The organism is Marivita sp., from assembly GCF_020055635.1.
Lineage (GTDB): Bacteria > Pseudomonadota > Alphaproteobacteria > Rhodobacterales > Rhodobacteraceae > Marivita.
On the sequence record NZ_JAIPUT010000025.1, the window covers coordinates 1 to 56,877 of the forward strand.

At 59.8% G+C, this 56,877-nt stretch carries 55 protein-coding genes and 1 pseudogene (1 of these 56 only partly in view); 25 read left to right on the forward strand and 31 right to left on the reverse strand.

Annotation, left to right across the window (positions count from 1 at the left end):
• Positions 1-246: 246 nt before the first annotated feature.
• A complete protein-coding gene (locus tag LCF60_RS12890) occupies positions 247-753 on the forward strand; it encodes a nuclear transport factor 2 family protein (RefSeq protein WP_292292261.1) in 507 nt (168 codons plus the stop codon).
• 128 nt (positions 754-881) lie between these two features.
• Here LCF60_RS12890 and LCF60_RS12895 read toward each other — a convergent pair whose 3' ends face one another.
• The 12 genes from LCF60_RS12895 to LCF60_RS12950 form a co-directional block, all read right to left on the reverse strand.
• Positions 882-1,874, reverse strand: coding sequence for a TRAP transporter substrate-binding protein (locus tag LCF60_RS12895; RefSeq protein WP_292292263.1), 993 nt, complete (start codon positions 1,872-1,874; stop codon positions 882-884).
• Positions 1,875-1,899: 25 nt separating this feature from the next.
• The gene (locus LCF60_RS12900) at positions 1,900-3,171 is read right to left on the reverse strand and encodes a TRAP transporter large permease (RefSeq protein ID WP_292292265.1); all 1,272 of its coding nucleotides are present in this window, start codon (positions 3,169-3,171) and stop codon (positions 1,900-1,902) included.
• Between the two features lies 1 nt (position 3,172).
• Positions 3,173-3,679 carry a TRAP transporter small permease gene (locus LCF60_RS12905; protein WP_292292340.1) on the reverse strand — a complete coding sequence of 169 codons (507 nt, stop codon included), beginning with the start codon at positions 3,677-3,679 and terminating at the stop codon, positions 3,173-3,175.
• Positions 3,680-3,941: 262 nt separating this feature from the next.
• Positions 3,942-4,931, reverse strand: coding sequence for an oligopeptide/dipeptide ABC transporter ATP-binding protein (locus LCF60_RS12910; RefSeq protein ID WP_292292267.1), 990 nt, complete (start codon positions 4,929-4,931; stop codon positions 3,942-3,944).
• The gene (locus LCF60_RS12915; protein ID WP_292292268.1) at positions 4,931-5,926 is read right to left on the reverse strand and encodes an ABC transporter ATP-binding protein; all 996 of its coding nucleotides are present in this window, start codon (positions 5,924-5,926) and stop codon (positions 4,931-4,933) included. Before LCF60_RS12915 ends, LCF60_RS12910 begins: the two co-directional genes overlap by 1 nt.
• Positions 5,923-6,837, reverse strand: coding sequence for an ABC transporter permease (locus LCF60_RS12920; protein ID WP_292292270.1), 915 nt, complete (start codon positions 6,835-6,837; stop codon positions 5,923-5,925). The genes LCF60_RS12915 and LCF60_RS12920 overlap by 4 nt, the downstream gene beginning before the upstream one ends.
• Before the next feature lie 43 nt (positions 6,838-6,880).
• Entirely contained in the window at positions 6,881-7,861 is a 981-nt protein-coding gene (locus tag LCF60_RS12925; RefSeq protein ID WP_292292271.1) for an ABC transporter permease, read from the reverse strand.
• A gap of 110 nt (positions 7,862-7,971) precedes the next feature.
• A complete protein-coding gene (locus tag LCF60_RS12930) occupies positions 7,972-9,546 on the reverse strand; it encodes an ABC transporter substrate-binding protein (protein WP_292292272.1) in 1,575 nt (524 codons plus the stop codon).
• Between the two features lie 122 nt (positions 9,547-9,668).
• Positions 9,669-10,757, reverse strand: a complete 1,089-nt coding sequence (locus LCF60_RS12935) for a Xaa-Pro peptidase family protein (protein WP_292292274.1) — start codon at positions 10,755-10,757, stop codon at positions 9,669-9,671.
• A 25-nt stretch (positions 10,758-10,782) separates the two neighbouring features.
• Positions 10,783-12,189: a M20 family metallopeptidase gene (locus tag LCF60_RS12940; RefSeq protein WP_292292275.1), complete on the reverse strand. Its 1,407-nt coding sequence runs from the start codon at positions 12,187-12,189 to the stop codon at positions 10,783-10,785.
• A gap of 75 nt (positions 12,190-12,264) precedes the next feature.
• Positions 12,265-12,924: an isochorismatase family cysteine hydrolase gene (locus tag LCF60_RS12945; protein WP_292292276.1), complete on the reverse strand. Its 660-nt coding sequence runs from the start codon at positions 12,922-12,924 to the stop codon at positions 12,265-12,267.
• On the reverse strand, positions 12,921-13,595 hold the full coding sequence (locus LCF60_RS12950) for an N-formylglutamate amidohydrolase (protein WP_292292277.1): 675 nt from the start codon (positions 13,593-13,595) through the stop codon (positions 12,921-12,923). Before LCF60_RS12950 ends, LCF60_RS12945 begins: the two co-directional genes overlap by 4 nt.
• Positions 13,596-13,739: 144 nt before the next feature.
• On the opposite strand from LCF60_RS12950, the gene LCF60_RS12955 reads away from it, so the two are divergent.
• The 7 genes from LCF60_RS12955 to LCF60_RS12985 all read left to right on the forward strand — a co-directional run bounded on the left by LCF60_RS12955 (position 13,740) and on the right by LCF60_RS12985 (position 20,382).
• Positions 13,740-15,041 (forward strand): glutamine synthetase family protein, encoded by a 1,302-nt coding sequence (locus LCF60_RS12955; RefSeq protein WP_292292278.1) that lies wholly within the window; start codon positions 13,740-13,742, stop codon positions 15,039-15,041.
• A 79-nt stretch (positions 15,042-15,120) separates the two neighbouring features.
• Positions 15,121-16,305, forward strand: a complete 1,185-nt coding sequence (locus tag LCF60_RS12960; RefSeq protein ID WP_292292279.1) for a PotD/PotF family extracellular solute-binding protein — start codon at positions 15,121-15,123, stop codon at positions 16,303-16,305.
• Between the two features lie 7 nt (positions 16,306-16,312).
• Positions 16,313-17,356 (forward strand): ABC transporter ATP-binding protein, encoded by a 1,044-nt coding sequence (locus LCF60_RS12965; protein WP_292292280.1) that lies wholly within the window; start codon positions 16,313-16,315, stop codon positions 17,354-17,356.
• Positions 17,353-18,198, forward strand: coding sequence for an ABC transporter permease (locus LCF60_RS12970; RefSeq protein ID WP_292292282.1), 846 nt, complete (start codon positions 17,353-17,355; stop codon positions 18,196-18,198). The genes LCF60_RS12965 and LCF60_RS12970 overlap by 4 nt, the downstream gene beginning before the upstream one ends.
• Complete coding sequence (locus LCF60_RS12975) at positions 18,195-19,004, forward strand: ABC transporter permease (protein WP_292292283.1); 810 nt, start codon at positions 18,195-18,197, stop codon at positions 19,002-19,004. Before LCF60_RS12970 ends, LCF60_RS12975 begins: the two co-directional genes overlap by 4 nt.
• Positions 18,997-19,884 (forward strand): polysaccharide deacetylase, encoded by an 888-nt coding sequence (locus LCF60_RS12980; protein ID WP_292292285.1) that lies wholly within the window; start codon positions 18,997-18,999, stop codon positions 19,882-19,884. The genes LCF60_RS12975 and LCF60_RS12980 overlap by 8 nt, the downstream gene beginning before the upstream one ends.
• 3 nt (positions 19,885-19,887) lie before the next feature.
• A complete protein-coding gene (locus tag LCF60_RS12985) occupies positions 19,888-20,382 on the forward strand; it encodes a GAF domain-containing protein (protein WP_292292287.1) in 495 nt (164 codons plus the stop codon).
• On the opposite strand, the gene LCF60_RS12990 is transcribed toward LCF60_RS12985, so the two are convergent.
• The 5 genes from LCF60_RS12990 to LCF60_RS13010 are packed head-to-tail and all read right to left on the reverse strand — an operon-like array spanning position 20,379 to position 24,455.
• The gene (locus tag LCF60_RS12990; RefSeq protein ID WP_292292288.1) at positions 20,379-20,966 is read right to left on the reverse strand and encodes an XRE family transcriptional regulator; all 588 of its coding nucleotides are present in this window, start codon (positions 20,964-20,966) and stop codon (positions 20,379-20,381) included. The genes LCF60_RS12985 and LCF60_RS12990 overlap by 4 nt on opposite strands.
• Positions 20,963-21,751 carry an ABC transporter ATP-binding protein gene (locus LCF60_RS12995; protein WP_292292289.1) on the reverse strand — a complete coding sequence of 263 codons (789 nt, stop codon included), beginning with the start codon at positions 21,749-21,751 and terminating at the stop codon, positions 20,963-20,965. Before LCF60_RS12995 ends, LCF60_RS12990 begins: the two co-directional genes overlap by 4 nt.
• Entirely contained in the window at positions 21,748-22,584 is an 837-nt protein-coding gene (locus tag LCF60_RS13000) for an ABC transporter ATP-binding protein (protein ID WP_292292291.1), read from the reverse strand. Before LCF60_RS13000 ends, LCF60_RS12995 begins: the two co-directional genes overlap by 4 nt.
• Complete coding sequence (locus LCF60_RS13005) at positions 22,581-23,486, reverse strand: ABC transporter permease (protein WP_292292292.1); 906 nt, start codon at positions 23,484-23,486, stop codon at positions 22,581-22,583. The genes LCF60_RS13000 and LCF60_RS13005 overlap by 4 nt, the downstream gene beginning before the upstream one ends.
• 3 nt (positions 23,487-23,489) lie before the next feature.
• A complete protein-coding gene (locus LCF60_RS13010) occupies positions 23,490-24,455 on the reverse strand; it encodes an ABC transporter permease (protein ID WP_363318415.1) in 966 nt (321 codons plus the stop codon).
• Positions 24,456-24,726: 271 nt separating this feature from the next.
• On the opposite strand from LCF60_RS13010, the gene LCF60_RS13015 reads away from it, so the two are divergent.
• Positions 24,727-26,316 carry an ABC transporter substrate-binding protein gene (locus tag LCF60_RS13015; RefSeq protein WP_292292295.1) on the forward strand — a complete coding sequence of 530 codons (1,590 nt, stop codon included), beginning with the start codon at positions 24,727-24,729 and terminating at the stop codon, positions 26,314-26,316.
• Between the two features lie 65 nt (positions 26,317-26,381).
• On the opposite strand, the gene LCF60_RS13020 is transcribed toward LCF60_RS13015, so the two are convergent.
• From LCF60_RS13020 to LCF60_RS13065, 10 genes are all read right to left on the reverse strand, one after another.
• A complete protein-coding gene (locus LCF60_RS13020) occupies positions 26,382-27,062 on the reverse strand; it encodes a glutathione S-transferase N-terminal domain-containing protein (RefSeq protein WP_292292296.1) in 681 nt (226 codons plus the stop codon).
• Between the two features lie 18 nt (positions 27,063-27,080).
• Positions 27,081-27,836, reverse strand: a complete 756-nt coding sequence (locus tag LCF60_RS13025) for an SDR family oxidoreductase (RefSeq protein ID WP_292292297.1) — start codon at positions 27,834-27,836, stop codon at positions 27,081-27,083.
• Positions 27,833-28,981 (reverse strand): Xaa-Pro peptidase family protein, encoded by a 1,149-nt coding sequence (locus LCF60_RS13030; protein WP_292292298.1) that lies wholly within the window; start codon positions 28,979-28,981, stop codon positions 27,833-27,835. Before LCF60_RS13030 ends, LCF60_RS13025 begins: the two co-directional genes overlap by 4 nt.
• Positions 28,957-29,976 (reverse strand): oligopeptide/dipeptide ABC transporter ATP-binding protein, encoded by a 1,020-nt coding sequence (locus LCF60_RS13035; protein WP_292292300.1) that lies wholly within the window; start codon positions 29,974-29,976, stop codon positions 28,957-28,959. The genes LCF60_RS13030 and LCF60_RS13035 overlap by 25 nt, the downstream gene beginning before the upstream one ends.
• On the reverse strand, positions 29,973-30,947 hold the full coding sequence (locus tag LCF60_RS13040) for an ABC transporter ATP-binding protein (RefSeq protein WP_292292302.1): 975 nt from the start codon (positions 30,945-30,947) through the stop codon (positions 29,973-29,975). The genes LCF60_RS13035 and LCF60_RS13040 overlap by 4 nt, the downstream gene beginning before the upstream one ends.
• An 11-nt stretch (positions 30,948-30,958) precedes the next feature.
• A complete protein-coding gene (locus LCF60_RS13045; protein WP_292292304.1) occupies positions 30,959-31,852 on the reverse strand; it encodes an ABC transporter permease in 894 nt (297 codons plus the stop codon).
• On the reverse strand, positions 31,849-32,826 hold the full coding sequence (locus tag LCF60_RS13050; RefSeq protein ID WP_292292305.1) for an ABC transporter permease: 978 nt from the start codon (positions 32,824-32,826) through the stop codon (positions 31,849-31,851). Before LCF60_RS13050 ends, LCF60_RS13045 begins: the two co-directional genes overlap by 4 nt.
• Before the next feature lie 30 nt (positions 32,827-32,856).
• Complete coding sequence (locus LCF60_RS13055) at positions 32,857-34,464, reverse strand: ABC transporter substrate-binding protein (protein ID WP_292292306.1); 1,608 nt, start codon at positions 34,462-34,464, stop codon at positions 32,857-32,859.
• Between the two features lie 155 nt (positions 34,465-34,619).
• The gene (locus tag LCF60_RS13060; protein ID WP_292292307.1) at positions 34,620-36,065 is read right to left on the reverse strand and encodes an NAD-dependent succinate-semialdehyde dehydrogenase; all 1,446 of its coding nucleotides are present in this window, start codon (positions 36,063-36,065) and stop codon (positions 34,620-34,622) included.
• A 67-nt stretch (positions 36,066-36,132) separates the two neighbouring features.
• The gene (locus tag LCF60_RS13065; RefSeq protein WP_292292308.1) at positions 36,133-37,254 is read right to left on the reverse strand and encodes an FAD-binding oxidoreductase; all 1,122 of its coding nucleotides are present in this window, start codon (positions 37,252-37,254) and stop codon (positions 36,133-36,135) included.
• Between the two features lie 101 nt (positions 37,255-37,355).
• Between LCF60_RS13065 and LCF60_RS13070 the strand changes: the two genes are divergently transcribed.
• Genes LCF60_RS13070 through LCF60_RS13080 form a run of 3 tightly spaced genes read left to right on the forward strand, consistent with a single transcriptional unit; the run spans position 37,356 to position 40,249 of the window.
• Complete coding sequence (locus LCF60_RS13070; RefSeq protein WP_292292309.1) at positions 37,356-38,189, forward strand: sugar phosphate isomerase/epimerase family protein; 834 nt, start codon at positions 37,356-37,358, stop codon at positions 38,187-38,189.
• A gap of 18 nt (positions 38,190-38,207) precedes the next feature.
• The gene (locus tag LCF60_RS13075) at positions 38,208-39,146 is read left to right on the forward strand and encodes a dihydrodipicolinate synthase family protein (RefSeq protein ID WP_292292310.1); all 939 of its coding nucleotides are present in this window, start codon (positions 38,208-38,210) and stop codon (positions 39,144-39,146) included.
• The gene (locus LCF60_RS13080) at positions 39,143-40,249 is read left to right on the forward strand and encodes an NADH:flavin oxidoreductase/NADH oxidase (protein ID WP_292292311.1); all 1,107 of its coding nucleotides are present in this window, start codon (positions 39,143-39,145) and stop codon (positions 40,247-40,249) included. Before LCF60_RS13075 ends, LCF60_RS13080 begins: the two co-directional genes overlap by 4 nt.
• 12 nt (positions 40,250-40,261) lie before the next feature.
• Here LCF60_RS13080 and LCF60_RS13085 read toward each other — a convergent pair whose 3' ends face one another.
• Positions 40,262-41,023, reverse strand: coding sequence for an SDR family oxidoreductase (locus LCF60_RS13085; protein WP_292292313.1), 762 nt, complete (start codon positions 41,021-41,023; stop codon positions 40,262-40,264).
• 88 nt (positions 41,024-41,111) lie between these two features.
• Here LCF60_RS13085 and LCF60_RS13090 point away from each other — a divergent pair, with 88 nt between their 5' ends.
• The 4 genes and pseudogenes from LCF60_RS13090 (at position 41,112) to LCF60_RS13100 (ending at position 44,831) form a co-directional block, all read left to right on the forward strand.
• On the forward strand, positions 41,112-42,059 hold the full coding sequence (locus LCF60_RS13090) for a 3-hydroxyacyl-CoA dehydrogenase NAD-binding domain-containing protein (RefSeq protein WP_292292315.1): 948 nt from the start codon (positions 41,112-41,114) through the stop codon (positions 42,057-42,059).
• Positions 42,056-42,283 (forward strand): annotated as a pseudogene (locus tag LCF60_RS24630) ((2Fe-2S)-binding protein); the annotation flags it as partial. The gene LCF60_RS13090 and the pseudogene LCF60_RS24630, both read left to right, overlap by 4 nt.
• A 27-nt stretch (positions 42,284-42,310) precedes the next feature.
• Positions 42,311-43,714, forward strand: a complete 1,404-nt coding sequence (locus LCF60_RS13095; protein ID WP_292292317.1) for an FAD-dependent oxidoreductase — start codon at positions 42,311-42,313, stop codon at positions 43,712-43,714.
• Positions 43,707-44,831 carry an FAD-dependent oxidoreductase gene (locus LCF60_RS13100; RefSeq protein WP_292292319.1) on the forward strand — a complete coding sequence of 375 codons (1,125 nt, stop codon included), beginning with the start codon at positions 43,707-43,709 and terminating at the stop codon, positions 44,829-44,831. The genes LCF60_RS13095 and LCF60_RS13100 overlap by 8 nt, the downstream gene beginning before the upstream one ends.
• Here LCF60_RS13100 and LCF60_RS13105 read toward each other — a convergent pair.
• A complete protein-coding gene (locus LCF60_RS13105) occupies positions 44,828-45,682 on the reverse strand; it encodes an IclR family transcriptional regulator C-terminal domain-containing protein (RefSeq protein WP_292292320.1) in 855 nt (284 codons plus the stop codon). The genes LCF60_RS13100 and LCF60_RS13105 overlap by 4 nt on opposite strands.
• Positions 45,683-45,848: 166 nt before the next feature.
• Here LCF60_RS13105 and LCF60_RS13110 point away from each other — a divergent pair, with 166 nt between their 5' ends.
• The 9 genes from LCF60_RS13110 (at position 45,849) to LCF60_RS13150 (ending at position 54,263) form a co-directional block, all read left to right on the forward strand.
• Entirely contained in the window at positions 45,849-47,186 is a 1,338-nt protein-coding gene (locus tag LCF60_RS13110) for an ABC transporter substrate-binding protein (protein ID WP_292292322.1), read from the forward strand.
• Positions 47,187-47,259: 73 nt separating this feature from the next.
• The gene (locus tag LCF60_RS13115; RefSeq protein WP_292292324.1) at positions 47,260-48,159 is read left to right on the forward strand and encodes a sugar ABC transporter permease; all 900 of its coding nucleotides are present in this window, start codon (positions 47,260-47,262) and stop codon (positions 48,157-48,159) included.
• A gap of 1 nt (position 48,160) precedes the next feature.
• The gene (locus LCF60_RS13120) at positions 48,161-48,994 is read left to right on the forward strand and encodes a carbohydrate ABC transporter permease (RefSeq protein WP_292292325.1); all 834 of its coding nucleotides are present in this window, start codon (positions 48,161-48,163) and stop codon (positions 48,992-48,994) included.
• Between the two features lie 6 nt (positions 48,995-49,000).
• The gene (locus LCF60_RS13125; RefSeq protein ID WP_292292326.1) at positions 49,001-50,104 is read left to right on the forward strand and encodes an ABC transporter ATP-binding protein; all 1,104 of its coding nucleotides are present in this window, start codon (positions 49,001-49,003) and stop codon (positions 50,102-50,104) included.
• Positions 50,105-50,117: 13 nt separating this feature from the next.
• Positions 50,118-51,521 carry an aminotransferase gene (locus tag LCF60_RS13130; protein ID WP_292292327.1) on the forward strand — a complete coding sequence of 468 codons (1,404 nt, stop codon included), beginning with the start codon at positions 50,118-50,120 and terminating at the stop codon, positions 51,519-51,521.
• A 43-nt stretch (positions 51,522-51,564) separates the two neighbouring features.
• Entirely contained in the window at positions 51,565-52,449 is an 885-nt protein-coding gene (locus LCF60_RS13135; protein ID WP_292292329.1) for a dihydrodipicolinate synthase family protein, read from the forward strand.
• 36 nt (positions 52,450-52,485) lie between these two features.
• On the forward strand, positions 52,486-53,268 hold the full coding sequence (locus LCF60_RS13140; RefSeq protein WP_292292330.1) for an SDR family oxidoreductase: 783 nt from the start codon (positions 52,486-52,488) through the stop codon (positions 53,266-53,268).
• Positions 53,268-53,969, forward strand: coding sequence for an SDR family NAD(P)-dependent oxidoreductase (locus LCF60_RS13145; protein WP_292292331.1), 702 nt, complete (start codon positions 53,268-53,270; stop codon positions 53,967-53,969). The genes LCF60_RS13140 and LCF60_RS13145 overlap by 1 nt, the downstream gene beginning before the upstream one ends.
• A 45-nt stretch (positions 53,970-54,014) precedes the next feature.
• Positions 54,015-54,263 (forward strand): ParB N-terminal domain-containing protein, encoded by a 249-nt coding sequence (locus LCF60_RS13150; RefSeq protein WP_292292333.1) that lies wholly within the window; start codon positions 54,015-54,017, stop codon positions 54,261-54,263.
• Positions 54,264-54,278: 15 nt separating this feature from the next.
• Here LCF60_RS13150 and gcvPB read toward each other — a convergent pair whose 3' ends face one another.
• Positions 54,279-55,829 (reverse strand): aminomethyl-transferring glycine dehydrogenase subunit GcvPB, encoded by a 1,551-nt coding sequence (gene gcvPB / locus LCF60_RS13155; protein ID WP_292292335.1) that lies wholly within the window; start codon positions 55,827-55,829, stop codon positions 54,279-54,281.
• Positions 55,826-56,877, reverse strand: partial view of an aminomethyl-transferring glycine dehydrogenase subunit GcvPA gene (gcvPA, locus tag LCF60_RS13160; protein WP_292292336.1) — the 3' portion only. Its footprint extends 337 nt past the window's final position; only the last 1,052 of its 1,389 coding nucleotides appear in the window; its start codon lies beyond the right edge, outside the window; its stop codon occupies positions 55,826-55,828. The genes gcvPB and gcvPA overlap by 4 nt, the downstream gene beginning before the upstream one ends.

Sequence of the window (56,877 nt, forward strand, 5' to 3'; positions counted from 1 at the left end):
ATTAAGGCGCGTAATGAAGTTTATGTAATTTAGTTTTGCGATCCGCCGGAAATCCGAGAGTCCGTCTTATGTATTTTGCCCGATTTTGTGTTGGAATAGTCTGCCTCGGTGGCAGTGACCAATGCTCCTGGTAAGATGAATCTGCCCGTAGAGTTAAAAACGGACTGATCCCCGTGGGTCGTCATCACGTCGATCCGTCCGCCGCGATGAGAAGTTTCAGATACCGCTTGCTTGCTGCGGGTGAGCGTGACCCTTATAATCAGCGCCATGGATAATGACGGCACCGAACCAGACCACGCACGAAGCCTTGAGGGGTTGATCGACAAGGCCGACATCTCGGGTGTCATCCACTCCTATTGCTATCATTTCGATCGGGCAGAGGACGACTCCGTATTGGCCCTCTTCACCGACGATGCCGTTGTCGATTACGGACCGGATGTTCCTACGTTGACGGGCCGAGCCGAAATCCATGAAATGGTGTCGCGCGGCTTGGCCGATTTTTTTGCGGCAACCAGTCATCATGTATCCAACATAATGGTTCATTTCGAGGCACCGGATCAGGCGACAAGCATCTGCTATCTATATGCGTGGCACAGGTATCAGGATGGCCGGCCGAATAGCGAATTATGGGGACAGTACCATCACGCGTTCCGTCGCGTCGGTGACGGATGGAAGATTTCCAGTCTCATTCTGCGTGCAGCAGGCTCAGATCTCTTTCACCGGGACAAGATGCACCCTATCGGACGTCGTTAAGGGCAAACGTAAGCCAGGCCTGCGTCACATCGGAAAAACGAAACTTACTAATTTCGCGACCGTGCGCAGGACAATAGAGAAGGGCGGCCGTTCGGGCCGCCCGTCCAGTTCTCGGGTATGGACACCGATTAATTACCGGCAATGAACGCTTCGAACCGGTCCTTGAATTCCGCCGCTTCGGGTTGGTCTGTCAGGATGATGTCCCAGCTTTTCTTGGCCGACTCCATGAACGGGGCAAGATCAGGCTCGAGTATTTCGACCCCGGCTTCCGCAGCGGTCTTCAGACCCTCATCGGCAAGACTGTCATGCGCGTCGATGCCGACTGCTATGGCGTCGGTTGCGGCGGTCTGAATCAACTCCTGGATATCTGCAGGTAGACCGTCCCACCATGTCTTGGACAGCACCATGACGGTGGTCGATTGGTGCGCTTTGGTCATTGTGTAAGTATTGACCGTTTCGTAGAACCCGTCAGCGACGATGGCATCCGGCGAGATCTCGAGAGCATCCACGACATTGTTCTGGATTGCCATGAACAACTCGCCGTAAGACATCGGTGTCGGCTGGGTGCCCATGGCTTTGTAGGCCTCGACGAACCCCGGCGTGGGAAGAACGCGGATCTTCAGACCCTGCATGTCCTCGATGGATTCCACCCGTGCAGGAGCCTTACTGGCTACCGACCTTTCATAGATCGACCCGAAGCCCAGACCGTACATTCCGTACTCGCCCAGGAGATCAAGCATTTCGCGACCCATGTCGCTTTGCAGAACTTCGTAGGCCTGCTGCTTGTCTTCGAAAAGATAAGGCAGGGACAGCACGCGATATGCCGGCACCACGGTTTCAAGTGTGGAACCACCAACAAAGCCGCCGGTGAGAATTCCGGTCCGCATCGACTGGATGGCGCGGGTTTCGTTGCCGGCCTGAGCGCAGCACTGGACCTCAACAGCGATCTGGCCCGCGGAGCGTTCCTCGACAAGCGATTTGAATTCGTTAAGCGTCACTTGGTATGGACTTTGATCGCTCAACACATGGGCCATGGTCATTGTGTAGTCCTGAGCCTGAGCGGCACCGGCCCCCACGAGCATCGCTGCGGCGAGGCCAAACGCGGTATGTCTGATAGTCATGTCAGTAATCTCCCTGTCGTTCTGATTAACGGAGCAAGGCGAGCGAAATGCCCGGGACGTAGGTGATGATCATCAGGTTGCCGAAGAGGACCATCAGGAACACCGCAAGCGGACGCATCAGTTGCTCCATACTGATGCGAGCGATCCCACAAGCGATGAAAAGATTGACTCCGACCGGAGGCGTTACCATGCCGACAGCGAGGTTCACGATCATAATCATTCCGAAATGAATCGGGTCGATCCCATAGCTCACGGCAATGGGAGACAGGATCGGACCGAGAATGACGATAGCAGCGAAGGTTTCCATGAACATCCCCACGACAAGCAGGAACACGTTCACCAGAAGCAGGAAATACAGTGGGTTTTCCGTCACGGTCGTCAACAGCATTCCAAGCTGCTGCGGCGCGCGCAAAAGATGCAGCGCAAAAGCGAACATCGCGGCGAAAGCGACAATGATCATCACCACCGACGAGGTGATGGCCGCACTTGCGAAAATGCGCGGGAGGTCCTTGAGCGATATCTCGCGGTAGACCCCGACGCTCAGGAACAGCGCATAAAAGACCGCCACAACCGCCGCCTCGGTCGCAGTGAAGATACCCCCGAAAATACCACCCAAGATGATGATGGGCATGAAGAGTGACAAGGACGCCTGCCAGAACGCGGCGGACACCTCGCGCAGCCATGGACCTGCTTGAAACGGCTGCCGCTCGCCATAGCCCATGATCCAAGAGACCAGGATGGCCGTTGTCATCAACGAGGTCCCTATCATCAGCCCCGGCAGAAAACCTGCAATGAACAGGTCAGTGATCGAAATCCCCGTGATGACCCCGTAGATTACCATCGCCACGGAAGGTGGGATGATGACACCCAACTCTCCCGACGCGGCCGTCGTCGCGGCACTGAATGGGCGCGGGTATTTCTGCTTTTCCATCTCGGGTATCAGCATCGACCCGATGGCAGCTGCCGTAGCTGCGGATGATCCGGAGATGGTGGCGAACAACATGGAGGTCATCACGACTGCGGCTGCCAATCCGCCGCGAACCCAACTGACCAACGCCTTGGCCAGATTGACAAGCCGCTTGGCGATGCCGCCGTGCTGCATCAGGCGACCCGCCAGTACGTATAGCGGCAAGGCCATGAGCGCAAAGCTGTCCAAGGCTTCGAAGATGACCTGAGGAATGGCAATGAACGGAATATTCTTGTCGATCAGCGTGGGAACAGCGGCCAGACCAAGCGACATGGCGATGGGCACGCTTGCGACAAACAGGACCAGAAGTGAAGCAACAAGAAGGATCACGTCAATCCTCCGGCGCGAAATCCGAGGCAAATCGGATATCGCGGCCTTCGATCAATGTTTCTGCGATCAGCGCCAATGAATTGAGAATCATCAGAACCATGCTGACCGGCATGGCCCAGTAGACCTTGTCTTTCGTGATGCCGAGAACCGGGCTGGTCTCTGATTTGCCGAGTTCAATGAAATCAACACCCGTTAAGAACAAAAGTCCGAAAAATGAGATGCACAGGATCATTACGGCAAAGCGTATCGGCACGCCCGTATGCGCGGGCAATTTGCGGACACCGAATTCAAGCGCGATCATTCGCGCGTGCCGCACACCCACGGCAGCCCCTAGGAATACCATCCAGATCAAGGTGTAGCGCGCCAGCTCCTCGGTCCAGGGTGCGGAAATGTTCACATTCAAGGCTGTAAGGACAAAGCGGACCAACACTTGAATCAAGACGGCCAAGGAAACAATGCAAAGCAATGCGGCGACAAGAGCCGTCACCACTACATTGATCTTGTCCATAATGGTCACGTAAATCCGCACCGGCTCTATCCCAACCGCAAGTTTTTCTGTGTCAGCGGCGAGGCGCCTTCGTGTACATCGACAAGCTTACGCATGTCGAAAATGTTCGCAAGACAAATTTTTGTTCGCTATGCGCACAATGCGAATTTTTTGAATTTCCGGCTCGGCCAAATCCAATTTCGTCAAGAGAATTCTCCGGTATTCCTGCTCAGATCCGCCGTTCAGGCGCCGATGCAGGCCAGTCGTCAGAGGGCGTTGCGCTTCAGTCTGCGACCAGCTTTTCCGCGAAATGACAAGCGGAGCGGGACTCGCCGACGGACCGCAGGACCGGGCGCTCGGACCTGCAGCGGTCTTGCGCGAGCGGGCAACGTGGGTGATAGGCACAGCCCTTGGGAGGGTTGATCGGATCGGGGATCTCACCGGTGGGCGGTTCGGTCTCCCGCCCGAACCCATCCAGCTTTGGTGCAGCTTCCAGAAGCATCTTTGTGTAGGGATGGCGCGGAGTGGTGAAAAGCGCATCCGGTGCCGCCTCTTCGACCAGACGACCAAGGTAAAGCACACCGATCCGATCCGCCATGTGACGCACGACGGTCAGATCGTGGCTGATGAACAGGAACGTCAGTCCAAGGTCTGTCTTGAGGTCGGACATCAGGTTCAGAACCTGCGCCTGAACGCTCACATCAAGGGCCGATGTCGGCTCGTCGCATACGATGAAGCGCGGGTTAGACGACAGGGCGCGTGCAATGCAAAGGCGTTGCCGTTGCCCACCCGAGAATTCGTGCGGATACTTGTCGGCATCTTCTGCGGACAACCCGACCTGTTCCAGCAAGCGTTCTGCAAGACCGGTCGTGTCACCACCCCGGGCGGCCACAGGTTCGGTGATGATGTTTCGCACGCGCCAACGGGGGTTGAGACTTGCATAAGGATCCTGAAACACCATCTGGATTCGCTCACGCGCCGCATCCATGGCCTTGGCGGATGTCTCGCGGGACAGGTCGACGCCCCCGATGGTGACTGACCCGTCGGTTGGGGTCAGCAATCCCACCATCATCTTGCCGATCGTGGATTTGCCCGATCCGCTTTCACCGACCAGTGCATAGGTCTCTTTAGCGGGAATATCGAAAGACACGTCCGACACGGCGGTGAGAATGCTCTTGGGCAAACGCTCCACCACGCGGTTCAGCCACGGTTTGGACACGTCGAACCTGCGCGTAAGATTGCGCACGGACACCATGGCAGGTTTGGTCGACATCAGGCGATATCCTTGGCTGTTTCTGTGGCACCGACCGGAAACCAGCATGCAGCCCGACCCTCGTCTGCTGCCAGTGTCGGGCCAAGGTCGCGACGGCAGGCCGTCTGCGCCCGATTGCAGCGCGGGTGAAAGGCGCATCCTTGGGGCAGCGCCCCTAGACGGGGCATGTTGCCAGGAATTTGACGCAAGCGGGTCTGGCCGAGTGACGCCAACGGGGCCGACCCCATCAGCCCCTCGGTATAGGGATGGCGCGGACGGGTCAGCACCTCGCGCACCGGACCCAGCTCGGCGGTGCGGCCGGCATACATGACGGCAACCTTGTCAGCGGTTTCGGCGATTACGCCCATATCATGGGTGACCAGCATCACCGCAGTGCCGCGGTCCCGGCACAGTCGCCGCAGGAGCGTGATGATCTGGGCTTGCACGCTGACATCAAGGGCGGTTGTCGGTTCGTCCGCAATCACCAGCGATGGCTCGGCACAGAGCGCCAGCGCGATGACAACCCGCTGGCGCATCCCGCCGGAAAACGCGTGCGGGTAACTGTCGATGCGTTCACGCGCACCGGGAATACCTACTTCCTCAAGCGCTTTCACAGCGCGCTCGCGCGCCTCGGATTGCGAGATCGGAAGGTGTTCGCGCATGGTTTCGATTAACTGTTCGCCCACGGTCAACAGCGGATTGAGGCTGGTCAACGGATCCTGAAACACCATGCCGATGCCGGTGCCTCGAATCTTGCGCATGTCTGATGGCGACAGGGTGTCGATGCGTCGCCCGTTCAGATACACCTCACCCGATACGATCTGAGCGGGACGGTCCAGAAGCCCGATCACCGCGTTGCCGGTCATGGATTTGCCCGCACCGGATTCCCCGACAACGCCAAGGATCTCTCCCCGTGCGATGTCAAAGCTGACATTGTCGACAGGGCGCAGAACAGCGTGACGGGTCTGGATCTCGACCACCAAGTTGCGGACGGACAGAACGGGTGTGTCGGTCATTTCAGCCTCGGGTTCAACGCATCACGCAGCCAGTCGCCCAGCAGGTTCACGCTGAGCGCCAACATCAGAAGGGTGACAGCGGGAAAGAACAGGATCCACCACTCCCCGGAGAACAGGAATCCCTGCCCAATGCGGATCAGCGTGCCAAGGCTGGGCTGTGTCGGGGGCGCACCGACGCCCAGAAAGGACAGTGTCGCTTCAGCGATGATGGCCAGTGCAAGCGATATTGTGGCGATTACAAGAACCGGCGACATTACGTTGGGCAGGATATGCCTCAGCATGATCGCACCCTTGCTACGGCCGATCAGGCGCGCGGCCTGCACATATTCCTTGTTCTTCTCGACCAGAGTGGCCCCACGCACGACGCGGGCGAACTGAACCCAGTCCGACAGGCCGATCGCGATGATCAGCACCCAGATTGCCATCTGGTCACGGTATTCCACCGGCGTGATGCCCTTGGCGATGCCAAAGATCAACATGGCGACCAGGATGGCGGGAAAGGTCAGCTGAACATCGGCGGCACGCATGATGATGGTTTCGGTCCAGCCACCAAGGTAGCCCGCCAGCAAGCCCAGAGTGACCCCCAACAGCATGGCGAACAGGACGGCAGCAAAGCCCACGAACAGCGAGATGCGCATGCCGAAAAGGATAGTCGAGAACACATCGCGGCCCTGATCGTCGGTGCCCAGCCAGAACACCTCGCCACTGAACATGTTGGGTTCCATCGGCGGGGTGAACCCGTTCATCAGATTGAGAGAGCCCGGATCGAACGGATCGTACGGCGCCACCAGCGGCGCAAAGACCGCGCCCAGAACCAGTGTCATCAGGACGAGGAAAGACACGATCGCAACCGGAGAGCGGCGGAATTTCCAAGCGAAATCCGACTGCCATGCCGATGTGAACCGTGACATGCGCGCTCGGGTAGCGGCAGGGGGTGGCGTGGTTTCGACCATGCTAGTGTCCCTTCGTGCCATCGACGCGCAGACGCGGGTCAATGGCGAAATAAAGCAGATCGACGATCAGATTGATGCCGACGAACATGACCGAAATCAGCATCAGATAAGCCGCCATTACCGGGATATCGACGAACTGGATCGCGTTGATGAACAAAAGGCCGACACCCGGCCACTGAAACACGGTTTCGGTGATGATCGCAAAAGCGATGATCGAGCCTAGTTGCAGGCCGGTAACAGTGATCACCGGCACCAGCGTATTCTTTAGTGCATGGCGGAAGTTGACCGACTTTTCACGCAATCCCCGCGCCCGGGCAAAGCGGATGTAATCCTGCCGCAGCACCTCGAGCATCTCGGATCGTACCAGACGCATGATCAACGTCATCTGGTATAGCCCCAATGTGATCGAGGGCAGGATAAGCGCCTTGAGCCCGCTTTGCGTCAGAAACCCGGTGGTCCACCACCCAAGGTCCACGGTGTCGCCGCGCCCGAAACTGGGCAGCATGTCCAACTCGACCGAAAACACCCAGATCAGCAGAATGCCGATCAGGAAGGTGGGTAACGAAACACCGACAAGTGAAAGTGTCATGATGACGTTCGACCCAATGCCATTGCGTCGGATCGCGGTGAAAACGCCGAACCCGATACCGAACAGCATCGCAAAGACACCCGACACAAAGGCCAGTTCCAGCGTCGCAGGAAGGCGTTCTGCGATGATCTGCGACACCTCGCGGCCCTGGCGGTAGGACAGACCGAAATTGCCTTGGAAAGCGTTGCCAAGGAACGTCCAGTACTGAACCACAATGGGCTGATCGAGACCCATTTGTTCGCGCAGCCGGTCGACATCTGCTTGCGTGCGTTCCTGTCCCAGCATGTTCTCGACCGGATCGCCGACAAAGCTGAACATCGCGAAGGCCACCAGCCCCACGATCAGCAATACCAGAACGGATTGGAAAACGCGCCTGAGAATGAAGGCAATCATGCGGCTCAGCTTTCAAAGAAGTCGTCAGAGTGCGCAGACAGGTGCCTGTCTGTACTTCGCCCGTCAAGGGGTGGGGGACGGCACGTCACCGTGCCCTCCCCGGGATCGCATCAGTCGACGGTGAAGTACTTCACCTTTACCTGATCGTCGGAATCCATTGCCGCACCGACTTTTCCATCCATCGCCCAGTTCAGAACCTGGTGGTGGATCGGCAGGTAAACCACGTCATCCTTCACGATCTGCCACATCTCCGCGACCATCGCGTCGCGCTTTTCAAGATCGACTTCCTGCGCGATCGCCTGGGTCATCTCGTCGATCTTGGCGTTGGAATAGCGCGTGCCGTTCCAAGTGCCGAAGAGTTCGCCCTTGGTGTGGTACAAGAAGTTAAAGATGTATTCGGAATCGTAGGACGGGATTCCCCAGCCCAGCATGTAGAAATCCGACTCAAGCCCGTTGACCAGCGGGAAATGCTGCGCCTTGGGAAGCGCCTCGAGATTCACCGTGACACCGATCTGCGCCAGCATCCCGACAGTGGCCTGGCAGATCGCCTCATCGTTGATGTAGCGGTCGTTCGGGCAGTTCAGCGTGATTGAGAAGCCGTCACCGTAACCTGCCTCTTCCATCAGCGCCTTGGCTGCGGCGACATCCCATTCCGGGTAGGAATCCAGTTCTTCCGTCCAACCCTGAACGAAGGGCGGGGCAATCATCCCAGCCGGCTGCGACTGGCCACGCATCACGACCTGCTGAATCGCTTCGCGATTGATCGCCATGTTCATCGCCTGCCGAACCTTGACGTCGGTCAGGGGGTTCTTGCCATCGACATTTCCGCCCAGCAGTTCGTCGCTGAGGTTCAGACCGAAAAAGATCACGCGGTTCTGCGGTGCGGTCAGCACCTTCTTCCCGTCAGTGGTCTTGATCCGTTCCAGATCCTGCACCGGCACGTCCTGAATGAAATCCACCTCACCCGAAAGAAGAGCCGCCATGCGGGTTGCCTGGTTCTGAATCGGGGTGAATTTGATATCGGTGAACTCCATCGGGAATTCATCCTTGCCCCAATAGTCCTCGTTGATCGTCATCACCGTCTTGACGTCGTTTTCGCGGCTGACGAGCTTGTAGGGTCCGGTGCCGTTCACGTTTTGCGAGGCAAAGGTTTCCTCGCCACCCTCGACATCTTGGACGTCGACGACATTGTTCACCTCGGCCCAGCCCTTGTCGATGACGAAGATGTTGGGCAGCGTCGCGGGAAGAATAGGGTTCGGACCGTTCGTGATGATGTTCACTTCGTAGTCGTTCACCGCTTCGACGGAGGCGACGGACGAGATGATGCCCTTCATGTCGCTTTCTTCAGAGAGCGCCCGCTCGAAGGAAAATACGACGTCCTCGGCGGTGAAATCCGCACCATCGTGGAATGTCACACCTTCGCGCAGCTTGAAATTCCAGACTTCCGGATTGTCGGGGCTGACCGACCATTCGGTTGCGAGCGCGGCTTGCAGATTACCGTCCGGTGCGCGCAGGATCAGCGGTTCCATCATCTGGTGCATCACCGCGATCGTCACACCTTCGTTCTGGGCATGCGGGTCCAGGGTCAGCGCATCCCCCGCGCGTGCCCATTTCAGCGTTTCGGCGCTGGCCGACGCGCCAAGAACCAGCGACATGGCCGTCGCCATCAACATCGTCTTTTTCATTGCGGAATACTCCCGGTTGGTTTGATTTTTTTGCCTACGGCTGCCGCAGGGTGAACTTTTGTGCGGCTGATAAAACGAAAAGCCGCCAGCCCATGCAAGTGTTACCCGCTTGACACGTGGCGTCAACGCGCGACGTGCAGCGTTCTTTCAAGCGATGACAGGATCTCCGGCCCGTCCCGCCGAAGGATCACGATCTCTTCGAGCCGGATGCCGAACCTGCCCGGAATGTAGATCCCGGGTTCGATCGAAAAGACCATGTTTTCGCGCAACTCCGTCTGGGAGGATGAGGTCAGATAGGGTGGTTCGTGTACCTCGAGACCCAAACCATGCCCGGTGCGATGAACAAAGTAGTCGCCATATCCGGCATCGGTGATCACTTCTCTAGCGGCATCATCGACAACATGTGCTGCCACCCCCGGACGCGCCGCCTCCATTGCCGCCAAAAGCGCGGCTTCGACAATGGCATGTACCTCTTCGTAGCCGTCCGGAGCATGACCGACTGCGGCCATCCTCGTCATGTCGCTCGGGTAGCCACCATATCCCGCGCCGATGTCGAAAACGATGCTGTCGCCTTCCTGGATCACGCGGTCACCGGTGGAATGGTGCGGGAATGCGCCATTGGGACCGCTGGCGCACAGTGCAAAGGCCACATCCGCACCCTGCTCGGCAAAGCTGTCGCGGATGGCAGAGGCCACCTGTTTCTCGGTCAGCCCCGGCTTCAATGCGGCAAACCCCGCTTGCATCGCTTTATCGTTGACCAGCGCAGACGCTTTGAGCGCTTCGTACTCGTCCGCATCCTTGATCATGCGCAATTTGCCAACGAGTTCCGATGCCAAGACGCGCTTTGCATCCGGCAGGACGTTGAGAAGCTCCAGCGAGAAATCGGTCCGCATGGTTTCGTCCAGGCAGATCGTCGTGACATCGCCGAATTTCCTGACAACCGCGGCCAGAACGGCCGACGGCCCATCTTCGTCACGCCAGGTTCGAAGAGGCAAACCGGCATTGGTCCCCGCCTGTTCGGCATTGACGGAGGGCACCACGAAAACGGCCTCTTGCTGACCGATCAGAGCCAAAGTCAGCCGCTCGTCCGGGTGAGGATGCCAATCGAGTGCCCATTGCATATGCGCCGCCGGGCCAAGCGCCACGAGGTCGATGCCCTGCGCAGACATTTCAGAGCGGATCGCGTCAAGTTTCCGGTTCAGTTCTGTCATTCGTCACATCCTTTGTTGCGTAGGCTCAGGGCACGCGCGGTTCGGCATCAGGTCTCAGCGGGCTTTCATAAGGTTCTTTGGCAAGCCGTGCCTTGAAATCCGCCTTGGCCTCGGCAAGGTGGCGGGGATCCGTCAAAAGATCCACAGCCGTCCCGGCGATAGCTTTCGACACCTGCACCATTGCCTTGTGCGCAGCGTCGCTTTTTCCCTGCGCCACAACCTGCCATGTGTGCAAAGGCGTCCCGATGGCCATGGTGCCACCACTTACCTGAGCGAACGGCACGGTCCAGCTGATGTCACCAAGATCCGTGGAGCCCAGCATGGGCACGCCTCGTGTCTCGTAGGGCACGACGAAATCGCAAAGCGGGGCATCTATCCGCTCCAGCCCTGCCGCTTGGTAGGTGGCGTCGATGTCCGCATCAGACAACGTGCCCTGGATTTGACGCGCAAAGGCGCGGTCCTCGTCGGAAAACTGCGCCGAGCCCACGCGCTCGAAGTGCTTTTGCATCAGCTTGTAAAGCGGCGGGTTGTCCAACATCTCAGACATGGCTGAAATGAAGTGCGATCGCATCGTCGTTCCGGACATCAGCGCTGCACCTTCTGCGACCTTTGTCACGCGTTCCAGCACCGACTGCATGTCTTTGCGCTTCAGCGACCGAACGGAATACCGCACAGTTGCGCGTTCCTGCACCACATTGGGCGCCTGGCCACCGGAATCGAGAACGGCATAGTGAATCCGGGCATCCTGCGGAACGTGTTCGCGCAGATAGTTCACGCCGACACTCATCAATTCGACGGCATCGAGTGCGCTGCGGCCCAGATGCGGCGACACGGCGGCATGGGATGTCCGTCCCTGGAAGTGAAAGTCGATCATCGCGACTGCCAGGGTCAGGGGCGGAATGATGCCGTTAAAGCTCATCGGGTGCCAAGACAGCGCGGCATCGACATCGTCGAACACCCCTTCGCGCACCATGAAGGTTTTGGCCGCCCCACCCTCTTCTGCCGGACAACCGTAATACCGCACGGTTCCAGGCAGATTGTTGGCCGCCAGGAAATCCTTGACCGCAGTTGCGGCCATCATTGCGCCCGCCCCCAGAAGGTTGTGCCCGCAGCCATGCCCGCTGCCACCCTCTTCGACCGGATCAAATTCCACAGATCCGGCAATCTGGCTCAGGCCCGGCAAGGCGTCGTACTCACCAAGAATCGCGATCACGGGACCACCCTGACCCGCCTCTCCCATGACTGCTGTGTCTATTCCGGCCAGCCCCGTTTCGACACGGAAGCCCTCGGCTTCCAAGAGCGCGCGATGCGCCTCGGCCGAGCGGTGTTCCTTGTAGAGAAGCTCGGGCGTTTCCCAAACGCTGTCAGCCAATTCGATGAACCGCGTCTTCTTGGTTTCGATCATGTCCCAAAGGGGGTCGTCATTCCGCATGGAAGCCTTCCTAAATCGCCGGCCAGGCGAAAGCAGTTTCACTGAGCGAACAGTTGTTCACAAAACGCACTGTTGTCAACCGATTGCCAGTTCCGCGACCAGCTCTGCTGTGGTGACCTGGCGACAATAGCCACGGATCGCCTGCAACGAGGCCACCTGACGCTCTGGCGTATAGGTGGCACAGGCGTCGGCGACCAATGTCACGAGATACCCCAAGTCACAGGCATCGCGCACCGCGCTTTCGACGCATTGATCGGTCAGGACGCCCGAGATCACAAGCTGGGCAACACCAAGATTGCGCAACACGTAGTCGATATGCGTCGACACGAACACAGATGAGGATGACTTGGGCAGAACGATCTCGTCACCCTGCGGCGCAATGCCGTCGATCAACTTGGCGTCGAACGACCCTTTCGGCACGTTGAAGCCGGTAATCTTGTAATCCAGGCTGCGGTCGCGCCCATCCAGCGTCAGGCTTTCAATGGTCGTATACATCACTTCCATCCCTGCCTGCCGCCCGGCGCGTTGCAAGGCCTGCATGTTGGGCAGAATCTCGCGGTTGAAGCGCGCGATGAAGGGCAGATATGTGTCCCTGCGGTCGTTTTCGCTGGCTTGACGAACCTCGCTCCCCTCGGGATGCAGGCAAAAGTTCTGAACGTCGATGAACAGCAGCGCGGCGCGATCCGGTTGCACGGCGATGTCACGGCTGGTGGTCGACAGAAAGGGCGCAGTCATCGGGTAAACTCCTTCAATGCAGTGGCGAGTGCAGTGCAGATCCGCGCGACGCCAGATGCATCGGCAATCAGGTCATTGCGGATCTCGACCAACGCGTGTGGAACGCCGTTGGCTTCGGCATGAACCGGGATGGTATAATCCGACGCGTCGTCGATATCATAGGGCGTATTCGCGTCGACCGGCCCATCCACAAGTTCGGGCAGGCGCTGCATCAGGTGTCGGAAGAGTGGGTTGTCATCGCGCGCCAGGATCCCTATCTCGACGCGCCGTGGCGCCGCGTCACCCCGACGATGCGGGGTAAAGCTGTGCACACTGACCAGCGCCGACCGCCCCGGAACCATCGCGGCCAGTGTAGCGTGAAACGGTTGGTGGATCTCGTCCCAGCGCGCGGTCACATCCGGATCCGTCAGCCCCGCGTTGCCGGGAACAGTCCGCGTATCCGAGCGGTCCGGCACCAGGTCCGGGGCGTTTCGCGGACGATTGCAATCAATGACCAGCCGAGAGTACCGCTGTGCCACATAGGTCGCCCCGAGCTTTTCTGAAAGCGCCCTGGTCACCTCCAACGCACCGGGATCCCATCCGATATGGTCCAACAGGTCTTCCCGCGCCAATCCAAGATTTCCCAGCTGCCGAGGGATCGTGGTTCCGGCGTGTTCGCAACTCAACAACATGCCTGCACCGTCTGGACCACCTCCACGAAGAATCGGATCCGGGTCGGTTGAGTGCAGAAGCATGATGTCCCTCTCTTGCAATGCGAGAACAGATGTTCACAATCAGGGCAGATCGACAAGACGCCATTTTCATTGGAGAACTCAATGTCCGAACCCCTTGTGATGGCCTGCTTGAGCGATGTTGCAGGACTGGTGCGCGGCAAAGGCTTCGCCTTGGCAGATCTGGACAAACGATGCCGGTCAGGCATCGGCTGGACACCAACCAATGTGCAGATCACCTGCTTTGATGGGATTGCACCGTCACCTTTCGGATCCGAAGGCGACGTGATCCTCTGGCCGGACGCGGACGCCTTGTTCGAAGCCGACATCCCCGGCGCGCCAACATTGCGGATGGTCCTTGGGGATGTGACCGACCGAACTGGCGCTGCTTGGACGTGCTGCCTGCGCTCTCACCTGCGCGCGGCCATCGAGCGCCTGGAAGCGGCAAGCGGGCTCGAAGCGCGGATCGCGTTCGAGCATGAGTTCATGTTGATCGGGCAGGGCGCCGGACCGGCCTTTTCGCTCTCGGGGTTTTACGGCGTCCAGGACTTCTCTCAGGCACTGATCGCCGCCTTGAAAAACGCCGGAATGGAGCCGGATAGTCTCCTGCGGGAATACGGGCCATCGCAGTTCGAAGTCACGCTTGCCCCCAAACCTGCGCTTCGGGCCGCGGATGAGGCCATAGCGCTGCGGGAAATCACCCGGGCCGTCGCAAGTTCCTTTGGATACCGGGCAAGCTTTGCACCAATTCTGGATGCCGACAGCGTGGGCAACGGGGTGCATGTTCACCTGAGCCTTTGGGATCGGCAGGGACAACCCCGAATGTTTGATCCCGACGGTATCGCCGGTTTGTCGCAGGAAGCTGGCGCGGCGGCCGCGGGAATTCTGCGGCACATGCCGGATTTCGCGGCACTGTCCGCACCCTCTGCGGTCAGCTTCATCAGGTTGCAACCGCATCGCTGGAGCGCGGCATTCGCCAATCTGGCGATCCAGGACCGTGAAGCGGGATTGCGGATTTGCCCGGTCAACACAACTGATCCGGACCGCGTGGCACAGCAATATCACTACGAATATCGGGCTGCGGATGCCGCTGCCTCCCCCTGGCTTTTACTCGCAAGCTTGCTCCATGCAGCGGCCTCGGGCGTCGAAGAAAGCCTGACATGTCCAAGCCCAAGTTCCGGCGATCTTTCCCTGCTCTCCGAGGACGAGCTTGCAGCGACAGGAATATCCCCCCTGCCCCGCACCCCCGAAGCCGCGCTGGAGCGCCTCGAGTCGTCCCAGGTGCTGTCAGGCTGGTTTCCCGATGGGTTCATCCAGATCTATATCGACCACAAGCGGCATGAGTTTGCGGCATCGCAGGTTCAGAGCCCGGAAGAAGCGATGCAAAGCTACGCATCGATTTACTGATGCGCGGCGTGTCGGGTGAATCACTTGATCTTGCACGCTCTGCGGTCAATAGTTCGGCATACGAACAAGGAGGACGAAAATGACTGCTTCCAGATTGCTTCACCAGATGGCCGCCTCGAACCCGTTGCGATCCGGCCCCAATCGACGCCATGTGCTGGGCGGGTTGGCCGCCAGCGTTGCCGCTTCTGCCGGCCTTCCGAAAATGGCACGTGCGCAGGACGATGCGCTGGCCTTGCTGACATGGGACGCCTATGCCGACCCGCGCCTGCTCGACATGTGGCGCGAACAGACAGGCACACCAATCCGCTACGAGATCCACATCTCGGACCCGACATCGGTCAATCGTCTGCGCGCGGGCGAAACCAATGTCTGGGATTTCGTCAACCTCAACAATCCCTGGGCGCGGGAAATCCTGTGGCCTGAAAACCTGATCTACGACCTGCCTCGCGACCGGTTCGAGCCGCTCTACGCGCAGATGTTCGAAAAATTCGCGATGCCTTATGACTGGGCGCTTTCGAAGGACGGAAACAACCTGCTGGGTGTGGTTCAGCGGTTTGAAACTTTCGATTTCGTGGTCAATTCCGACGTAATCTCGCCGGAAATGGCCAAGGACGAAGGCTGGGATCTGTTCAACAACCCCGATTTCGCCAACCGTTACGGCATTCTGGCTTATGAGGATTGGAACGTCATGGACATCTGCATGGGCGCAGGTATCCATCCCTTCAAACCCAAGACCGAGGCCGATTTCGCCAAATTCGAGGAAACCGCGCGGCGCTGGATCAACAATGCTCGTCTGATCACTACGGATTTCGTACAGCTCAACCTCGCCATGCTGAACGGCGAGATCGACCTTTATTTCACCGGCGGCACGTACACGGCCTCTTCCGCGCGGGCCGAGGGCGCAACCAACATCTACGCGATCACGCCGAATTCCGGCCCGGCCGACGGCAAGGGCGGGATAAACTGGATCGAGCTCAACTCAGCCGTTGCCAATCCGAACCGCAAGGAAGCCGCCTTCGATTTCCTCGAATGGATAGCCACCCCTGACGCAGCCGAAATCATCGCCCGTGGCAACGGCAATCTTCAGCCGGTCAGCCAGATGGCCCAAGACGAAGTGCTTTCGCGCTTCAGTGCCGACGAATTGGACGCCATCCAGTGGGATGAATTCGACCAACGCATCGCCAACGCAGTCGAGTTTGACATCGTCCCCGACTACGATCGGCTCTACGACATCTACTCGGCTGCCATTCGTGATCGCGGCTGATCCACGGATGACAAGGACCGCCGAACCGGCGCAGAGACAAACCGCGCTCAGCCTGATCGGGCTGAGCCGCCACTTCGGGACGTTCAAGGCTCTGGACTCGATCTCTCTGGAGATCGAGGAAGGAGAGTTCTTCACCATTGTCGGCCCGTCCGGGTCCGGCAAAACCACGATGTTGCGCATCCTCGCCGGCCTGGATCAGCCAACCCAAGGCAGCCTGCTGCTGCGCGGCACCGACATCACCCGCATGCCTGCGAACCAGCGTCCAACAGCGATGGTGTTTCAGTCTCTGGCCCTCTTCGATCATCGCAGCGTCGGCGAAAACGTGGAATTCGCGCTCAAGATGCGCGGGATGCCCAAGCCGGAGCGTCGCGAGCAGGCGTTCGAACTGCTGGATCTCGTCCATCTGGGTCGCGACTATTACAACCGTGCCGTTACGCAATGTTCCGGCGGCGAACGACAGCGGGTCGCGCTGGCCCGGGCGCTGGCCTCGGACCCTGAAATCCTCTTTTTCGACGAACCGCTTTCAGCGCTCGACTATCGCCTGCGCAAGACACTCGAGGTGGAACTGCGCGAATTGCAGCGACGCACCGGTCGGACCTTTGTCTACATCACCCATAGCCTGGAAGAGGCGATGGTCATGTCGGACCGCATCGGCATCATGCGCGAAGGCAAATTGGTGCAGATCGGGACGCCGGCAGAGATCTACGGCCAGCCCAAGGACCGCTTTGTCGCCCGCTTCATGGGCGAGGTGAACATCTTCGAAGTCTCGGACCATCGGCTTGTCGATTTCGAAGCTTCTGTTTCAACCGTGAAAGACGGCTTCCTGATCGTGCGGCCCGAAATGCTGCACCCCGTCGATGCCGAGGATCCGGGACTACATTTCGAAGCCACCATTGCCGAGGTTTTCCGTCTTGGTTCTCGCGTTCAGCTTCACCTGGAGACCGTTGCTGGTCTGCTGGTGTCCGAACAGCCAGCCTCCTGTCAACTCAAGCCGAACGATGCTGTTCGCTTCGGGTTCGACCCCGATCAGACACATAGCGTGCCCGAATGACCCAACAGAAGCTTGGCCTCCTTTTCATGGCTCCGGTTGCCGCCTTTTTGTTGATCGGGTTCGTGTCTCCGATCCTGATTGTCGGCTGGTACAGCCTGATGGAGCCACGCAGTTTCGATCTGAACACGGTATTCACGATTGCCAATTACCGATCCGCCTTTTCCGATGGTTACGGTCCGCCGTTCTTCTGGTCGCTGAGCTTCGCAGCGGTGACAACACTCACCTGCCTTGTTCTGGCTTGGCCGACGGCAAAACTCTTGCACCGGTTTGCCGGGCGTGGAGCGGCTGTCATCACCGCGTTGATCGCGGTTCCGATCTTCATTTCCGAAAGCGTGCGCTTGTTTGGGATGTCGCTCTTTCTCATGCCGGGCGGTGGTATCCTTGCCGGTTCCATGCGCGCGTTGTTCGACCTCTCCATCGGCAGCGTGCTCAACACCAAGCTGGCCGTCTACCTGGGTCTCGTCTACGTGCATTTTCCCTTTGTCCTCTTCCCGGCGCTTCTGGGTGTGGCTCTGATCCCGCAGGACCGGATCGACGCCGCCCGAGATCTGGGTGCGTCCCGCTGGCAGGTGCTGCGAGAGGTGGAACTGCCACTGGCGTTGCCCGGCCTCGTCATCGGCGCGCTCCTCACATTCGTTCTCTGCATCGGGGCTAATGCCGAGGCGGCCATTCTGGGGGGCCAGACCGTTACCGTGCTCACGCGCGCCGTCGAACAACGGTTCTCCTATGCGCAGGATTGGCCCATGGGCGCCGCGCTGACAATGCTGGTGATCGCGATGACGGCGGTGTTCGTGTTCCCGGCCCTGTCGCGGCTCGATCTAAACCGGCTGATCCGCAGATGACCCGAGCATGGAAATATGTCGGAGCGATCTGGCTGGCGCTTGTGGTTGTACTTCTTTACCTGCCGATCCTCTCGGTCGGCCTCGCAAGTTTGGCCAACACCCGATACATGCGCTTTCCGCATCGCAACTGGTCCATCGGCGCTTATACCGACGCGCTCTCGCAGCATGAAACTCTGGTTCTGCACCTGACATCTCTCAAGGTGGCTTTGCTGGTGACCGTGCTTTCCGTCATTCTGGCAACTCTTGGGGCGATGGCCTTTGCCCGCTATGACTGGCGGGGCCGGTCGGCCTTTCAGAAAGTCGTCGTGCTGCCGATTTTTTTTCCGCAGCCGGTCTTGGGCTTAGCGCTCTTGTTGTTTTTCTCGGCACTCGGATTCACACCCACATGGAAGACGGCCGTCTTTGCTCATATGGTCTGGGTTCTTCCCATCGTGACTCTTGTGATTTCGATCCGGCTCTTCGGTTATGATCCGGCCCAAGAGGACGCTGCACGCGATTTGGGAGCGTCGCGCTGGCAGGTGCTGCGCGAAGTCACCCTGCCCTACCTGTCACCAGGCCTGATTTCGGGGGGGCTGTTCGCGTTCCTGTTGTCGTGGTCGAACTTGCCTTTGTCGATCTTTACCACCGGCGCGGACACAACGCTTCCCGAATGGCTGTTCAGCCGCGTCGCCACGAACTATGCGCCTGTCGTTTCCGCCATCGCGGTGATTGCAACGCTAGCGTCGGTGCTGTTGGGATGTGTCGTCATCCTGATCCTGCGCCTGATCGATACCCACGGAATCAAGGGGGACGGGGATCATGGCTGACGTTCCTCCGCAGGATTGGCCAGAAGAGTTCTGGCGCGACAAGGTCAACCGGGTGCGCGCGGGGCGCCGACTTGCCCCGGTTTTTTGGCCCGAAGGCGGAAAAGCCGCGCTCGCGCTGTCATTCGATTGTGACCACGAAACCTTTGAAATGGGTGGCGGTCGCCATGCCGTCGGTCGCTTGGGTTGGGGAGAATTCGGCCGCCGTGTCGGGGTGCCGCGCATCCTCGACACATTGCGCCAGCATGATGCCCAAGCGTCCTTTTTCATTCCTGCCGTTTCTGCCCTGATCGATCCGGACGAACCACGCCGAATTGTGGATGCCGGCCACGAGATCGGTGTACACGGCTGGATTCACGAGGCGAACGCAACCCTGACCAACACGCAGGAGCGCGATCTGCTTCACCGGTCGCGCGACACGCTGGAGAAATTGAGTGGACAACGCCCCGTGGGTCATCGCGCCGCCCATTGGGATCTGAGCGATCACACCATCCCGCTGGTGGCCGAAGCCGGGTTCGACTACGACAGTTCGATGATGGCCGACGACAGTTGTTACGAACTGATCAGCGAGGGCACTCCGACCGGCCTTGTCGAAGTGCCTGTGGACTGGGTCCGCGACGACGCGGTCTATCTCTTGTTTAATCGGGTGCCACCGACCCGCCCTTCCCTGAGCGCCGATGATGTTCTGAAGGTCTTCCTGCGCGAATTCGACGCCGCGTTCGACGAAGGTGGATTGTGCCAACTCGTCATGCATCCTTTCGTGATCGGATATCGTTCGCGCATCTGGATACTTGATGAACTCTTGCGCCATGCGCGTTCCCGTGGCGACGTGTTCATCGGTACCCATGCCGCCGTGGCGGCCCACGCCAAGCTGAATGGATAGGCCATGTCGAACACCGCACTTGCCCGTTTTGATCTTGCTTTGGCTCAGGCCGAGACGCCCGATCATGCCTACAAGGCTCTGAACGATCTGGTCGATGACACCGTCGGCGCAAAGCTGTTCACGATCATGTCCGTCAATATGGACGCCATGCTTGCGCGCCGCGCCTACAGCTCCGATGCCGCGAATTACCCGACCTCGGGCACGAAAGAGATCACGATAAACCGCTGGTTCGATCACGTGCACGGAAAGGGCCAAACCTTTGTTGCCAATACCTTGAACGAAATCGACACTGTGTTTCCCGATGCCGAACTGATCGGACGGCTGGGCTGCGGGTCGGTGATCAACCTACCGGTGACGCAGGACGGGCACCTTGTCGCCACGATGAACATACTGCACGAAGAGCAGTATTATACCGCCGCGCGGGTATCCTATTGCAACGAACATCTTTCAGACCCAGCGCATCGGGCTGTCCAGGCAGCACGACGGCTAGGCAGCTAGGTTGCGGTCCGGTCCTCGAAAAGGTCGATGGTTCCGGTCCAGAGCGCGCGCACGGGTGCTTTAGTCCGATTGGCCCATCCATGGGGGCGGCTCGCATCATAATGCGCGCTGTCACATTCTGCCAAGGTCAGGATTTCGTCTTCCAGCGTAATATCCAACACGCCGGTTAGAACAAAGATCGTTTCTTCGCCGGCATGGGTGACGATGTCGGATTGATACCCCGGCTCGAGCGTCATGATGAAAGACGACAATTCGCTCCCCGGGAAGGTAGCCCCCAGCCGCTCGTACCGCAGTTGCGAAGAGCCGACGACGAATTGAGGCCGGTTTCTGGCCCGACTGACGCAGTCTGTGGGTTGTGGCCTTGTAATCAGGAATTCCATGCCGACACCCAGCGCCTTCGAAATGGCCGCGAGCGTGGTGAGTGTCGGCACCGCCTTGTCGCGTTCTATGAGACTGAGATAGCCAATCGAAATGCCTGCGACCTCGGCCACATCCTGCAAAGTCAGTTCCAGCTTTTGCCGCCGGACACGGATGGTCTTTCCGATCAACAACCCATTCGCTCCGGTGATATCGTCCAAACTCACATGCCCATCCCTCTGGTTGCCTCCTGCAAAGCAGCAAGATCACGATCACCTGCACCAAGGCTGGCATCATATAGCTCCTGCGAATAGGGTTCGGCAAATGTTCCAGTGCGCAAGGCCGAAACCCCGGCCTCTTCGACAAGGCGCCCGTGGCGCAGGACACCCAGTCGGTCACACAGGAAACTGACAACCGGAAGCGAATGTGTGACCAGAACATAGGTCAGATTGCGTTCCTCTCGTATGCGAACCAGAAGGTTCAGGATCTCGGCCTGAACGCTCACATCAAGGGCAGATGTCGGTTCGTCCAGCAAAAGAAGCCTTGGTTCCAGCATCAAGGCCCGCGCAATGGCGACGCGCTGACGCTGACCACCAGAAAGTTGGTGCGGGAACCGGAAGCGGAAGCGCGGGTCAAGGCCCACATCCTGCATCATCTGTACAACGCGTTCGGCTCGATCCCGGATGCCGTGCACCTTGAGCGGCTCCAAGAGGGTGGCGTCCACCGTCCGGCGCGGGTGCAGCGACGCGTAGGGGTCCTGAAAGATCATCTGGCAATGACGCGCAAAGGCAAGGTCGATGCGCCCCTGCCGCGGCATGCCGTCCACCTCGATCTTTCCGCGCCAGTCGCGGACCATGCCGACGACGGACCGCAGGATCGTGGATTTCCCGGATCCGCTTTCCCCGACGAGCGCATAGCTTTCGCCGGGCTTTGCCGAAAAAGACACGTCCTTGACCACGTCGGTGCGCCCATAGCGCACAAAAAGATGGTCGATGCTCAGGGCCGGGGTCATTGGTCGTATTCCATGTCGCGGTCCATCACCGGAAGCACCTTGCGGGTTTCGTCCATCCGGGGCACGGCCGCCAGAAGTCCCTTCGTATAGGGGTGCGTCGCCGCGTGGAGTTGGCCGGCCTCGAGCTCTTCGACGACGCGTCCGCGATGCATGACCAGCACCCGGTCGCAATAGCGGGCCACCAGCTCCAGGTCATGACTGATCAGGATCAGCGCCATCCCATTGCCGACAATCATCGTGTCGATCAGGTCAAGCACCTGTGCCTGCACGCTGACATCCAGCGCCGAGGTCGGCTCGTCCGCGATCAGGACATCGGGCTGCGGAATAAGCATCATCGCGATCATCACCCGCTGACCCATGCCGCCAGACACTTCGTGCGGATAAAGCTTCATCACCCGGTCGGGGTCGTCAATGCGCACCTGATCCAACATGGCGCGTACCCGGGTCTTCACCTCGGTGCGGGGCAGGTTTTCATGCACCCGCAGCGCCTCGGCGATCTGGGTGCCAATGGTCATGACCGGGTTCAGCGAAAACTTGGGATCTTGCATCACCATCGAAATCCGCGCACCACGAATGTTGCGCATCTGCTTCTCGCTAAGCGCGTTCAGGTCGATCCCGTCGAAGATAAGCCTGTCCGTTTCAACCTTCGCAGGATGCTTGAGCAGGCGCAGCAGCGACCGCCCGGTCAGCGACTTGCCAGATCCGCTTTCGCCCACAATCCCCAACCGTTCGCGGCCAAGGTCGAACGACACGCCATGCACCACCTGTACCGGTCCGCGCGGTCCGGGAAAGGTCACGCGCAGGTTGCGCAGCTGCAAAAGAGGCTCAGTCATCGCCCGTCCCTCTGCCGCGGGTCGAGCACGTCGCGCAGCCCGTCCCCCAGAAAGCAGAAGCCCAAACTGACGATGATGATGGCAAAGCCGGGCATCGTGGCGACCCACCACTGATCAAGGATGAACGACCGCCCGCGCGAGATCATCGCGCCCCATTCCGGCAAGGGGGGCTGTGCGCCAAGCCCCAGGAACCCGAGCCCCGCGGCCGTCAGAATGATACCTGCCATGTCGAGCGTGACCCGAATGATGGTCGAGGACATGCAAAGCGGCAGCACATGAACCCCGATCACCCGCAGATGCGACGCGCCCTGCAACTGTACCGCCGCGATGAATTCCGAATTGCGAAATGTCAGCGTTTCCGCCCGCGCGATCCTTGCATAGGCGGGCCAGGCGGTGATGGCGATCGCGATGATGGCGTTTTGCAGGCCTGCGCCCAATGCCGCAACAAAGGCCAGAGCCATGATGAGTTTCGGCAGCGACAGGAAAACATCGGTGATCGCCATCAGGACACGGTCGGTCCAGCCGCCGAAATACCCCGCCACCGCGCCGATGATCAGCCCGATCGGCGCCGAGATCACCGCGACCATGACAACGATCAGCAACGTGATCCGCGCACCGTACAGGATACGGCTCAGAATATCGCGACCCAACTCATCGGTGCCCAGCCAGTGTTCCGCGCTTGGCGGCATCAACCGCATAGACAGGTTTTGTCCGACAGGGGTGTAGGGTGCCAGCACCGGCGCGAAAATTGCCACCACGATCAGCGTCCCAACGATCAACGCGCCAAGCACCGCCAGTGGGTTGCGGGCAAAGCTGCGCCAGATGGCATAGGCTTGTGCCGCTTGCGCTTGCCAGCGCGACGTCGGTGCATCCGCAGTCAGCCACAGTTTCAGCGGGGTCATGGCTCAGCGGCTCCTTGGATCGAGGATGCGATAGAGCACATCCGAGGTGCGGTTGATAACGATGAAGACCGTCCCGATCAGGATGGTCGCCCCCAGCACCGCGTTCATGTCGGCGGTCAGCAGCGCGGTGGTCAGATAATTGCCGATGCCCGGCCACGAGAACACGATCTCGATCATCACCGACCCTTCCAGCAACACGGCATAAGACAGGCCGATCACCGTTACCAGTTGCACTCGGATCGGGTAGAAGGCGTGTTTCCAGATCACCGCCCGTTCGCTCACTCCCTTGACACGTGCGGTCGTCACGAATTCTTGGTCCAACTGGTCCAGCATGAAAGATCGCGTCATCCGCGCGATATAGGCAAGACTGAAGAACCCCAGGATCGAGGACGGCAGGATCAGGTGCGACAGCGCATTTAGAAAGATCTGCATGTCCCCTGCCAACAGTGCGTCAAGCGTCAAAATCCCCGTGACCGTCGGAACAAGACCATCATAGAAGATGTCGAGTCGCCCTGGCCCCGCCACCCAACCGAGGCCTGCATAGAAGACGGCCAACCCGACCAGCCCCATCCAGAACGCGGGAACGGCGTATCCCAAGAGGCCCAGAACGCGGATCAGCTGATCGATCCAGCTTCCTGCCTTGGCGGCGGCAATGACGCCCATCGGCACACCCAGCACGACGCCGATCACTATCCCGAACGTCGCCATCTCGAAAGTCGCAGGGAAGAACCGGACAAGATCTTCGACAACAGGCCGCCCCGTCGATAGCGACATTCCGAAATTGCCGGTCAGCACATCGCGGACATACAGCGCAAATTGTGTAATCAGGGGTTTGTCCAAGCCCATTTGCCGGAAGGTCGCATCATAGACCTCTTGTGATGCCCTGTCGCCGACCACTGCCACAACCGGGTCGATGGGCACGATTCGTCCGATAAAAAACGTGATGGTCAGAAGACCCAGGAAGGTCATCGCCGTGACCAGAACGAACCGTCCGACCGTGCCCAAACCAGAGACAAGGCGTGGGGCACGTTCGGAATCGGGGAAAGGCGACAAAGCTGACACGTTGATCGGCCTCAATATCTGGCGTTTGTACGTATTACGAACAAAAGTTCTTTAAATGTAAAGGCGCCTTTGCTTATACTAAAATTGTTTTACTGCTGGATTTGACGAGTCTGGCAGAAACCCCGGGCCGGAACAACAGAGTCCCGCCGGGCCATCAGGTTCACAGGAGGTTCACCCGATGAACATACTCACCCGATCCATTGCGGCGGCATGCCTTGCCCTGCCGTTTGCAGGGGGCGCAGCTGTCGCTGAGACACCCCCCAACGTCCTGGTCGTGGCACAGAACATCGACGATATCGTCGCCATCGACCCGGCCCAGGCTTATGAATTCACATCCAGCGAGATCGCAACCAACGTCTATGACCGGTTGGTGCAGTATGACGCAGACGATACAACCAAACTGGTGGGCGGGCTGGCCGAAAGCTGGGACATGGACGCCGATGCCAAGACGTTGACCTTCACGCTGCGCGACGGTGTTACCTTCCATTCGGGCAATCCCGTTCGCCCCGAAGATGTGATTTTTTCGTTCAAGCGTGTGATCGAGTTGAACAAGAACCCCGCCTTCATTCTTGCGCAGCTTGGCTGGACCCCCGAAAACTTCGACGACATGGTCACGGGCGACGGCAATACCGTCACGGTAAGATACTCCGGCGATTTTTCTCCGGCTTTCGTGATGAACGTGCTTGCTGCCCGCCCCGCCTCGATCGTGGACCGCGAACTTGTCATGCAGAACGAAGTCGACGGCGATTGGGGCAATGCGTGGCTCAATCAGAACACCGCCGGATCCGGTCCATTCATGCTCGACACATACAGGTCTTCTGAACTGCTGCGCCTGTCCGCAAACAAGGACTACCACAAGGGTGCGCCCAAACTTGACTCCATCATCATCCGTCATGTCGCCGAAGCCGCGACCCAGCAGCTTTTGTTGCAACAGGGCGACGTGGACATCGCGCGCAACATGACACCCGAACAGGTGGCCAGCCTGCCTGAGGACGGATTCAAGATCGGCACCTATCCGCAGGCGACGGTTCATTTCATCTCGTACAACCTCAAGACGCCAGAGTTGAACAATCCGGCCCTGTGGGAAGCGTCGCGGTATCTGATCGACTACGGTGGTCTGACCAGCACCTTGCTGAAAGGTCAGATGGAAAAGCACCAGGCCTTCTGGCCGAAGGGCTTTCCGGGAGCGCTGGAAGACACGCCCTACAGCTACGACCCCGAAAAGGCCAAGCAGATCCTTGCCGATGGCGGTGTAGAGCTTCCGATCACGGTCGAAATGGACGTGTTCAACTTTGCCCCCTTCACCGATGTCGCGCAGTCCATTCAGGCGAGCTTTGCCGAAGCGGGGATCAACTTTGAGCTCCAGCCCGGCACCACGGCGGGCATCATCACCAAGTACCGCGCCCGCGAGCACGAGGCGATCATGTTGTACTGGGGTCCGGACTTCAACGATCCGCACTCCAACGCCAAAGCGTTCGCCTACAACGCCGACAACTCGGACGAGGCCTATATCTCGACCACCACATGGCGCAACGCGTGGGCCGTGCCGGAAGAGATGAACAAGGCGACAATGGCCGCACTGACCGAAGCCGATCCGGAAAAGCGCAACGAGATGTATCTGGAGCTGCAACGCGAGGTACAAAAGACCGCACCGTTCTTCATCATGTTCCAGGGTACGCTTCAGGTCGGCATGGCGGACAATGTCGAAAATTACGTCCACGGCGCAAGTTCGGACCTGGTTTTTTACCGTCTGGTCGAAAAAAGCTAAGCTTTTGAAACAACAAGAAAGGCCGCACAACTGGGCGGCCTTTGCCGTTTGATCTGATGGCTGTGCTACCGCTCGTCTGCAAAGATCTGCGGGTACATGTGCCGGATCGCAGCGTCGTCCATTTCCGTCTTGAACGGATGCTGTGACGGAAGCGCCAACCCCCGCTTGGCGGCGGGACGGTCGTTCAACTCGGCCATCAGGCGCGAGATATTGGTGAAACCGGCCATCGTTTCATCGTCCAGCATGAACGGAATACGCGGCGCCCAGCCCCAGATCGCCATGTCGAGGATGGTGTAGGCATCGCCCAGCATGTAGCGGCCTTTACCCAACTGGTCGTCGATGATCTTCCAATGGCGATGCGCCTCAAAGCGGTATCGCTTGATGGCGTAGGGGTCTTTGGCGAGGGCGAAATGCTGAAAATGCACCGCCTGCCCGGAATAGGGGCCGACACCCGAGGCGATGAAGAAGAGCCAGGACAAGAGCGCGCCGCGTTGATCGGGGCCGGGCATGAACTGGCCCGTCTTTTCGGCAAGGTAGAGCAAGATCGCATTGCTGTCGAAAAGCGCCACGTCACCGTCGAGGATCGCGGGAACCTTGGCGTTGGGATTGATGGCAAGGAATGCGGGCGTGTGCTGTTGGCCCAATTTGGTATCGACAGGAACGGCGCGGTAATCGAGCCCGCTTTCCTCCAGAAACAGCGCCACTTTCATCGGGTTCGGCGCAGCGTTGAAATAGAAGTCGATCATCAGTTGTCCTTTCGGGGATCAGGGCAATCCGGCCTCGACCGGCAGGCAGACGCCCGTGATTCCGGAAGCAAGGTCGGAGGCAAGAAAACAGGCAGCGCGGGCGACATCCCTTTCCGTGGCGATGCGACCAAGCGCCGTTTCGGCATTTAAGGCGGCAATGGCAACATGTACGGGAGTCCCTCCCGCCTGCCCGCGGGCCTCAATCCGACCGAATAAGGCGTCGGTCAGGATTGGGCCGGGAGCAAGTGCGTTCACCCGCGTTCCATCGCGCCCCATGTCCAAAGCCGCCGCGCGCATCAGGCCAAGAACGGCGTGTTTGGTGCTGGTATAAAGCGCCTGATCGGGATGCGCGCGGTAGCCGTTGATCGACGCCATCAACACGGCAGCGCCAAAGGGCGACTTCGCCAGTTTCGGTGCTGCGGCTTTCAGGCTGAGTGCAACGCCGCGCACGTTCAGCGCAAAGGCGCGGTCCCATTCGTCAAGGTCGAGCGAAGCAATCCGCCGCCAAGGGGGTACCAGCCCGGCATTGGCAATCAGGATGTCGAGACCGGGTAAATCAGCGACGTACGCGGTCAGCGTTGCTTCGGCTTCCGCCGCCGTCAGATCGAGTGCAAGGTGCTGCCAGTTGCCCGGCAGCGCCCCTGCTTCAAGACTGTCTGCAAGATCGACGATCGCCACGGACGCCCCTGCCCCGGCCAACATATCGGCAATCGCGCGGCCCAGACCACGCGCGCCACCGGTGACAAGGGCGGTGCGTCCGGTCAGGTCGATCATTCGATCACGATCAGGTCTTGGAAACCCGAGGTCAGTGCCTCGGCGCCACCCGGACGCGCGACGACACAATCCTCGACGCGGGCAGAGAAATCCATGTCGCGGAAGATCGACGGCTCGATGGTAAAGACCATGCCTTCCTGCACCTCGGTCGTGTCGCCCTTGGTCAGGAACGGCGGTTCGTGTACGTCCCAGCCAATGGCGTGACCCAGGCGGTGACGGAAATCCTTGCCGTAACCCGCATTCTCGATCACGTCGCGTGCGGCTTTGTCGACCTGCTCGCACGTCACTTCACCCGCTTTTAGCGCGGCGATCCCGGCGGCCTGGCTTTCCATGACCAGCTTGTGCACCAGACGCTGTTCCTCGGTCGGCGCGCCAAAGGCGATGGTACGTCCAAAGTCATAGCACATGCCATCAAGCACCGCGCCGAAATCGAAATTCACCGACACCGGCTTGTCGAGCTTGCGCGGCCAGGTGCCCAGCTTGTCGCCAAAGCGCAGCGCGTGATCGGGGCCGGAGTTGTAAAGCGACGTCGTGAACGACGGGCCAAGTGAGCCGTGGGCGCGCATCTGGTAGTCGATTTCCGAACTGATCTCCAACTCGGTCATGCCCATCTTCAGGTTTTTCACCGTCGCGGCAAAGGCTTTTTCCGTGATCTCGCCCGCGCGGCGCAGCAGGTCAATCTCGTCCTGATCCTTGATCACGCGGATCGGGCGCAGAAGTTTGGTTCCGTTGGCAAAGCGCACGCCCGGCAGCAACGCTTGCAATTCCATCAGCGCCTCGGCCTCGCCATCTTCGGACACGGCAACGGTGGCCCCTTCGCCGACACCCAGATCTTTGAGGATCCCACGGACCATCTCGACCGGATCATCCCAGTCGCCCAGCACCCGCAGATCAACGCCGGTTATCTTGCCCGCGCTGCCAAATTCGGCGGTCATGCGGGGCAAAGTCAGGATCGGTTCGCGGTCGGGCGCGATCCACATGCCTTCCAGCCAGTGACCGGGATGCAGGTTGCGGCCATAATTCGGAATGTCGCGGTGGATGCCGGTCAGGTAATCCAGATCGGTGCCAATGGGAAAGAACACCAGATCGGCTTTGCCGCCGATCATGCCCTGGAATTTCGTCATCCGGTCTTTGTAGCTGGCCACTTTGGCTCTCCTTCTATGGCGGTTGTTTCGATAAGGTGGCAGGCCGCCTGGCGTCCCGGCGCAATATCGCGCAAAACGGGACGTTCGGTGCGGCAGCGCGCTTCGGCCAAGGGGCAGCGCGGGTGGAAATGGCAGCCCTTGGGCGGGTCGATGGGTGACGGAATGTCCCCCTTGATCGGCTCATAAACCGTGCGGCGACGATCAAGGCGCGGCACGCCGTCGATCAATGCACGGGTATAGGGGTGCTGCGGATCGTTGAAGATCTGCTCGGCCGGGCCGCTTTCGACGATGCGGCCCAGATACATGACCAGGATACGGTCCGCGATATGTTCGACCACGCCAAGGTCATGGCTGATGAAGAGATAGGTCAGGCCGAACTCGTCGCGCAAATCCATGAAAAGGTTGATGATCTGTGCCTGGATCGAGACATCCAACGCCGAGACCGCCTCATCGCAGACAAGGATTTCAGGCTTCACCGCCAGCGCTCGCGCGATCCCGATGCGTTGTCTTTGACCACCCGAGAACTGGTGCGAGAACCGGTCGCGATAACTCGCGTCGATGCCGCAGCGATCCATGAGATCGGCGACATAGGCGTTCACCTCGGACGGCGACACGATGCGATGCACGCGCGGCGCTTCTCCGATCAGGTCGGATACCCGCTTGCGCGGGTTGAGGGACGAGAACGGGTCTTGGAAGATCATCTGCATCGGCAGCGGGCCGGTATTCGCATCCGGTGCCCGCCCGTTGATCTGGCCTTCGCTGGGGTCAAGCAAACCGGCAACCATCCGGCCCAAGGTGGACTTACCGCAACCCGACTCGCCCACGACGCCCAGAACCTCGCCCTTGTAGAGATCGAAGCTCACATCCTCGACCGCACGCACGACGGGACGGGGACGGGCCAGACCCAGCCGCGCCAATCCGCGAGCGACAAGATCACCGCGACCGCCGAACTGTTTGCTGACATTTTGGGCGGACAGGATCACGTTATCGGTCATGACGCCTCCCCGGTCAGGGGATGGAAACAGCGCACTGCGCGGGTGTCGCTGATTGGCTCAATGGCAGGCATCGCCTCGCAGGCGGCCGTGGCACGCGGGCAGCGGGGTGCATAGGCACATCCTTTCGGCAGATCGGTCAGCGCGGGCATGCGTCCGGGAATCTGATTGAGCCGTTTTCCCCGCGTGCCCCGTGCAGGCACGGAGTCGATCAGGCCGCGGGTGTAGGGATGGGCCGGGTTGTCGAGCACGTCGTCCACTCCTCCGATCTCCACGATGCGCCCGGCATACATGACCGCCAATCGGTCCGCGATCCCGGCAACGACGGCAAGGTCATGGGTGATCCAGATCAGCGCCGTTCCCCGGTCGCGGCACAGCCGTTGCACAAGCGCAAGGATTTGCCCCTGGATGGTCACGTCCAACGCGGTCGTCGGCTCATCCGCGATGATCAGGTCGGGGCGGTGCAAGAGGGCAATCGCGATTGCAACCCGTTGCCGCATTCCGCCAGAAAGCTGATGCGGGTAGGACCGCAGCCGGTCTTCGGGCGCGGGAATGCCCACTTCGTCCAAGGCGGCGATGGCGCGACTGCGTGCCTTGGTCTTGGTGATGGACTCGTGCGCGGAAAGAGCATCGTACATCTGCGTTTCGATGCGCAGCACCGGGTTGAGCGTCATCATCGGGTCCTGGAAGATCATCGCGATACGGCGCCCGCGCAACTGGCGCATGTCTTCTTCGCCAAGGGTCAGCACGTCCTGGCCGTGCAGCAGAACCTGACCGCCCACCACCTTGCCCGGCGGGCTGATCAAGCGATTGATCGAAAACCCGGTCAGCGATTTGCCCGATCCACTTTCGCCCACAAGGCCCAGGATCTCGCCAGTGTTCACAGTCAGGGACACGCCCTGCAGGGCGGCGATCGTGCCAGAAGGTGAAACAAACGACGTATCCAGGTCGCGCACGTCAAGTACTGCTGTCATGCTCTGCCCCTTCACAGTCGCGGATTGAGAACATCGCGCAGGCGGTCGCCCAACACGTTGGCGCTGATGATGATGGCCAGCAGAACCAGCCCCGGCAGGACGCTGATCCAGTAGCGCCCGGATTGCAGGTAGTCGAACCCGTTCGCGATCAGCAGGCCAAGAGAGGGCCGCGTCGGCGGCAGGCCAAGACCGAGGAAGGACAGCGTTGCCTCCAGCGAAATGGCCATCGCCATCTGCATGGTCGCGACGACCAGCATCGTGGGCAGGCAGTTGGGCAGGATATGACCCAGCAGGATGCGCAGGCCTCCCAGCCGCAGCCCACGCGCCGCATCGACATACTCGCGTGCGCCTTCCACCAAAGCTACACCGCGAACCGTACGGGCGAAGTAGGCCCACTGTACGACAACCAGAGCAAAGATGATCTTGTCGACCCCGCGCCCGAGGATCACCAGAAGGATCAGCGCGACGAGGATGGTTGGGAAGCTGAGTTGCAGATCAACGATCCGCATCAGCAGCGTGTCTACCCAACCGCGCCGGTAAGCGGCGACGAGACCCACCATCGTGCCGAATATCAACGCCAGAAACCCCGACAGCAGACCAACGATCAACGAAATGCGGATGCCGTACAGCATCGCGCTCAGCATGTCGCGGCCCTGCCCGTCCGTGCCGAGCCAATAGGTCATGCCGGTAAAGCTCTGGCTGCCGGGAGGCAGGAGGCTGTCAAGGATGTCGACCTGACGCAAATCATAGGGGTTTTGCGGCGCGATCAGCGGCGCGCCGAAGCCCAGAAGGCAGAAGCCAAGGAAAACCGCCAAAGCGATGACCGCGCTGGGGACGGACATGAACCGCTTGGCGAGATCGCGCGGCGATCCGGCGACGATGGGGACAGAAGATGTCAGGCTCATGTTGGGCTGTCCCCCAGCCGCACGCGCGGGTCGAGGATGGAATAGAGGATGTCGACCAGCAGGTTCAGGATCACGAACATGAAGACGACGAAGATCAGGTATGCCACGATCAGGGGTCGGTCCAGCACGCCAATGGCGTCGATCAGCATCTTGCCGACGCCTGGCCAGCTGAAGATCGACTCGACCACCACGGCAAAGGCGATGACACCGCCAAACTCCATGCCAAGGACGGTGACAATGGGGATGAGGATGTTCTTCATCACATGGGCCGAGAGGATGCGCCGTTCGCGAATGCCGTTTGCGCGGGCAAACTTGATGTAGTCGGCAAAGAGCACTTCGCGCATGCCCGCACGGGTCAGGCGAATGACCATCGCCATCATGATGAGCGACAGCGTGAAGGCAGGCATGGCGAGGTGATGCAGACCGTTCAGCGTCAGAAAGCTGAACTCGGTGCCGAACACCTCGACCGTGTCGCCCCGCCCGATGGAGGGCATCCAGCCAAGCTGGACGGAGAAAACGAGGATCATGATGAGACCGATCCAGAAGACCGGAAGCGAAAAGCCGATCATGGAAAATGCCATGATGCAGCGGCTTGAAAACGCCTCGGGCTTCAACCCTGCCCGCATCCCCAAAGGCAGGCCGATCACCAGCGCCAGAACCAAAGCGGCAAAAGCCAGTTCCAGCGTTGCGGGCAACCGTTCAAAGATCAGCGAGAGGGCGGGGATTCCGTGAGTGAATGAGTTGCCCAGATCGCCTTGGAGCAGGTTTCCCAGAAACACGAGGTACTGTTCCCAGACAGGTCGGTCGAGGCCAAGATCGGCGATGATCTTGGTCAGGCAGGCTTGATCGCATTCGGACGAGGCGAAGATGTAGACCGGGTTGCCGATCACATTGACGCCGAAGAACACCAGCACGGTCATCACAAGCAGCACAAGCAGCGCCTGCAAGACACGTTTGATGATGAATTCAGCCATCGGTTCTTCGCCTCGTCCGCTGTTCTACGCTTAGTCGACCCGCGACACTTCGGTCGCGAGCGTGCGCTCGTTTGTGCGCGGCTGGTGTTCAAGACCGGCTTTCATCGCCCAGTTGTTCACCTGGAAGTGGATCGGGATGTAGGCATAGTCTTCCATGCCAATGGTGATCGCCTCTTGCAGGATCGCCAACCGGGTTTCCGGGTCGATGGTGCGCTTGGCCAGAACCGACCGCGCGTCGATCTCGGGGTTGGAGTAGCGTCCGAAATTGCCGTTCCCGCCACCCGTTGCCGCGTTGTAGGTTTCCAGCGTTCCCGAGACTGTATAGGTCGCCTCACCTGCTACGGTACCCCAGCCTGTCATTGACATCGAAAACTCGGGCACATCGAATCCAGGCATGGACAGCTCATCGCCCCGGATCAGCCGCGAAAAGAAGATGTTGCGCGGCATGGCGTCGACTTCGGTGGTGATGCCGACACGGCTCCACATCTGGGCGACCGCTTCGAGGATGCGGGCGTCGTTTATGTAGCGGTCGTTCGGGCCGTGAAGGGTGATGCGGAAGCCGTCACCATAGCCTGCCTCGTTCAGCAGCGCCTGCGCCTGTTCCGGATCGTAGGGGTCGGCCTCGAGACCCTCTACATAGCCGAAAAAGCCCGGCGGCACGATGTTCTTGGCAGGCAGCGATGCGCCACCCATCACGCGATCCCGGATCGCTTCGCGGTTGACGGCAAGGCTCAGCGCCTTGCGCACACGCCAGTCGCGCATCGGGTTCGGAACCATGACGTTGCCGTCATTGTCGGTGATGAACCGCTCGACGTGCTTGTAGCCGGGCATGAGATAGATCAGCCGGTCCGACGAGATGGTCGACACGGTGAAATCCGGGTCTTCCTGCAATTGCGGAAGGTCGATGGTGGGCGGATAGTCGATCATGTCGACATCGCCATTCAAAAGCGCGGCAAGGCGGGACGCATCCTGTGTAATCGGGCGGAACACCACCTGATCCCATTCAACTTCACCACCCCACCAGTTGGGGTTCTTCTTTACCGTCACGCGGTTGCCGGGGCTATATTCCTCGAACAGGAATGGGCCGGTGCCGATTGCGGCCTGACCGCTGTTGAAATCGACCGACTCGGTCACACCGCGGGCGGCGTGTTCGGCGACAATGGGCAACATGGCAAGGTCTTCGGCCACGGTCGGATAGGGGCCATCAGTGGTGATGTGGATGGTATAGTCATCCACCTTGGTCCACTGTTTCGATCCCTTTTCAAGTTGGAAGGCGGGCGAAGCTGGAGCGCCCGAAATCCCCCCACGCAGGCGGTCAAAGGTGAAAATCACGTCATCGGCGTTGAACGCCTCGCCATCGTGCCACTGGACACCTTCGCGCAGTTTGAATTCCCACGTCGTGTCATCCAGCGGTTGCCAGCTTGCGGCAAGACCGGGGATCGGCTGGGACGCGGAGTCAAGCGCGACGAGTTTTTCGAAGATGTGTTCCTGCACCTGCACGTCAGCAGAAAGCTGGGTCCAGTGTGGGTCCAATGAGCTCGCTTCGGACCGGACACCGATGGTGAGCACTTCTTGCGCGGCGACGGGCATGGCCAGCATGACCGCGGCACACAGAAGGCCGGGCTTCCAGAATTTCATGAGAATGTCCTCCTTGTTGGATAGAACAGACATCGAGACGGTCCTGACGCGATGCCAGTCAGCTTGTTTTTATGACAGTAAAAACTTTTTACTTTCGATTCGAGACTCTGTCTAACAAATTTTACTATGCGAACGGATGTTCGCCAAATAAAACATCAAAGACCACCAATGCAGGTGTATTTTGTCTCGAGATAGTCATCGAGGCCCTGCCAGCTGCCTTCTTTGCCAAGGCCGGATTCCTTCAACCCGCCAAACGGAACCTCTGGGGTCACGATCAGCACCTCGTTGATTCCGATCAGCCCGTACTCCAGTTGGTCCTGAAGCCGGAACGCCCGTCCAAGATCGCGGGTATAAGCGTAGGCCGCGAGGCCGTATTCCGTATCATTGGCCATGCGGATCGCATCGTCTTCCGAGTCGAACCGATAGACCGGGGCGACAGGACCAAAGATCTCTTCCCGTGTGACCCGCATGGTCTCGTTTGCCTCGGCGATGACAGTCGGCTCGAAGAACAGACCGCCGCGCGGATGGCGGTTTCCGCCCGTGCGCACGATACCGCCATTGGCGACCGCATCGGCAATCAGCTCCTCGGTCTTTTCGATCGCCGTCATGTCGATCATCGGACCCTGCTCTGCCCCGTCATCAGACCCGGGCGCTACCTTGAGAGCGGCGGCGCGCTTTGAGAGCCGCTCGACGAAGTCATCATAGATGCCAGCCTGCACGAACACCCGGTTGGAACAGATGCAGGTCTGGCCGGCATTGCGGAACTTGGCAATCATTGCGCCGTCGACCGCACGGTCGAGATCGGCGTCGTCAAAGACGATGAAGGGCGCGTTGCCACCCAACTCCATCGACACCTTCTTGACCGTTTCCGCCGCCCCCCTGATCAGTTGCTTTCCAATCTCGGTGGACCCGGTGAAGGTCAGCTTTCGCACCGCCGGGTTTTTCAGAATCTCGTTGCCAATTTCGCGGGCGGATCCCGTCAAGATGTTCACGACGCCCGGCGCGAAGCCTGCACGTTCTGCCAACAGCCCCCAGACCAAACCGCTATAAGGCGTGGCCGTTGCGGGCTTGACCACCGCCGTACACCCAGCCGCCAGGGCCGGGCCAAGTTTGCGGGCCAGCATGGAAGACGGGAAATTCCACGGCGTGATGGCGGCAACAACACCGATGGGATGTCGTGTCGTCAAGAGTTTGCGGTTTGGCCAAGGCGACGGGATGACCGCTCCCCCGGCCCGGCGCGCCTCTTCTGCGAACCACAGAACATAGGCCGCCGACGACATGACCTCGCCCCGCGCCTCGGCCAGGGGTTTGCCCTGTTCCGCGGTCAGCAGCGCAGCAAGCGCATCAACATTGTCCACGATCTGCCGGTGCAGATTGCGCAGCAGCTGCGTGCGCTCGGTCACACTCGTTGCGGAATAGGCCGGGAACGCCTTTTCCGCCGCGGCAATGGCGCGGGCCGTTTCCGCCGCGCCGGAATTGGGGACGTGACCTATGACCTTGCCGCTGGCCGGATCGGTCACGTTGATTTGCCCGCCAGTGTCGGACGAAACCCACTCCCCGTCGATCAAATTGGCTTCTTTCAGGAACTCGGAATAGATCATCGTACACTCCATTTTCGAACTATTGTTCGTATAGCGCACACATGAACGACCAGCAATTGGCAAAATTTCAAAGCGCGAATGCGTGAAGGTCGATCTCGGGCGTCTGCCCAAGCGCCAGCGCCGCGATCGCCTCGGATACAGCAGGGGCCGCGGTAAAGCCCATCCAGGGAAAGAGGTTCAGGAAGAACCCGGGCACATCCGGGACTTCGCCAAGGATGGGACGCCAATCGGGCGTGCCATTGACCATCGCCGCCCAGCTACGGACAATGTCGACCCCGTGCAGGGCCGGCACAACATCTTGCGCAATCGAAAGGTTGCGAATCATCGACCGGTGATCGACGACCGGATGCCCCTTGAGCCGGGCAGGCCATCCGCCGCCGATCAGAAAACCGCCTTCTAAAGCCTGCTTCAGGGTCAGCTTTTCTCCGGTAAAATACAGCAGGTAGGGCAAGGTGGGAGGTCGTTTCTCCGTGACGGCGACCTGGATCGCATGCGCCTCGATTTCGACCTGGATACCAAGCATGGCCGACACCCGCGACGCGTCCGAGCCCGCGGCGTTGACCACGCGGTGAGCCGCGATATCGCCCTGGCTGGTCCGCAGCAAAAAGTCTCTATTGTCGCGTTTGATGGCTGTTACCTCAGCGTTTCGGCGCAGATCCAGCCCCATCTCGACTGCGCGCCGTGCATATAAAGGTGCCACGGTGAACGGATCGGCTTTCCCTTCGATCGGGCAAAACGCACCAAGGGACATGCCGTCTGCAAGAAACGGCGCATTCCGGGCAAGCGTATCCTTGTCCCAAAGGTCGACCTCGAGCCCAGCCTGTCGTTCTATTGCCACCTTGTCTCGAAGAGCCGCGCAATCCGTATCGGAGGCGGCCACCATCAAGCCGCCTTTGACCGACAGGCCGATGCGCCCTTGCAACTCATCTTCAAGCGCACCCCATTTTCGGATTGAGGCCTGAAATAGGGGTAAGGTGGCCGCATAGCGACGCGCCCAATCAGCGCCAAGGTTGCGAAAAGGATCAAAGGGGATCTGTGCATGGATCGAACCCGCGTTCGACCCCGATGCCCCAAGGTTCAGATCGCGGCGCTCAAGCAGAAGAACGGATGCGCCCTGCTTGCAGGCGTAATATGCTGTCGAGGCCCCGGCAAGCCCGCCGCCGATAATGGCAAGGTCATAGTGCGGCATCGCTTGAAAACCCCGTTGAGTCGCGTCATATGTTCGTTATACTAACTTTTGTACGCATGATGAACAGTCTGTGAAACTGATCTAACAGGAGTTTTCTGCCGATGTCGCACCTGCCCGTGGCCGCCAGCACCTTTCCCTTTCTCTATTCCTCAAGCGGTCTTGACTCGCTCAAGCACCTCAACGGGATGGGATACAAAGACTTTGAACTGATGATCTTTCCGCCGCATTGCTGGCCTTCGCAATTGTCTGGCGATCAGCGCAAGGAATACAAGGCGTGGCTCGAGGGTGAAGGCACCCGGATCACCTCCTTCTGCTATCCTCTGATCGACAACAACCCCAACTCGCCCGACCCGCATATGCGGCAATATACATTGGACCGCTATTTTGAAGCGATTGATTTCGCGGCTGAGTTGAAATGCCCTTACGTGGTGATGATCCCCGGCGTCTATGGCGGGCTGATCGATCCGCCCAAGGAATGGCTGGACGAATGGTTCGTCGAGTCCGCCAAAAAGGTCGTCGCCCATGCCAAGGGAACGGGTGTGCGCATCCTTCTGGAAAACGTCCCCTTCACCCATCGCCCGTCGGTTCAGGACATGGTGGACCTGTGCGGCATGATCGGGGACATTGGCGTCAACTACGATGTGTGCAATGGCGTCTATATCAAGGAAGATGCGGGCGACGCGATCCGGTTGCTGGGCGATCTGTGCGAGAACGTGCATATTTCCGACAGCCCTGCGGATGTGTTCAAGCACGAACGGCTTGGCACCGGCATCGTGAATGTCGCCCCGGTGGCGCAGGCACTGAAGGATATCGGCTACGACAAGCTGACAGTACTTGAAATGATCTCGGACGCGAACCTGCCCGGGACCGACCCGGATGGCGATATCCGCGCCAGCCATGATATTCTGGCCCAGCACGGCTGGGCGGCCCTCTGAGTCAATAAAGGACACGATATGAAACAGTTTCGCGGGAGTCACTCTGTCAACGTGACCCCCTTCACCGCCGATGGCAGCGCCATCGATCTCGAAGCCAACCGCCGGCTGATCGACTGGCAGATCTCGCAGGGCGTTCCAGGGGTCATCATCCTTGGCACCACCGGGGAATTCCTGACCGTGTCGGACGCCGAGCGCGCCGCTTTTGTCGAAGACACCGTGGCGCATGTGAACGGGCGCATCGCCGTCTGGGTCGGCGCGTCGAACGCCTACAGCGTCAACGCCGCCCGCTATGCACGCGAGGCGGAAGCGGCCGGCGCGGACGGGTTGATGATCATCCCGCCCTATTACTACACGCCCACCGAGGACGAGATCGTCGGCTACTACGACATGATCACCCGGACCTGCGATCTGCCGATCATGCTCTACAACAACCCGGTCACGTCGAATGTCGACATGTCCGCCAAGCTGGTTGGCCGACTGACCCGTGAGTTCGACACAGTGCGCTATATCAAGGAAGCGTCGATGGACGTCGCCCGCGTCTATGACATTGTCGAGGAAACCGAAGGCGTGATGAACGTCTTTGCCGGTGAGCGGATCGTCGAGTCTTTCCTTCTGGGCGCCGTCGGGTACGTGAACCCGTTCGGCAATTACATCCCGCGCGCGTCGACCCGGATCTGGGACTTGCTCGAGGCCGGCCGTATCGAGGATGCGAAGGCGATTCAGCGCCACATCACCATCATCGAGCACACCATCGCCGAAGGACATCCGACCTATGGGCACCAGTGTTATTCCAAGGCCCTGGCTGCCGAGGCAGGGTGCCCGGTCGGCGACGTCCGTCCGCCACTGACGCAGTTCGCGTCCTTGGGTGAAGAAGGCCGCGAGCGCGCGGCAAAGCTCAAAGCGATCATGACCGAACTTGATCAATTGATGGACGACTTGGAAAGCAAGGCCGCATGAGCGACATCCCCCCCCTCTTCACTCCGTTCACGGTTCGCGGCACGACCTTTCCCAATCGCATCACACTGGCACCGATGTGCCAGTACCAGGCCGATGACGGGCATCCGAACGATTGGCACATCGCACATCACGGGCGCTACGCGACCTCGGGGATCGGCTGCGCCATTGTCGAGGCGACGGGTATCAGCGCCGAAGGGCGGATCAGCCCCGGTTGCACTGGCATCTATTCAGACAGCCATGTCGAGGCGTGGAAGCCGATTACGGCGCTTTACCGCAAGCAGGGCATCCCGATCTTCATGCAGATCAACCATGCCGGGCCAAAGGCATCGACGATGCGGCCATGGGATGGCGGTGGGCCGCTTGATCCCGCCAGCGACGAAAAGCCTTGGCAGACCGTTGCGCCTTCAGCGATTCCGGCGCGCGACGGGTGGCACACGCCCCGTGCGCTCGAGATGTCGGAAATGGCGGGGATCGCCGAGGATTTCGCGCAAGCTGCCAAGCAGGCGCTCGCCGCCGGGTTCGATGGCGTGCAGATTCACGGCGCTCACGGCTATCTACTGCACAGCTTCATGTCGCCCTGGTCGAACCGACGCGACGACGCCTATGGTGGACCCGCCGAGAACCGGATGCGGTTGCCTGTCGAAGTGGCGCGCGCGGTCCGTGCCGCTGTACCGGACGATGTGCCGGTGATGTACCGCGCGTCCTGCGTCGATGGCGAAGGCGGAGGTCTCACCCTGGAGGATACGGTCGCCTTGGCGAAAGAGCTGAAGACGGCCGGGATCGACCTATTCGATGCGTCAGGCGGCGGGATTCCTGCCGGGATGCGATTGGCGCAGATGAAGACGGGACCGGGCTTTCAAGTGCCCTATGCCGAACGCGTCAAGACCGAAACAGGCTTGCCGACAATGGCCGTAGGCATGATTACAGAACCCGAGCTAGCCAACAGCATCATTGCCGAAGGCAAGGCCGACATGGTGGCGATGGCCCGTCAGATGCTGCGCGAACCCGCGTGGCCTTATCGCGCGGCGCAGGAACTCGGGCATCCAAACCCGCCGTCGATCCTGCCGAAACTCTATGCATTCTACTTGCGGATCGCGGCATGACGCAAACCGGGGTCAGCGGATATAGCTGGCCCCGTTCACATCCAGCGTCGCGCCGGACAGGTGACGGCACTTACCACTGAGACAGAAAGCCGTGAGCTTTGCGATATCCGAGGGTGGTACGAATTCACCCATCACAAGGCGGTCTTCGACGACGTGCCGCCCACCCTGCGACTCGGCAAAATCGCGTGACATCTGCGTGTCCACCACGCCGGGAGCAATGATATAGGTGCGAATTCCGTCGCGGGCGTAGCCTGTGGCAACCGTCTGTAATGCGGCCTTGAACGCAGCCTTCGACGCCGCATAAGCGATGGTTCGAGGATTGGTGACACCCTTCTGCGCAGCCCAACTCGAAATCCCGACGATGTCGCCACCTCCGACCTCCCGGAAATAACGCACGGCGGCGCGCAAGAGTCGGGACGCGGAATGCACATTGACCTGAAAGGTCTCGTCCCAGACTGTATCCCAGGCCTCGTCCGGATCATCGATTCCCCCGTCGAACCGCATCACCGCGGCATTGTTGACGACACCGTCGATGTGACCAACCTCGGCCAGGGCTTCGGCAAACAAACGGTCTGCCCCGTCATGTGTTGCAAGATCGGCTTGAAGCAGGATGACGCGGTCCGATGGCACACCGTCGAGCGCCGCTTGGGCTCCCACGCGATCGCTGCCGTAATGCGCGATCACCCGGGCTCCGCACCGGGCGACTTCCTGTGCGATGGACCGCCCGATCCCTTTCGACGCACCGGTGACCAAGACCGTCTTTCCATCCAGCATAATTTCTGTCCTTTTCACTTACATGCGTTGACGCACCCACGTTTTTCGCACATTTGTTCACATATCGAACAAGACAAGGTCAGGCAATATGACTCTTCCTCCGAGTGTCTTCATCCTCGGCGCCGGGGCAATCGGAACGGCTTTCGCTGCAACTTTCCGCGCTGCGGGCTGGTCGGTCACGCTCTGCGATGCCTCTACGGAAGCCCGCGCGTCTGCCACCGAGAGCGTGTCACGTCATTCAAGCGGCCTGCACCGTGCGGGGCATTCGACCAAGAGCACCCCCGGGCAGGTCACCGTGGTTGACGCAATACCGAACGAGTCGCGTTTCGCGCTCGCCATCGAGGCAGGCCCAGAACGGCGCGAGGTCAAGACCGCGCTGTTTCACGAAATGCTGACCCACCTTGGAACGGACACGATCCTGACGACAGCGTCTTCGGCCATTCCCATGTCGGAGATACTGCCGGATGCCAGCGATCAGGCACGCTGCCTGGTGGCACATCCCGGTAATCCGCCCAGTCTGATCCGGGTGCTCGAACTTGTTCCGGCGCCGGGCACATTGCCCGACACCGTGACCAAGGCTGACACCCTGTTTCGCGCGGCCGGGTTTGATCCTGTTGCGCTGAACAAGGAAATCCCGGCCTTTGTCTTCAACCGATTGCAATCGGCACTTCTTCGCGAGGCATACCGTCTGGTAAAGGAAGGTGTAATCGACGTTGACGGGATCGACAGGCTGGTGCGCGACGGGCTCGGTCCGCGATGGGCGCTCTCGGGACCGTTTGAAACAGCTGATCTCAATACCGTCGGCGGGGTTCGCGGACATGCAGAACGGATGGGGCCAGCCTATGCCGCCATCGGCGAAGCGCGCGGCGAAACCGACGCGCGATGGTCGCCGGAACTGGTGTCACTGGTCGAGCGCCAGCGCCGCGCCATCTTACCAGAAAACGGCTTGCCGCGCCGCCGCGCCTGGCGTGAAACAGCGCTTGCTGAATTGCTGGCCGCCCGACATCGCATCCTGTCCAGGGACACATCCAGATGAGCAAATTGCGCTTTACGTTCGACGGACACGACCGAACCGCCGCACCGGATCTGTCTGTTGCTGCGGCCTTGACCGAATGTGGCACCCAAGCGTTTCGTCGCACCGATAGCGATGCTCAACGCGGTATTTTCTGCGGTATGGGCGTTTGCCAGGATTGCCTTGTCGCGATTGACGGGGTTCCGAACCAACGCGCCTGCATGACGCCCTTGCGCGATGGCATGCAGATCGAAACCCAGATCGCGCGCCCGAAATTGACCGCGCCGCCCGCCCAGAAAAAGGCTGCAAAGCGGCTTACCCCGGCGGTGCTTGTCATTGGTGGTGGGGCTGGCGGATTGAATGCCGCCATTGCGGCGCGCGAAGAGGGCGCGGATGTTCTGTTGCTGGACGAACGCAAAGTTCCCGGCGGACAGTATTTCAAACAAAGTGCGTCACCTGACGCCACGCCGCTCGATCCGCAGCAGGCCGACGGCAAGGCGTTGCTTCGGGCAGCGCTGGACGCCGGAGTGCAGATCCAGTCGCAAACCGAAGTGTGGGGGGCGTTCGATGGCCCCGAAATCATGGCGTCAGACCCGGAATGTGTCTACGCGATCCGACCTCGCGCCCTTATCGTAGCAACCGGCGCCTACGAACGCCCTGCGATGATACCCGGCTGGACCCTCCCGGGCGTCATGACCGTTGGTGCAGCGCAAACGCTCTGGCGCAGTTACAGAACGTTGTCCGGCCGCAGGATCGCTTTGTTCGGCAACGGTCCCTTGACGGCGCAGGTTGCGTTGGAGTTGGCGAACGGTGGAGCCGAAATTGTGCTCTTGGGCGAGGCCGCCTCTTCGCCATGGAAACGAACGCAGGCGGCGACACGTATGCTGCGATCCGATCCACGACTCACAATAAAAGGGATAAGGATGCTTGCTGAATTGCGGCGCCAGGGCGTGTCCCTCCGGCACATGACCAAGCCGACTAAAATTGAACAAACGGATAGCGGACTTTGGGTGAGTTACGAAGTTCATGGCAGGACAAAGCAGGTCGAGGCTGACGCAGTCTGCCTGAATTTCGGGTTCCAGCCGCAAAACGAAATTCTGCGGCTTCTGGGCACAAAGATGCGTTTCGATTCGCGATATGACCAATTGCGTCCCGAACGCTCGGAAATGATGGAAACCTCGGTCCACGGTGTTTTTGCTGTCGGCGATTGTTGCGGTCTGGGCGGCGCTCCTGCCGCCGCGGTCGAGGGGCGCATTGCCGGGCGAGCTGCTGCCGGCAGCAAGGTCACCCACACGAAAGAACAGTCCGAACTGTCGAGTCATCGCGCGTTTCAGGACGCGCTCTGGCAGGTCTATGCCGCCACCCCCGTGCAGCTCGAAACCGTGACACCGGACACCATCGTCTGTCGCTGCGAAGAGATCACCAAGCGCGTGCTGGACGACGCGATGGGCAATGGACACACCGACATTGGTGCGGTCAAACGCGCGACGCGGGTTGGCATGGGCCGCTGCCAAGGCCGCTATTGCGGTCCCGCGCTGGCCGGTTACATGGCGCGCCGACTGGACCTGGACGTGCAAGATCTGTCCTTCTTTGCTCCGCGGATCCCGATCAAGCCCGTTGATATCGGGACATTGGTCGCGGCGGAAAACCTTCTGGATCAAGATGGTTCCGATGACTGACCAAATCGACTTGCTGGTGATTGGGGGAGGAATCACGGGACAGTGCGCAGCGCTTGCTGCCGCAGAGCACGGAGCTTGCGTGCGCATCGTGGATTTCAAGCGCAATGCGGGATCACACGCCAACGCAGGCAGCCTGCATGTGCAGATGCAAAGCCGGTTCCTGCGCCTGAACCCGCATCTTGCGGATAATCTGGAAAGCTCGTTACCCCTTTATCTTGAGGCAGTCGCCGCTTGGGAAGCCTTGGACCGCAAGCTGGGTGGGGTCGAACTGACCCGCGAAGGCGGCCTTATGCTGGCCGACTCTCCGGAGCAGATGACATTCCTGAGACAAAAGGCGGAACGCGAAGCCAAAAAGGGTCTGTCGGTCGATATCCTTGATCGCGATGCCTTGCCAAAGATCGCCCCTTATCTCGGTTCGACAATCATGGGGGCGGAAATCTGCCACGACGAGGGCAAGCTCAACCCACTCATAGCGAACCGGAAGCTCGAAGCGCGGTTGACCGAGTTGGGTGTCGAACATGTTTACGACCGCATTATCGGCTTCGACATGACCACATCAAATCCGATTGCGAAGGGGACGATCGATCACAGCGCGGATCAGATCGTCATAGCTGCCGCCTGGGGGTCTGGCGCTCTGGCGAACGAGCTGGGCTTGGCGATCAAAACACCGCCTGAGCCGCTTCATATGAACATCACGGAAGCGGGCGATTACCGCATTCATCACCTTATCCAACATGCAGAGCGGCCCATCACGCTCAAACAGTTCCGATCAGGTCAGGTCGTGATCGGGGGCGGTTGGTCGGCGCAGGCCGGAGAAGGCGATGGCATTCCGACCATCCTGTCGCAAAGCCTGTTGGGCAATGTTGCGCTGGCGGCCACGATTGCGCCGGGCATAGGCGGTTTGCGCCTCCTGCGCACATGGGCTGGGTATAATACACCAGTCGACGGCAAGGCCACAATCGGCCCGACGCTCCTGCATCCCCGCCTTCATCTCGCCCTTCCGGGCGATGCCGGCTACACGCTTGGCCCAGTTGTCGGTCAATGTGCAGCCGCGTTGGCAATGGGCTTTGACCCATTGACGGATCCCACCCCCTATGCCGTTTCGCGCTGGACTTAACGTGCGAGCGACAGCTGGATCTGCTCTGCGGTTTCGCGCAATTTCGGCAGGTAGGTGTCGATCATCATCTCGGGAGTAGCCCGGATCGAAGGCACGGCGATGTTGATTGCGCCTGCGGTCACACCGGACCGATAACGCAGCGGAATCGCCAGTGAGAGCAACCCGAGTTCCAATTCCTGATCAACCATAGACCAACCATCCTCTTTCACTTTTTCAAGAATTTGGCGAAACTCTGATTTGTTCGTCACGCTGAATTGAGTCCGAGGCACAAGCCTCGCATTCGCGATGATCGCATCCCAGTACTCTTCGGGTTGAGCGGCGAGCAATACCCGCCCATTGGCAGTATAGAACGCCGATTGGCGACTACCGACGGTGATCCCAACGCTGATGATGTTATGCGCCTGCACACCCGCGACGTAGACAACTTCCAAACCATCCAAGATCGCCGCCGTGCAGCTTTCTCCAGTCTGTTCGGACAACCGTTCCATGAAAGGTCGTGCGCGGTCCCAGATGCCGATCTTGGACAAGACCGAGAATCCGAGCTCCAAGACCTTTGGCGTCAGATCGAACAATTTACCGTCTGTGACGACGTAACCTTCCTTGACCAGCGTCAGGAGAAACCTGCGTGCAGTGGCCCGGCTCATGTCAGTTTCGGCGGCAACCTCGCTCAGCGTCATCTTGCGGGACGTTCGGCTGAAACTGCTCAGAATCGACAGACCACGCGACAAGGATGAAACAAAATCCCGGCTGGACAGCTTGTCCTGATCGTCGAAGGCCGATTCGGGGTCCACGGTCCCTAAACGGTTCTCGCTCGCGATCGACGTCCGCGACTTAGATACTGACTTAGCCATTCTATACACTTTCCATGGGCCCATAGGGCATTAGCACTTTCTTTTCCGACCCGAAAGACATCGGTTTTTACCAAATTTAACAAAAAATGCTTGCCAAAATCCAGTTACTTAAACCATATTACGAACATATGTTCGATATGCGAACATAGCCAACGGGAGAAGTTTTATGCACTCAAAGCCATTCAAGACACCGGCGCTTCCTCGCAGAACGGTGCTGGCGGGACTTGCCGCAGCTGGCGCAACCGCAGCCATGCCGATGCGCCTGCGCGCCCAGGAACAGATCACACTGCGCTGGTGGTCGCCTCAGTCATCGCCGGAACAGCTTGCCGCGTACCAGACGCAGATTGCCAATTTCGAAGCCCAGCACGAAAATATCAAAGTCGTCTTCGAAAAGACGTCGGATGAAGGATACGCCCCGCAACTTGCCGCGGCCTTTGCCAGCGGCGACGTGCCGAACGTCGTCACGCACCTGCCATCCTTCGCCGTTGCTACATATTGGACCAACGGACTTCTTGAGCCTTTCAACGGCGTGATCGACATGATTGGCCCCGACAAGTTCTACCAAGGTGCAAATGACATTTACGAGATCGATCCGGGCCAATACGCGGGCACCGGCATCGGCAACTCGGCCGCGAACATGATCTGGCTGCGAACCGACCTGATGGAACAGGCCGGAATCGACCAGAACCCGCGCACCTGGGACGAATTGCTCAGCGCCGTTCAGAAAATGCAGGGCGGCGGCATTTACGGAGCACCCCTGCCTTACGGCCGAAACTCCATGACATCGCTGGTCTTCATCGGTGTGATCCATCAGGCCGGCGGGCAAGTCTGTGCCCCCGATCTGAGCGTCAACATCGACACGGACGCCACGCGCGATGCGCTTGAGTTCTACAGGGCGATGCGCGAGTTCTGCCCGCCCGGCGCCACCAATTACAGCTGGGGCGAAAGCCTAACAGCCTTTGTCTCGGGCGCCTGCGCCACCGGGCTCTATACCGGTCGCGTGCTGACCAACGTCGCCAACCAGAATCCGTCCATCGCGGATCATATCACCTGCGACCTATATCCGACGAAATCCACCGATGTCGCGCCTTGGACATTCAACGACTTCCCGTCGGTGTTCATCCCGAAACAGGCTCCGAACATGGAAGCGTCCAAGCAGTTCGCCGCGTTCCTCTTCGATCCCGAAGGCTATATCCAGCAGCTTCACGCCGCTCCAGGTCACGTTCTTCCGGTGCTCAAGACCATCAGTAACGACCCGGACTATCAGGATAATGAGATCATCCAGAAATACTCGGCCGAAGTTGAACTGATGTCCGAAGCGGCTGCAAACGGCTTCAACCTCGGCTGGGAAAGCCGGGACCACATGCCAAACGCCAAGGCAGGCGAGATCGTCAACTCTGGCGTCATCGCAGAGCTGGTGCAGCGCGTTGTCCTCAACGATGAAAACGTCGATCAGGTTCTTGGCGAAACGACCGCCAGAATCGAAGAAATCATGGCCAGCTAACGGCTCTTTTCATCCGTGGGTGGCGTTATCCTCCTTGTCGCCGCCCACAACCTCCCGCCTGAAGAAAGTCACCATGATCGCCACCCAAACCATCACCCCCCGCCTTGAGCGGAGCTATGCGCGTCTGGGCGTGCTGCTTATTGCGCCGACGATCCTCGTGTTTTCGCTGGTGATCGTCTACCCGCTGCTGGCGGCAATCTATCTCAGCGTATTCTCGATCTACACACCGACGCTCGAAGGCAATTTCGTCGGCGCGGCGAATTACGTGAAACTGCTAACCGGCAAGGCGTTCTGGAATTCCCTTGGCGTCACGCTGATCTGGACCGTCGGCACACTGACACTTCAGATCGTGTTCGGCGTCGGCATGGCGCTGCTTTTGCACCAGAACATCTGGTTTCGCAGCCTTGCGCGCAGCCTTGTTCTCTTTCCCTATTTCCTCTCCACGGTTGTGGCCGTTCTGGTCTGGCGTTGGCTTTTCAACGATCTTTATGGCGCAATGAATCACGGGTTGATGCAGCTTGGCATCCTCGACTTGCCATTGGATTGGCTCGGGTCCATGCCCAACGCGATGATCGGGGTAATCCTCGTGGGTGCGTGGAAGTACTTTCCCTTCGTCGTGATCGCCGTTCTGGCGCGGCTTCAAACGATACCTGAACATCTTTACGAGGCCGCCAAGATCGACGGGGCTGGCCCGATTGCGCGGTTCTGGGATGTGACGCTACCGCAACTGCGCAACGTGCTGGTTGTTATCGTGCTCCTGCGCGCAATCTGGGATTTCAAGGAATTCGACCTGATCTATCTGCTCACCGGCGGGGGTCCCGTCACGTCGACGCAGACGCTTTCGCTGCTGGTCTACCAAGAGGCATTCGGTTTGAACCAAATGGGACAGGCAGCGGCCTATTCCGTGGGCATGATGCTGGTGATGCTGGTTTTCATGGTGGTCTATATCCGCAAGACCGGGAAGGAGGGCTGAGATGCAAAGATCAATGTTGCAGGGCGTGATCGTCAATCTGGTGACATGGACGCTGGTTCTGCTGATCGCCTTTCCGCTTCTTTGGATGATCATCACCTCGGTGAAACCGCAGACCGAACTGTTCCGCATCCCGCCGACATGGTTTCCTGAAACCATCACCTTTGAACATTACTGGCGGCTGCTAACCGAAACGCCGTTCCTGACCTACTTCAGAAACTCCGTCGTTCTGGCAACGACCACCACGATATTTGTCGTAGCCCTGGGCACTCTCGGAGCCTACAGCCTTGTGCGCTTCAAGTATCGAGGACGAGAAACGCTGGCGATGCTGGTGCTCTTCACCTACCTGCTGCCATCTGTCGTGCTCATCATTCCGCTCTACCTGATGATGGTGGCAATTGGTTTGTCCAATACGCTGGTCAGCCTGATCCTTGCGCACACGACCTTTGCCCTTCCCTACGCACTTTGGCTCCTTCGGTCGTTCATGGAGGGCGTGCCCGAGGATCTGGAATCCGCCGCACTTGTGGACGGGGCCTCGCGCATGGGGGCGTTCCGCGACATCATCCTGCCGCAACTTCTGCCCGGCATCATCTCGACCGCCCTCTTCACCTTCATCCTGTCGTGGAACGAATACCTCTACGCGCTGGTACTGGTGAACTCCGACAGCGTCGCGCCGCTTACAACGGGTGTGATGTCAATGCTCATTTCGGCCTTCAACATCGAATGGTCCCTTCTCATGGCGGCGTCCGTGATGATGAGCCTGCCGCTCATCGTCGTCTTCGCCTTCCTGCAAAGCTATCTGACCAGCGGCTTCGGGGCCGGTGGCGTGAAAGGATAAACTCTCTTGGCTGATGTCACCCTTACTAATGTCCGCAAGCAATTCGGCACCTTCGTGGCGCTGGAAAACCTGGACATCGAAATCAAGTCAGGCGAATTCGTCGCCCTTCTGGGGCCGTCCGGTTGCGGCAAGTCCACGACATTGCGCATGCTGGCCGGTCTGGAGTTTCCGACCTCAGGCGACATTTCGATCGACGGGCGCGTCGTGAATGACGTCGCCCCCGGCAAACGCGACATCGCAATGGTCTTCCAGTCTTACGCGCTCTACCCGCATATGAGCGTGGCCGAGAACATCGCGTATCCGCTCAAGAAACGGGGAGTGTCTGCGGCAGATCGCAAGGTCGCGGTGCAGAAGGCTGCCGAATTGCTGCAACTCGAACCCCTGCTCGATCGCAAGCCCAAGCAATTGTCAGGCGGCCAGCAACAGCGCGTTGCCCTTGGCCGGGCGCTGGTGCGGGAACCCAAAGTCTTCCTGCTCGACGAACCTCTGTCCAATCTCGATGCCAAGCTGCGCAGCTACATGCGCGCCGAGCTGATCGAATTGCACCGCAGGCTCGGCAAGACGATGATCTACGTCACCCATGACCAGCTTGAAGCGATGACGATGGCCAACCGCATCGCGGTCATGCACGGCGGCAAGCTGCAACAGTTCGATACGCCTGATGCCGTTTACAACCGACCCGCCAACCGGTTCGTCGCCAGTTTCATCGGCACCCCGTCGATGAACCAGCTGGAAGGTCAACTTGATGGTGCGTTGTTTCATGTCGCAGGCCACAGCATACCGCTCGACCGCACCCGATTTGCAGATGATTTGGGAACGGGCGACTATGCACTTGGCGTCCGGCCCGAATTCGTTGCTATCGGCGATGGCGAGCTGCCCGCGAAAATCCGACTTGTGGAGAACACAGGTCACGAACAGATCGTTACGTTGGAACTGACGGATGGCACGCGTCTTCTGGCACGCACGGACGCTGCGAGACGCCTGGATGTCGGACAAAATGTGCAGATCGGATTTCACCCAGACGCCATTCACCTCTTCGCTCCCGGTGAAGAAGGCCCAAGACTGAATAAAAACGACGCGGCTTCGGTGATCCCGATGCGGTCGCGATAGGAAAGGACCAAAAATGGCGCATATCAGGGATCTTGACCGGGCCTACGTCTTCCACCCGTTCAGCATGGCCAACGCACATGAGCAAAGCGGAGCCGCCATGATGGCGCAAACCGCGCAAGGTTGTTGGATCACCGATGACACGGGCAAGCGGTATTTCGATGCGATGGCGGGCCTTTGGTGTGTGAATGTCGGTTATGGTCGTGACCGTATTGCCGATGCAATGGCCGACCAGGCGCGCAAGCTGTCATATTTTCACGGCTTTTCATCGATGGCGACAGAGCCCGCTGCCCTTTTGGCCGAACGGGTGATCGTGAAAGCGCCCGAAGGGTTCAGCAAAGTGTTCTTCGGAGCATCGGGCTCTGACGCGAATGACACGCAGGCGAAGTTGGCCTGGTTTTACAACAATGCCCGCGACATGCCGCAGAAGAAAAAGATTATCTCGCGGGATCGCGGTTATCACGGCGTGACTGTCATGACGGGTGGGCTGACCGGGCTTCCCGGACTGCACGCGGGTTTCGATCTGCCGCTGCCGATGATCCGCCATGTCTCGGCCCCGCACAACTTGTGGACACGGCTGCCCGGAGAGGACGATGCCGCTTTCAGCGACCGCCTGGCACAGGAACTCGATGATCTGATTATCGCCGAAGGGCCCGATACTGTCGCGGCCTTTATCGCCGAGCCAGTCATGGGCGCAGGTGGCGTGATTGTTCCACCAGAAGGCTACTTCCCCAAGATACAAGCCGTGCTCGACCGCTACGATGTCCTTTTGATCGCCGACGAGGTGATCTGCGGCTTCGGTCGGCTTGGCACTTGGTTCGGGTCTGACAAGATGAACATGAAGCCGGACCTCATGTCAGTCGCCAAGGGCATCACTTCTGGATATGCACCTTTGTCAGGCGTTCTGGTTAGCGACAAGGTCTGGTCGGTGATCGCAGGTCAGGGTGCCGCCAAATTCGGCGCGTTTGGACATGGATACACCTACACCGCACATCCGGTGATGGCCGCAGCCGCGCTGGCAAATCTCGACATTTTGGAAGAGGACGATCTTGTCAGACGCGCGGGCGAGATGGGAACGTATCTGAACGACACCCTGCAAAAAGCGTTTGTCGATCTGCCCATCGCAGCCGAAGTTCGCGGATGCGGTCTTGTCGCCGCGGTCGAGTTTGCGCAACCCACTTCGGAGGGCTGGCGCAAGTTCGACCCCAAGCTTACCGTCGCCGCCCGCATCGTGCGCGCCGCGCTGGAAGACGGCGTGATTGCGCGCGCTTTGCCCAACGGGGATGCGGTGTCGTTTTCCCCGCCTTTCACCGCCACGCATGAAGAAATCGATCTTGCCATCTCGACCATTCGACGCGCCGCCGAGCGGACATACAGCGCATTGAAGGCAGACGGAAAACTCATCACCACACCAGCCTGAGGTCAGACCAGTGAACAGAACCAGCATAGACTGGACGGGCGCCATGCCCGCGATAACCACCCCCTTCGCCCAATCAGGCGAGGTGGATCACGATGGCCTTGCCAAGAACATCCGCCGCCTGCTGTCAGCAGGATCAACCGGCGTCATCGCGGCCGGGTGCACCGGCGAATTCTGGAGCCTGACCGAAACCGAACGATCCGCGGTCTACAAGACGGCGGTCAACACGGTGGGACACAAAGGCACCACCATCGTCGGTGCCGCTGCGATCACGCCGTCGGGTGTGATCGAGGCGCTTCATGCCGCGAAAGAGGCAGGATGTAACGGCGCTCTCGTGCTTCCCCCGTACTTCGCACACCTCACGGAACGCGAGGTGATCCGTCACTTTGAAACGGTTGCGGCCAATGCACCGCTGCCGATCATGCTCTACAACATTCCCGGAAATGCCGGAAATGCGCTGACGCCGCAGATCGTCGATGTCCTTGCCGATCTTGATCCGGTCGTAGCGATCAAGGAAAGCTCTGGCGACTGGATCAATTTCCAGAAAACGCTGAACGTCTGCCGGGACCGGATCAAGGTATTCTGCGGCCCGTCGTCAACCATCGGCGTTCCCGCGATGCTGGCTGGGTGTGACGGGTTGATCGACTGCTTCCCGAACGTTTGGACAGGATGTATTGACATGTGGTCCCTCTTCCAGTCGGGCAAGATCGAAACCGCTTGGGAATACCAGGCCCGCGCACAGGCGCTGACCGATCTTTTTGTCAGCGGCGGGCGCACGTTGTATCCGGCGACAAAGGCTGCGATGGATCACCTGGGCTATCCCGGCGGGGGTGCACCGCGTGCGCCGCTGCAACCGCTCGAAGAACCGGCCTTGCAGGAATTGCTCCAGGGGTTGGACCGGATTCTGGACCGCAATGATTCCGCAGCTTGAAAGCTGTGTCACTGAAAACGAAAGGAAGCTATTCGCATGGATTTGGGGCTCAAGGGACGCAGGGCAATCGTCAGCGCGGCAAGCAAGGGGCTGGGCCGGGCCTGCGCCATGTCACTGGCCGGAGAAGGGGTTGATCTTGTTCTGAACGCGCGCTCCGAGGATGCTCTGGAAGCAACCGCCGAGGACATTCGCAAAGCGCATGGCGTCAAGGTCACGACCGTCGCCGCCGATTACAACACCGATGACGGGCGCGAGGCGGTATTTGCCGCAGCCGGTGAGCCGGACATTCTCGTGACCAATCCCGGAGTGCGGCAGATCCCCGGCGATTTCAACGAATGGGACAAGTCGGACTGGCAGTACTGGCTCGACGTGCATTTCTTCTCGTCGCTTCAGATGATCCAGAAGGTGTTGCCGGGAATGCGCGAACGCAAATTTGGCCGGATCGTCAACATCTCGGTCAGCTTCATCAAGTTCCCGCAGCAGAACTTTGCGCATTCCCATTCGGCACGGCTGGCCCTGTCCGGCGCGATTGCGTCGATGGTGCGGGATGTGGCGCCCGACAATGTGACGATGAACACCGTCTGCCCCGGTTTCTTCGATACCGACGCACTGCACACCAACCTGCACAACCACGCGCGGCGCGGCAACACCACCTACGAGGCGATTGTCGAGAACCGCCTGCAAAGCGTGCCAGCCGGCCGGTTTGCCGATCCGTCGGAATGCGGCGATCTGGTCGCCTTCCTGTGCTCGGCGCAGGCCGGGTTCATTCTGGGTCAGAACATCATCAACGATGGCGGCGTCTACCAGGGTCTCTTCTGATGGACCCACGACTTGTCATGGTCTCCGGAGGCGCACGTGGTCTTGGCGCGGCGCTGGTCCAGCGGTGCCTCGATGATGGCTACCGCGTGTCCGTCGGCGCGCGCAGCCCCGATGCAGTAAGAGAAGCTTTCGGTCACAACGTGACCGCGCACAGGTTCGACGCAGACGATCCCAGTACAGCGCAATCTTGGGTCGATGCCACGGTTGCCCAGATGGGTGCGCCCGATGCGCTCATCAACAATGCCGGTATCCTGCGGATGGTGACGTTCGACAACGGTGACGAAGACGATCTCGATACCATGTGGGGCGTTAACGTCAAGGCCCCGTTTCGCCTGATCCGCGCCGCCCTGCCCCATCTCAAGGCCTCGGGTCGCGGGCGTGTGGTCAACATTGCCTCGACCGATGGCAAACGTTATCGCGATGCCAACGCCTCCATCGGTTACGTGATGACCAAGCAGGCGCTGATCGCCATGACTCACGCGGTGCGCTTCGCCGGGTGGGACGAGGGGTTGCGCGGCACCGCCATTTGTCCGGGTGCCATCGACACCGAGATGATCGCGGATTTACCCGGCGTCACGCCAAAGGCGCAACGCCTGCAACCGCAGGACGTCGGCGAGATCGTGTCACTGGTGCTCAAACTGCCCAATCAGGCCAGCATCCCCGAGATCGTCGCCAATACGCGGCTCGAAAGCACGATCTGAGATGATTTCACTGGCAGCACAAAGCAAATGCGGTCAGGGTCGGGCATGTTGCAGAAACAAAGCCTCGCCCTGACCGATATCCGCGTTCCGGCAAAACGCGCAAAGACGCTCGATCTTGCAAAAGTGCAAAGCCTTGGCGAAGACATTTTGCAAAATGGCATGACCATACCCATTCAGGTCCGCAAGGACGGAACAGGCTTTATACTGGTCGAAGGTCTGCACAGGCTCGAAGCGATGCGCACCCTAGGGGAAACGCAGATCGAGGCGTATCTGGTGCGGGCCCGCCTGCACTGACGGGCCCGTCCTGTCTTACTCAGCCGCCAAACGCTTGGCATGTTTGCGCGTATAGGCCCGCCACGTGGTCGCCCATTGCGCCGGGTCGGCCATGTCCGCTCCCTTGATCTGGTGAATCGGCGCGTTGTGCGGCGCGGTCTTGACCACTTCGGGGGTCTCGTAGGCCTCGTGGATCACATGCTCCATGACGTCGATCCAGTAGTCGATATCCTCGCGCGACCAAAGCTCTCCGGCCTCGGGCGTGAACGGTTCTGCCACCAGCCACGGCTCATGGCTCAACCACAGCGCGTCGATCCCGAAATCGGTCATGCGGTTCGAGATATCGACGATGGTGCAGCCGGTATCCTTGGTCACCTGCTCGACCGAATGGCGCGTCATCTCCATGCGCGGCGCAGTGACGTCGGGGTTGGAGCGGCTAACGCCCTTCACCTCGGACAGCCGCTTGTCCATGTAGTTGTTGGCCAGAACCGAGATATCGGCCGCCGTGCGCAGCCCCTCGGCCCCCATCGCCCGCGCCCAGGCATAGGCCTTGAGCACTTGCGGCGCGTTGCCCCAGAATTCGCGCACACGCCCGATGCTTTGCGGGCGGTCGTCGTCGAGCGTGTAGCGGTCTCCGTCCTTGACCACCAAGGGGGACGGCAGGAACGGCACAAGATGCTCGGCGCAGCCATAGGCGCCGACCGCCGGACCGCCGCCGCCCTTGGGCGCACCGAAGGTCTTGTGCAGCATGTACATGCAGGCGTCGAACCCCAGTTCGCGCGCCCGCAGCCGGGTCATCACGCCGTTGAAATTGGCGTGGTCGTAGAAGCACAGCCCCCCGGCCTCGTGCACCAGCCGCACCCATTCCTTGATGTCGGGATTGTAGATGCCCATGTCGTCGGGGTTGTTCACCATCAGCGCCGCCGTGCGTGGGCCGATCACCGATTTGAGCTGTTCGACCGACGGATAGCCGCCCTCCTCGAGGCTCAGCGTGATCACCTCGAACCCGGCGGTATTGGCGGTGGCGGGCGAACAGGGATGCGTCTGGATCGTCGTGATGATCTGGTCGCGCTGTTCCAATTCGCCGCGCGAGGCGTGATAGGCGCGGGTCACGCAGGCATGGGTATAGGCCGCATCGGCCCCGCCGCCCGCCTGGAACACGAACTGGTCCATGCCGCTGACTTCACAGAGGAAATCGCTGAAATTGTCGTAAAGCTCCAGCACGCCCTGAAGCGTGTCGGGGTGCTGCAACGGATGCAGGTCCGCCAGGTGCTCCAACGCCGCGCGTTCGCCGATGCGCGGGTTGTATTTCATCGTGCAGGTGCCGAAGAGCGAGACGCCCATCATGCCCAGCGTCATCTGGCTAAGATGCAGATAATGGCGCAGCGCGTCGTGCTCCGTCAGTTCGGGCAAGGCGGGCGCGGTCTTGCGAATCGCGCCTTTGGGCAGGTCTGGCGCGGGTGCATCATCGAACACCACTCCCCGGCGGCCTGGACAGCCCATTTCCATGACCACCGGTTCGGCCCAGCGGGGAGCCTGGAAACCGGTGAATTGCGCTTTGGTTCTGTTTGCGATGGGGGCGGTCATGCCAACACCTCCTTCAATGCGGATACAAGTCGGGCGATATCGCCCTCGGTATGGGCTTCAGTCACGCAGACCAGCATGCACTGTCCGTCGGCACCCGGCTCGCCACTGATGTCCTTGCCGCCAAAAATCCCGCGCTTGCGCAAGGCGTCGTTCACATCGGCCACCTTTTCGCCTTCAAAGGTGACCACGAATTCTTTGAAGAACGGACGGCTCAGATCGACGGAACAGCCCGCCAGCCCGTCGATCGCCTTGGCAGCGTGACGCGACCGGGCCATGATCAGCCGACCGATCTCGGCAAAGCCTTCCGGCCCCATCGCCGCCATGTAGGCGGCATTTGCCAGCGCCCAAAGATAGACCGAATTGCCGGTCCAGTCCTTGCCTTCCTCGCGGCTGCCATAGGAGCTTTGGTGGAAAAGCGTGAGGCCAAAGCCGTATTCGCCTTCCTTGATCGTTTCCCCGATCGAGATGTTAAGCGTGTTGTATTCGCTGGCGTACCGCTCCTCATCCGGGCTGGCGATAAAGCCGCCAACACCACCGCCGGCGTTCATGTGAACACCCATTGGTTGTGTGGGGCCAACAGCGATGGTGGCGCCATAGGCACCCGGCGCTTCCAGTAAGCCCAGCGACAGCGGATCGACGCCGACGATCACCTCGGCCCCCGCCGTGCGAGCCAGATCGCAAAGCGTGCCGGGGGCGCCCTCGATCACGCCGTGGTAGGATGGCGTCTCGAAGTACAGCGCGGCCACGCTGTCATCCAACTTGGACTTGAGATCATTCTGGTCGATGCAGCCATCGGCCCCGATCGCAACCTCGACAATCTCGATGTGGCGCGCCATCTCGCGCGGTTCGCAGTAATTGCGCAGAACCGACAGGCGTTCGGGGTCCATCACCTCAGTGACAAGCACCTTGCGCCGTCCCGTCATACGCGACGCCATCCGAACGGAATGACCAATCGCGCAGCCCCAAGAATACACCGGCAGGCCGACGAAATCCATTTCCACCAGCGTGCCAATCTGGCTGCAAAACTCGAACCACGCCTGGTTGCGAC

Bases quoted from the DNA above. Each gene is read 5' to 3' on its own strand.
- LCF60_RS12895 (WP_292292263.1), bottom strand. From the start codon at position 1,874: ATGACTATCAGACATACCGCGTTTGGCCTCGCCGCAGCGATGCTCGTG.
- LCF60_RS12905 (WP_292292340.1), bottom strand. From the start codon at position 3,679: ATGGACAAGATCAATGTAGTGGTGACGGCTCTTGTCGCCGCATTGCTT.
- LCF60_RS12910 (WP_292292267.1), bottom strand. From the start codon at position 4,931: ATGTCGACCAAACCTGCCATGGTGTCCGTGCGCAATCTTACGCGCAGG.
- LCF60_RS12915 (WP_292292268.1), bottom strand. From the start codon at position 5,926: ATGACCGACACACCCGTTCTGTCCGTCCGCAACTTGGTGGTCGAGATC.
- LCF60_RS12920 (WP_292292270.1), bottom strand. From the start codon at position 6,837: ATGTCACGGTTCACATCGGCATGGCAGTCGGATTTCGCTTGGAAATTC.
- LCF60_RS12925 (WP_292292271.1), bottom strand. From the start codon at position 7,861: ATGATTGCCTTCATTCTCAGGCGCGTTTTCCAATCCGTTCTGGTATTG.
- LCF60_RS12930 (WP_292292272.1), bottom strand. From the start codon at position 9,546: ATGAAAAAGACGATGTTGATGGCGACGGCCATGTCGCTGGTTCTTGGC.
- LCF60_RS12935 (WP_292292274.1), bottom strand. From the start codon at position 10,757: ATGACAGAACTGAACCGGAAACTTGACGCGATCCGCTCTGAAATGTCT.
- LCF60_RS12940 (WP_292292275.1), bottom strand. From the start codon at position 12,189: ATGCGGAATGACGACCCCCTTTGGGACATGATCGAAACCAAGAAGACG.
- LCF60_RS12945 (WP_292292276.1), bottom strand. From the start codon at position 12,924: ATGACTGCGCCCTTTCTGTCGACCACCAGCCGTGACATCGCCGTGCAA.
- LCF60_RS12950 (WP_292292277.1), bottom strand. From the start codon at position 13,595: ATGTTGTTGAGTTGCGAACACGCCGGAACCACGATCCCTCGGCAGCTG.
- LCF60_RS12955 (WP_292292278.1), top strand. From the start codon at position 13,740: ATGTCCGAACCCCTTGTGATGGCCTGCTTGAGCGATGTTGCAGGACTG.
- LCF60_RS12960 (WP_292292279.1), top strand. From the start codon at position 15,121: ATGACTGCTTCCAGATTGCTTCACCAGATGGCCGCCTCGAACCCGTTG.
- LCF60_RS12965 (WP_292292280.1), top strand. From the start codon at position 16,313: ATGACAAGGACCGCCGAACCGGCGCAGAGACAAACCGCGCTCAGCCTG.
- LCF60_RS12970 (WP_292292282.1), top strand. From the start codon at position 17,353: ATGACCCAACAGAAGCTTGGCCTCCTTTTCATGGCTCCGGTTGCCGCC.
- LCF60_RS12975 (WP_292292283.1), top strand. From the start codon at position 18,195: ATGACCCGAGCATGGAAATATGTCGGAGCGATCTGGCTGGCGCTTGTG.
- LCF60_RS12980 (WP_292292285.1), top strand. From the start codon at position 18,997: ATGGCTGACGTTCCTCCGCAGGATTGGCCAGAAGAGTTCTGGCGCGAC.
- LCF60_RS12985 (WP_292292287.1), top strand. From the start codon at position 19,888: ATGTCGAACACCGCACTTGCCCGTTTTGATCTTGCTTTGGCTCAGGCC.
- LCF60_RS12995 (WP_292292289.1), bottom strand. From the start codon at position 21,751: ATGACCCCGGCCCTGAGCATCGACCATCTTTTTGTGCGCTATGGGCGC.
- LCF60_RS13000 (WP_292292291.1), bottom strand. From the start codon at position 22,584: ATGACTGAGCCTCTTTTGCAGCTGCGCAACCTGCGCGTGACCTTTCCC.
- LCF60_RS13005 (WP_292292292.1), bottom strand. From the start codon at position 23,486: ATGACCCCGCTGAAACTGTGGCTGACTGCGGATGCACCGACGTCGCGC.
- LCF60_RS13010 (WP_363318415.1), bottom strand. From the start codon at position 24,455: ATGACCTTCCTGGGTCTTCTGACCATCACGTTTTTTATCGGACGAATC.
- LCF60_RS13015 (WP_292292295.1), top strand. From the start codon at position 24,727: ATGAACATACTCACCCGATCCATTGCGGCGGCATGCCTTGCCCTGCCG.
- LCF60_RS13020 (WP_292292296.1), bottom strand. From the start codon at position 27,062: ATGATCGACTTCTATTTCAACGCTGCGCCGAACCCGATGAAAGTGGCG.
- LCF60_RS13025 (WP_292292297.1), bottom strand. From the start codon at position 27,836: ATGATCGACCTGACCGGACGCACCGCCCTTGTCACCGGTGGCGCGCGT.
- LCF60_RS13035 (WP_292292300.1), bottom strand. From the start codon at position 29,976: ATGACCGATAACGTGATCCTGTCCGCCCAAAATGTCAGCAAACAGTTC.
- LCF60_RS13040 (WP_292292302.1), bottom strand. From the start codon at position 30,947: ATGACAGCAGTACTTGACGTGCGCGACCTGGATACGTCGTTTGTTTCA.
- LCF60_RS13045 (WP_292292304.1), bottom strand. From the start codon at position 31,852: ATGAGCCTGACATCTTCTGTCCCCATCGTCGCCGGATCGCCGCGCGAT.
- LCF60_RS13050 (WP_292292305.1), bottom strand. From the start codon at position 32,826: ATGGCTGAATTCATCATCAAACGTGTCTTGCAGGCGCTGCTTGTGCTG.
- LCF60_RS13055 (WP_292292306.1), bottom strand. From the start codon at position 34,464: ATGAAATTCTGGAAGCCCGGCCTTCTGTGTGCCGCGGTCATGCTGGCC.
- LCF60_RS13060 (WP_292292307.1), bottom strand. From the start codon at position 36,065: ATGATCTATTCCGAGTTCCTGAAAGAAGCCAATTTGATCGACGGGGAG.
- LCF60_RS13065 (WP_292292308.1), bottom strand. From the start codon at position 37,254: ATGCCGCACTATGACCTTGCCATTATCGGCGGCGGGCTTGCCGGGGCC.
- LCF60_RS13070 (WP_292292309.1), top strand. From the start codon at position 37,356: ATGTCGCACCTGCCCGTGGCCGCCAGCACCTTTCCCTTTCTCTATTCC.
- LCF60_RS13075 (WP_292292310.1), top strand. From the start codon at position 38,208: ATGAAACAGTTTCGCGGGAGTCACTCTGTCAACGTGACCCCCTTCACC.
- LCF60_RS13080 (WP_292292311.1), top strand. From the start codon at position 39,143: ATGAGCGACATCCCCCCCCTCTTCACTCCGTTCACGGTTCGCGGCACG.
- LCF60_RS13085 (WP_292292313.1), bottom strand. From the start codon at position 41,023: ATGCTGGATGGAAAGACGGTCTTGGTCACCGGTGCGTCGAAAGGGATC.
- LCF60_RS13090 (WP_292292315.1), top strand. From the start codon at position 41,112: ATGACTCTTCCTCCGAGTGTCTTCATCCTCGGCGCCGGGGCAATCGGA.
- LCF60_RS13100 (WP_292292319.1), top strand. From the start codon at position 43,707: ATGACTGACCAAATCGACTTGCTGGTGATTGGGGGAGGAATCACGGGA.
- LCF60_RS13105 (WP_292292320.1), bottom strand. From the start codon at position 45,682: ATGGCTAAGTCAGTATCTAAGTCGCGGACGTCGATCGCGAGCGAGAAC.
- LCF60_RS13110 (WP_292292322.1), top strand. From the start codon at position 45,849: ATGCACTCAAAGCCATTCAAGACACCGGCGCTTCCTCGCAGAACGGTG.
- LCF60_RS13115 (WP_292292324.1), top strand. From the start codon at position 47,260: ATGATCGCCACCCAAACCATCACCCCCCGCCTTGAGCGGAGCTATGCG.
- LCF60_RS13120 (WP_292292325.1), top strand. From the start codon at position 48,161: ATGCAAAGATCAATGTTGCAGGGCGTGATCGTCAATCTGGTGACATGG.
- LCF60_RS13130 (WP_292292327.1), top strand. From the start codon at position 50,118: ATGGCGCATATCAGGGATCTTGACCGGGCCTACGTCTTCCACCCGTTC.
- LCF60_RS13135 (WP_292292329.1), top strand. From the start codon at position 51,565: ATGCCCGCGATAACCACCCCCTTCGCCCAATCAGGCGAGGTGGATCAC.
- LCF60_RS13140 (WP_292292330.1), top strand. From the start codon at position 52,486: ATGGATTTGGGGCTCAAGGGACGCAGGGCAATCGTCAGCGCGGCAAGC.
- LCF60_RS13145 (WP_292292331.1), top strand. From the start codon at position 53,268: ATGGACCCACGACTTGTCATGGTCTCCGGAGGCGCACGTGGTCTTGGC.
- LCF60_RS13150 (WP_292292333.1), top strand. From the start codon at position 54,015: ATGTTGCAGAAACAAAGCCTCGCCCTGACCGATATCCGCGTTCCGGCA.
- gcvPB (WP_292292335.1), bottom strand. From the start codon at position 55,829: ATGACCGCCCCCATCGCAAACAGAACCAAAGCGCAATTCACCGGTTTC.